This is a genomic window from Bradyrhizobium canariense (assembly GCF_018130465.1).
GTDB lineage: Bacteria > Pseudomonadota > Alphaproteobacteria > Rhizobiales > Xanthobacteraceae > Bradyrhizobium > Bradyrhizobium canariense_C.
Genome location: NZ_JAFCKJ010000009.1, coordinates 56,024 through 109,797, shown reverse-complemented (window position 1 = coordinate 109,797; position 53,774 = coordinate 56,024). Strand labels below are relative to the sequence as shown.

The window sequence follows — 53,774 nt, the reverse complement described above, 5'->3', positions numbered from 1 at the left end:
AATATCCGGCTCGGCCGGATCCGGCTTCACCTCGAAGCCGAGCTGCCGGCACATCTCGAGCATCACGGTGTTCTCCTGGAGCACGTCGCCCGAGATGGTCTTCAGGCCTTCCGATCTCGCGTAGTCGATGATCAACTGCATCAGGGCCCATCCGAGCCCCCTGCCCTTGAGATCGGACCGCAGCAGGATCGCGTATTCGCCGCTCTCGTAGATCGAGTCCGAGTGGAGCCGGACCACGCCGACCATCTCGCCGGTGGCCTCGTCGAATGCGATGAAGGCCATCGCGCGGGCATAGTCGAGCTGGGTCAGACGGGCGATGAACTCGTGGGTGAACTCCTTCATCGGCGCGAAGAAGCGCAGGCGAAGGTCGTGCGCCGTGACATGACGCAAGAATGCGTGGATGGTCGGCTCGTCCTCCGGACGCAGGGGCCGCGCGAAGATCCGCCAGCCCTCCTTGAGCTTGAGGCGGCGCTCCCATTGCGACGGATAGGCCCGAACGGCGAAGTTGGCGGCGCCGGAGCCGGCAAACTTCCGTTGCGGCGGCCCGACTGCGACGCGGGCATCGACCGCGGTCACGCCGGTTTCATCCGCGAGCAGCGGATTGATGTCGAATTCGCGGATCTCGGGAATGTCGGCTGCCATCTGCGCCAGCTTGACCAGGAGCATGGCGACGGCGTCGGGCTTCACCGCCGGCACGTCCCGGTAAGCGCGAAGCAGCCGTGACACGCGCGTGCGGTCGATCAGGTCGCGGGCCAGTTGCAGATCGAGCGGCGGCAGCGCAAGCGCCTTGTCGTTGATGATCTCGACCGCGGTCCCGCCGCGGCCGAAGACAACGACGGTGCCGAAGGTGGGATCGTCGGCGAGGCCCAGGATCAGCTCGCGCGCCTTCGCCTTGACGACCATCGCCTGCACGATGACGCCCTCGATGCGAGCTTCGGGACGTAGCTTCCTTGCCCGGGCAATAATGTCGGTGGCAGCGGCGCGCACCGCTTCGGGCGTAGTTAGATTGAGCACGACGCCGCCAACATCGGATTTATGGACGATGTCGCGCGACAGGATCTTCAGCACGACGGTGGCGCCTTGCGCGAAGATTTCTTTCGCGTAGGCCACCGCCTGCTCGACATCAGCGGCGGCATAGGTCGGAACCATTGCGATGTCATAAGCCTCCAGCAGAAGCTTGATCTCGACGGGTTCGAGCCATTCGCGGCCGTCGGCAATCGCAGTCGTAACAATCTGCCTGGCAGCTTGCGCGTCAGGCACGAACGTATCGGGCATCGCCGGAGGAACCTGGCTCAGCTCCTCCACGACTTCGCGATGCCCCACGAGGTACATGAAGCCACGCACCGCGTCGTCTTCGGTGGGATAGTTCGGAATGCCGGCGCCGGACAGTGTTTCGATGATGTTCTGGTCTGCTCCGATCCACGAGGCGAGCACAGGCTTGGCCCAACTGCGGTGCTTCTCGCGATATGCCTTGACGCGTTCGGTCACCATCGTTGCGATATCGGCAGCCGAGGCGATCGCGGTCTGCACATTGAGGACCAGGACGGCGTCGTTGTCGGGGTCGGCGAGCAGCACCTCCAGCGCCGCCGCATAGCGCGACGCATCGGCGTCGCCCACGATGTCGACGGGATTAGCGCCGGACCAGGTCGGCGGCAACGCGTCATCGAGTTTCTTGCGGGCGTCCGCCGAGATGGTTGCTGGAATTCCGCCGAGCTCGACCAGCCGATCGATGGCAAGGACGCCGATGCCGCCGCCATTGGTCAGGATGGCGAGGCGCTTTCCCGTCGGTGATTCGACGCGGCCGAGCGTCTCGGCGCAATCGAACAGCTCGCGCAGATCGGAGACCCGCAGGACGCCCGCGCGGCGGAACGCCGCGTCATAGACGGCGTCGGCGCCCGCGAGCGCGCCGGTGTGCGTGGCGGCCGCCTTCGCGCCCTGCGCCATGCGGCCGGACTTCACCACGACGACCGGCTTCACGCGCGCGGCGGCGCGCGCTGCCGACATGAACTTGCGTGCGTCCTTGATGGACTCGATATAGAGCAGGATCGCGCGAGTCTTGTGATCCATCGCGAAATAGTCGAGCAGATCGGCAATATCGACGTCGATCTGATCGCCGATCGAGACGATGCCGGAGAAGCCGACGCCGCGCTGCGCGGCCCAATCGACCATGCCGGCCGCGATCGCGCCCGATTGCGAAATCAACGCGAGATTTCCCGCCCCCGGCATGTGTGCGGCAAAACTCGCATTGAGGCTCACGCCGGGCATCATGATGCCGAGGCAGTTCGGCCCGATCAACCGCATGCCGAATTTGCGTGCCGCAGCGATGGCGGCCTCGTGCAGGGACCCCGGTCCGTGACCGAGCCCGGCCGAGACGATCAGCGCGCCCGCCGAGCCGCGACGGCCGGCTTGATCGATAATGCCGGGAACCGCGCTCGCCGGCGCGGTGATGACCACAAGCTCGGGCACGAACGGCAATTTGTCGAGGCTGTCCACCGCAGCGACGCCGCTGATCTCGGCATGGCGCGGATTGACGAGGCCGAATTGCCCCGTGAATTCAGCCTTCTGGATGTTCTCCAGAACGGCACGTCCAACGGAGACCGGGCGGGCGCTCGCACCGACGAGCGCAACGGAACGCGGTGACAGCAGGTTCTTCAGACGATAGGTTGACATGAAAGCAAATGCGCCCCGGTCGGTGGCGGTTCCGATGGTTGACGATCAGGCCGACAAACTGGCTACCCGCCTAGTACGAGATCATAACCCAGCACGGTGGCTCGCCAATGACGGTCTTTGTCACACCACCCCAGACGATCTCGTTCAGGCGCGAATGATGATAGGCGCCCATCACGATCGCGTCGATGGCATGGGAGTTCGCCCAGCTTCCGAGCACCTTGCCGATCGAGCTGCCACTGCCCGTCGCGGTTTCGAACGAGGCGAAGACCCCGTGCTCCCTTAAGTGATCGACCAGAGCCGTCCCGGATTGCACGATCGCGTCGGACTTGTCGTCCGCTACGGTCACCACGCGGACCGAGGCGGCTGCCTGAAGGATCGGGAGCGCGTCGCCGACCGCACGCGCCGCACGCGCGGAGTGATCCCAGGCGATCATGACGTTCTCGAATTCCGGTCGCAGTTTGTCCACATGCTGCTCCGGGCAGAGCAGCACCGGCCGCCCGGATTCGAACAGGAGCGTCTCGATGATCTGCTCGGTCCGGCTGTCGTGCGGCTTCACGGGGACGAGCGTGAGATCGCTGAAACGCCCGTGCTCGGCCAGGATTGACGCGATCTGGTCTGCCGGCACCTTGGCCGACCGACTTTGAGCGCGAATGTTGGCGCGGGAGGTTGCATGGGTGAACGCATTCAGGAGATGCTGCATGTCGCTCGCCCCAACCGACCCTTTTGTTTCGGCCGCATCGGAATCATCGGGGAGCACCACCGTCGGCCGCACGAAGACATCGTCTTCGAGTGCAAGCGCGGTGATCCTGGCGCCGAGGTCGGCGGCAACGGCAACGCATTTCTCGATCGCAGCAAGGGCCGGCCCGCGTGGCTGGCCGACGAGCGGTAGAAAGACGTCCTTTATGGGCATCGGGATTCTCCTTGGCCACCAGAATAGTCCGGCTTTAGTCGGGACGCTTGATCCTCGTCAAACCCCGGGAACTCCGACCGGTCGGAGGGAGACAGGCGTTGACCGAAGTCAAGGACTGGCTGCGATCTACTTCTATGGATTACCCTGATCGCGGGGCGAGCCGGCTTCCGACGCATCTGGACGTACCAGCTAGAATGACAGACGATTCTGCGACCCAGGACCGGATCTTTGCGGTGCTCACCGATTCCGCGGATCATCCGAACGTGAGGCGGATCGATACGCACGCAGCTTCGGTCTTTCTCGAAGGCAGGCGCGCCCTGAAAATCAAGCGCGCCGTGCAGTTTCCGTTCCTCGATTATTCGACGCTCGAGAAGCGCAAGGCGGCGTGCGAGGAGGAGATCAGGATCAACCGGCCGCTGGCGCCGCAGATCTATCACCGCGTCGTGGCGATCACGGAAGAGGCGGATGGATCGGTGAAGGTCGACGGAAGCGGCCGGCCGATCGAGTATGCGGTCGACATGTCGCGCTTCGACGAAAGCCGGACGCTGGACCACCTGGCCAAGGCCGGTCCGCTGGATGCTAATTTCGCCTCGGCTGTCGCCGACGCGATCGTGGCTTCGCATGCGCAGGCTGTTCGCGCCGACGGCAAGGCATGGGTTTCCGCCATCCCCGGCCTGATCGACGGCAACAGCAATGGCCTGCGGACCGGCAATCATTTCGAAGCCGAACAGATCGCGCAGCCCGGCAGAGACTCGCACGCGATGTTCCTCCGCCTCCGGCCTTTGCTCGAACAGCGCGGCCGTCAAGGCTTCGTGCGCCGCTGCCACGGGGACCTGCATCTTGCGAACATCGTGTCGATCGACGAGCAGCCGGTGCTGTTCGACGCCATCGAGTTCGACGCCCGGATGGCAACCATCGACGTGCTCTACGATTTCGCATTCACGCTGATGGACCTGTTGCATCACGATCAGCCACGCGCGGCCAACATCGTGCTGAACCGCTATCTCGCCGCGACTCCGGTCGAAAATCTCGACGCGCTCTCCACCATGCCGCTGTTCATGTCCATCCGGGCGGCGATCCGCGCCCAGGTCGCGCTGGCACGGCTGAAGCCGCCGCATTATGATGATCCGGGCACTCTCGACGATGCACGGCGCTATTTTGGCCTCGCCCGGGCGCTGATCCGCCCTCCCGCTCCCCGGCTGATTGCGGTCGGCGGACTGTCAGGTACCGGAAAGACGATTTTGGCGGGCGCTCTCGCGCCGGACGTTACGCCGCGGCCGGGGGCGATCGTGCTGCGCAGCGACCTCGTCCGCAAGCAAATGTTCGGGGTCGAGGACACGGACCGGCTGCCGGCATCCGCATACACGCCGGAGGTTGCCGCCCGCGTTTACGACATGTTGACTCAGCAAGCCCGGCGGGTGCTGGCGCAAGGCCATTCAGCGATCATCGACGGCGTGTTCGCCCGTGAGGACGAACGAGACGCGGTCGCCGCACTGGCACGCGAGCGCAACGTGCCGCTGAGCGGCCTATTTCTCGTTGCGGACCTCGCGACCCGGCAGGCGCGGATCGGAAGCCGCCGGGGTGACGCATCCGACGCCACGCAAGAGGTTGCCGCGCTGCAAGAGCACTATAATATCGGCCATGTCGGTTGGGCGACCATCGATGCATCCGGGACGCAAGAGCAGACGCTCCAGAACTGCCGGGACGCGATCACTGCGGGCAAATAAGGCAATCTGATTGACGCGGGCAAGGATGGCGCGACCCAGTACGAGTTCGACGGTGACCGCGCGCGCCCAGCCCGCGGCGAGGCGCAATGCCCTGCCCGGCCGCCTCAGCCCCGGCATGGTCTGCGACACGGCCTTCCGGATCATCGCCCGCCGTCACCTCGACGCCGTTCTCGCGCAGCATGACGGCACCTGCCGCGGCGATCCCGAGGCGCTGCACCAGATCCGGATTGCACTGACGCATCTGCGCACCGCCATCCGCTTCTTCTCGCCGATGGTCGATGACGCCCTTCGGCCGGAGGTCTGGACCGAACTGAAATGGCTGAACAGCCAGCTCGGCATGGTGCGGGACCTCGACGTGGCGATCGACCGGGTCATCGCCGAGAGTGGAGGTGATTTGACCGTGATTGCCGAGCTCCAGCACTGGGACGAGAAGCGCGCCGAGAGCCACCGCCTGCTGGCGCGCGCGCTGCAATCCGCGCGGTATCGCCACCTCGTCGAGCAGACGTCAGCCTGGATCGAGAGCGGCCCCTGGTCGACCCGGCGCAGCAAGGAGGCTATCAGGCTGCGCCGCTGCACGCTCGCCGACCACGCAACGGCGCAACTCACGGAATGGGAAACGACGCTGCTCAAGAAGGCGCGCAAGCTCCGCAAGCTCGACGTCGAGAAACGGCACAAGCTGCGGCTTCTCAACAAGCGTCTGACCTATTCGATCGAGTCGCTCGAGGACCTGTTCGCCGACGAGTCGCTGACGAAGCAGAAGTCCATCCTCAAGCAATTGCGCAAGGCGCAAAAGTCCCTCGGACAGTTGAACGACGATGCACGAGGGCAAGCTCTGGCGGCGTCGTTGAACGAGGCCGTCCCCGAGGCGGGCATTCGCTTCCTCAATCGGAAGCGCGCAAAGAAGCTGCTGCGGACCGCCTCGGACGCCTACCGGAAACTCGACAGGGCCAAGCCGTTCCGCTCCGCCGACCTTGCGCCGAATGCGGAACCTGAGGATTAGGTGTGGACGTAGTCTCCCGGCGCGTCGGGCAGACAGTCAAGGTCTCCGCCTCCGATCTGCGGCGGATCGCAGGGAGCCCCGGAGCGTGCTGCCAGCCATTCGACCCATTCCGGCCACCACGACCCCTCGACTTGCGGTGCCAGCTTCAGCCATTCATCCGGGCCGACATAGGGCGCGTCAGCAGCCTTGATCAGCACTCGATAGCTGTGGCCGGGCTCGTCCGGCGGGGCGACGACGCCGGCATTGTGGCCGCCGCTGGTCAACACAAACGTCACGTCGGCATCGACCTGATAGTGGATCTTGTAGACGGATCGCCACGGCGCCACGTGATCGGCGAGCGTGCCGACCACGAACATCGGCGCATGGATGTCGGAAAGCGAGACACTCTTGTCCCCGACACGATAGCGGCCTTCGGCCAGATCGTTGCCCAAGAATAGCTTTCGCAGATACTCCGAGTGCATACGATAAGGCAGACGCGTGGCGTCGGCGTTCCAGGCCATCAGGTCGCTCTGTGGCGCGCCCTCACCCATCAGATAGTCATGCGACAGCCGCGACCAGATCAGTTCGTTGGAGCGCAGCAGCTGGAACGCGCCGGCCATCTGCGTCGTGTCCAGATAGCCACGCTGCCACATCAAGTCTTCGAGAAAGGCGACCTGGCTCTCATTGACGAAGAGCGTCAACTCGCCGGCCTCTGTGAAATCCGTCTGTGCAGCAAGCAGGGTGATCGTGCACATTCGCTTGTCGCCATCGCGTTCCATTGCGGCCGCAGCGATCGACAGCAATGTGCCGCCCAGGCAGTAGCCGAGCGCATGGGTCTTCCGACCCGGCAGGATCCGGCCGATCATGTCCAGCGCCGCCATGACACCCAGCTTGCGATAGTCGTCGAAGGCAACATCCCGGTCCTTGGCATCCGGATTTCGCCAGGAAATCGCGAATACGGTGAAGCCCTGACTGGTCAGATACTTCACCAGAGAATTCTGCGGCGACAGATCGAGGATGTAATACTTCATGATCCAGGCCGGCACGATCAGGATCGGCTCGGGTCGCACTTGCGCGGTCGTCGGATGGTACTGGATCAGCTCGATCAACTCGTTGCGATAGACGACCTTGCCCGGCGAAGCCGCGACCGTCTTGCCGACGATAAACTGTTCGTCACCCGCCGGCTTTGCGGCGGAGAGCAGACGCATCAGGTCGCTGCACCAGTTCTGCCAGCCGAACACGAAATTCTCCCCGCCGCTCCGGAACGCCTTCTCCAGCACTTGCGGATTGGTCGCCGCGAAATTCGACGGCGCCAGCATGTCGAGCATCTGACGCATCGAGAATTCGACGATGGCTTCATTTGCGTGCGACACGCCGCGTACGCCGGTCGTGGCATCGTGCCACCAGCGCTCTCCGAGCAGGAACGCCTGCGCAAGCAGATTGAACGGCGCGGCTTCCCACTGTGGCCCCCTGAAGCGACGATCCCGACCCTGCGGCTGAATCACGGACCACGGCTTTTGCGACGTTGCGTGCGCGGCAGCTTCCAGAAACTGGCCCATGTCGCGAAGGACGTTGCGCGACATCTCCACCTGACGCTGCGGCGCCGCAGCGAGATGAGAGCTCCAATCGAGCCAGGCGAGCGACAAGGCCAGCGGCGAAATCCCGCCCGTCAACCGCGCCAGCATCGCGTGAAACGAACGGTCAAGAGGGTATGGCTCCGATACAGGCAGGGGATCGACGGCGACCGGCATTCCAGCCAGCGGCTCGGGGCTCGTCGTAGAGGCTCCGGGCTCAACAACAGGATTGACGGAGAGAACCTGAGCGGACGGCTCTTCGGCCCGTGGAAGTATCTGAACGATGCTCATGGCTGAATGTTCCTGCCCGCTTCTTGTCTAGGTGGGCAGCAGGATATGGCGAGGCTTCGGATGCGCGTTGAGCTGCATCAAGTCCGGGGCATCGATCACAATTGCTTAATCGGGAAGAGCCCGTTTCATCCTTTGACCTGCGTCAAACCGCGGCACGACGCGAGAGCTAGGTTTTGCGCATTGACATTCCATAGGCTAGCGGAGTCTGCCATGCGCGCCCATCAGATCATGACCCGGTCGGTCATCTCGGTTACCCCCGACACCAGCATCGTCGAGGCGGCAAACATCATGCTGAAGCGGCATGTCAGCGGTCTCACGGTCGTTGACGATGCCGGCAAGCTGGTCGGCGTGGTCTCGGAAGGCGACTTCATCCGCCGCAGCGAAATCGGCACAGGGCGCAAGCGCGGGCGCTGGCTGCAGTTCATTCTCGGATCCGGCAAATCGGCCAGCGACTTCGTCCACGAGCACGGCCGCAAGGTCTCGGAGGTGATGACCGCCTCACCGGTGACCATCACCGAGGATACGGCGCTTGCCGAGATCGTCGATCTCATGGAACGGAACAATGTGAAGCGTCTACCGGTGGTCTGCGGCGACAAAATCGTCGGCATCGTATCGCGCGCGAACCTGCTACAGGCGGTGGCGGGCCTCGCCCGCGACGTGCCGGACCCGACCGCGGACGACGATCACATTCGCAGCCGCATCATCGACACCATGGAGAAGAACGACTGGTGTCCGTTCGGGCTGAACGTCATCGTCCGCGACGGAATCGTTCATCTCAGCGGCGTCATCACCGAGGAGCGCGCGCGACAGGCCGCGGTTGTCGCAGCGGAGAACGTCAACGGCGTGAAGAAGGTGCATGACCATCTCTGCTGGGTCGACACCATGTCAGGAGTATACCTGAACTCGCCCGAGGACGATGACCTCGCCAAGGCAAGCTGACCAAGGCAAGCTGAGCGCGCACCGATCGCAGTTCAGCGCGGAATGACGGCGGTGGCCTCGATTTCGACGCGCGCCGCCTTCTCGACGAGCCGGACGACCTGAACCAGCGCCATCGCCGGATAGTGGGTGCCGAAGATGGTGCGGTAGGCCTTGCCGAGCTCTTTCAGGTTCGCCAGGTACTCGTCCATGTCGACGACGTACCAGGTCAGGCGCACCAAATGCTCGGGCTGCGCACCGGCCTCCGCGAGAATCGCGGCGATGTTGCTCAAGGTCTGGCGCACCTGCGCGACAAAGCCGTCCGCGAGACGCTCCTCGGCATCCCAGCCGATGACGCCGCCAGTGACGACGATGCGTCCCTCGGCGGCCATGCCGTTGGCATAGCCCTTCGGCACCGGCCAACCGGACGGCTGGAGCACCTGCGCCCTGGAGCGGGTTTCGTCCTCGGCTGCTGTCGGCAGCACCGCGAGGTGCGGGCCTTTCGGCGTCGTCACGGACAATTCTCTATCCTTCTCTCATTCCGCAGCGACGCCGGAGGACGTCACCGCGGCCTGCGCCAGCTGCCGCAGGGCAAATCGCTTCAGTTTGCCGGTCTCGGTCTTCGGTAGTTGCGTCACGAACTCGATCGCGCGCGGATATTTGTATGGCGCGATCTCCCGTTTGACATGCTCCTGCAACGCGGCCACCAGTTCGGCGTCCGGCGTCACGCCCGGCGCGGCAATGACATAGGCCTTCACGATCATGCCGCGCGCCTCGTCCGGCGCGCCGACGACCCCACACTCGACAACGGAGGGATGCGTGAGCAGCGCCGCCTCGACGTCCGTGCCCGCGATGTTGTAGCCGGCCGACACGATCATGTCGTCCGAGCGCGACTGGTACCAGAAATAGCCGTCGCTATCCATCAGATAGGTGTCGCCCGTGATGTTCCAGCCGTTCTGGACGTATTTGCCCTGCCGCTCGTCAGCGAGATAGCGGCATCCGGTCGGCCCGCGTACCGCGAGCAGTCCCATTCTACCCGGCGGCAAATCATTGCCGGAATCGTCGACGATCTTCGCTTCATATCCCGGCACCGGCTTGCCCGTTGCACCGGGGCGAATCTCGTCCTCGGTCGCGCTGATGAAGATGTGCAACAGTTCGGTCGAGCCGATGCCGTCCATCAGCTTGATGCCGGTCGCCCTCAGCCAGGCATCGAACGTCGGCTTGGGCAGCGTCTCGCCCGCGGACACGCATTTGCGGAGCGAGGAGATATCGCGGCCCGGAAGCTTGCCAATCATCGCCCGGTACGCGGTCGGCGCGGTGAAACAGATCGTGGTCTTGTACTGCTCGATCGCATTCAGAATGTCGTCGGGCGCCGTCTTCTCCAGAACGACGAAGGAGGCGCCGATGTGCATCGGAAACAGTACGCCGCCGAAGCCGAACGTGAAGGCGAGCGGTGCCGAGCCGACGAAGCGATCCATCTGCTCCGCGCGCAAGATGTTGCGCGCATAACCATCGCAGACCGCCAGCATGTCACGGTGGAAATGCATGGTGCCCTTGGGATCGCCGGTCGTGCCCGACGTGAACGCGATCAGGCAGACGTCGTCGGATGCAGTATCGACAGCTCCGAACTCCGGACTAGCATCCACCATCAGCGCCTCGAGCGAGTCGCCGCCGCCGTTGCCCCAATAGACCACGTGCTTGAGGCCGGGGGCCGCGGCTTTCGCCTTCTCCATCTCCTCGGCGAGTTTTCCATCGCAGAGCGCGATCGTGATCTCCGCCTTCTGGATCGGATAGGACAGCTCCTTGGCGCGCAGGAGCGGCATCGTCGCCACGACGATGCCGCCGGCCTTGATCACCGCGAGATAGGTCGCAACCATCATCGGATTGTTGGCCGAACGCAGCAGCACGCGCCCGCCGGTGACGAGACCTAGCTTGCCGACCAGCACATTGGCGATGCGGTTCACGAGCGCCTGCAACTCGCGATAGGTGTAGCTGACGCCGGGGCTGATGACGCAAGGAGCGTCGCCATGTCCCTGCTCGACCCAGCGGTCGAGGAAATAGCTGACGCAGTTCAAGCGGGGCGGATAGTGCAGTTCCGGTCGCGTGAAGATGAATTCCGGCCAGAGCTCGCGTGGCGGAAGATGCTGCCGCGCGAACGAATCGACATGGGCCGTCGCAACATTGTCGTCACGCGAGCCCGAGACTTGAACCTTGGCGGCGTTGGCCATCGCACGCTCCTTTCAGCATGGAAAGCACCCGGCAGCACTAACTTGGAAACATTTTAGGCTTAAAGTAATTTGGTGCAATAGCGGATTTTGGGCATCCCGTGCTTTTTCCGGCGGCAAATCGGATTGGCGGGCGCGTCAGCCGCGGACCTAGGCCCGGCGGCGACCGGCCGATTTCTGCGCCGACGCCTTGGTCTTGGCGAGGAGCCGCATCAATTCGCGGACATCCTTCGGCGTCAGATCGGCGAAGAGATCGGCGATCCAGGTCTCGTGTTCCGCGGCCATTCTTCGAAACTCGGCACGCCCGAGTTTGGTCAGCCGGATCACCTGGACGCGGCGGTCCGTCTCCGAAGTGCGCCGGTCGAGATGACCGGATTCCACGAGGCGCTCGACGAGGCCCGTCACGTTGCCGTTCGACACCATCATGCGCTTGGAGACGTCGGACAGCGTCATGCCGTCGGGTGCCTTGTCGAGCTGCGCCATCAGGTCGAAACGGGGCAATGTGACGTCGAAGCGCTGCCGCAACCGGCCACGGACCTCGCCCTCGATCAGGGTCGTGCAGGTCAAGAGGCGCAGCCACAGCCGAAGCTCTTCGGCGTGATCCTCCGGAGTTTCGACGGCCTTGGTCTCGGAATCGAGCATGTTGATGCAGTCACTCACGACCGGCATTGGCGCCCGGCATGGATTCCCAACGTTTTGAGCTTCAAATAAATCGAAGCCGGCTGCAAGCCTAAAGCCGCAACAATCGACCGCACGCCGATTTCTTTAGGCTTCAAATAATTGGCGCGCCGCTTGCATGCGCCGCTGCCCGCAGATGACGACGCCTTGAGCTCGCTTGCCGCGGCAGCAATCATCGGCATAAACTTGGATTGGAGTAGCGGCTTGCAGCGCAAGTCCTGTTGTCACGGGGGACAGACCATGAAGACGCAAATGACGTTGGCCGCAGCTGCCTTGCTGCTTGGCACCGCGGTGAGCCCTTCCCTCGCCCAGGAGAAAATCAAGCTGGGTGTGATCGTGACCCTGTCGGGACCCGCCGCCGCGCTCGGCCAACAGGTTCGCGACGGCTTTGCGCTTGGGATGAAGGATCTCGGCGGCAAGATGGGCGGCCGCGATGTCGAGGTCGTCGTGGTCGACGACGAATTGAAGCCGGACGCAGCGGTCACCAAGGTCAAGGGCCTTCTGGAGCGTGACAAGGTCGACTTCGTGGTCGGCCCGATCTTCTCCAACATCCTCCAGGCGATCCACCGGCCGGTCACGGAATCGAAAACCTTCCTGATCAGCCCCAACGCCGGTCCGTCTACTTTTGCCGGCAAGGACTGCAACCCGTTCTTCTATGTGACCTCGTATCAGAACGATCAGGTGCACGAAATCCTCGGCAAGGTCGCGCAGGATCGCGGCTACAAGCGCATGTATCTGATGGTGCCGAATTATCAGGCCGGCAAGGACTCGGTGGCGGGCTTCAAGCTCGACTACAAGGGTGAGATCGTCGAAGAATCCTACATGCCGCTGAACACGCTGGACTTCCAGCCGGAGCTTTCCAAGATTTCATCGCAGAAGCCCGATGCTCTCTTCACGTTCATGCCCGGCGGCCTCGGGGTCAATCTCGTCAAGCAATACCGGCAGGCGGGCCTCGCCGACAGCATTCCGGTGCTCTCGGCTTTCACGGTGGATGAATCGACCTTGCCGGCGCAGCAGGACGCGGCGGTCGGCATGTTCGGCGGCGCGAACTGGGCGCCCAATCTCGACAATCCCCAGAACAAGAAGTTCGTCGCCGCCTACGAGGCCGCCTATAACGGCGTGCCCGGCACCTACGCCTTCCAGGCGTATGATGCCGCGATGCTGATCGACAGCGCCGTCAAGGCCGTGAAGGGCGACCTCTCCAATAAGGACGCGGTCGCGGCCGCTCTGAAAAAGGCCGACTTCACCTCGCTGCGCGGCGCCTTCAAGTTCAACACCAACGGTTATCCGATCCAGGATTTCTACCTGACCAAGGTCGCCAAGCGCGCGGACGGCAAGTTCCAGACCGAGATCGTTCAGAAAGTCTTTGAGAATTACGGCGACCGCTACGCCAAGGACTGCAAGGCGGCGAACTAAGCCGCGCGTCGCGTTGAGGGAGGATCACAATGAAAAGCGAAATCACCGGCATCACACGGGCCAATGAGGGGATCCAGGGCATCTCCTGGAACATCCTCGGCCAGACCTATGTGCCGAAGAGCAACACGGAGCACAGCTTCTCCTGGCATGCGACGCTGCCGCCGGGCACGTTCGTGCCGCCGCACATTCATCCGGACCAGGATGAATATCTCTACATGCTGGAAGGCAAGCTCGATTTCATGCTCGGCAATTCCGAGTCGCAGGCGACCGCGGGCGACCTGATCCGGCTCGGCATGGGCGTGCCGCACGGCATCTTCAACAAATCGGAGCAGACAGCGAAGGTGCTGTTCTGGGTGTCACCCACCCGCAAGCTGTTCGACCTGTTCTGGGGCCTTCACAACATGAAGGAACAGAAGCCCGAGGACGTGGTGGCGATGGCCGCCGAGTTCAACATCCACTTCCTGCCGCCGCCGCCTCCCGGCGGCTAGCAGCGCTAGCTCAAGCCCGCACCGCCGCGAGTCCCGGCACTGCGGCGAAGCCGGCCTTTGTGGCATAGCCGCGCACGATGGCCTCGCGCTGGGAATAGCTCAGCACGTTGTCGACATTATCGAAACCGTCGGGCGCGAGCTGCTCGACGGCGTCGATGACGCCCTCGGGGCCGCCGCGCCGGTTGGAGCGGACGATGTCCGCGGTCATGGGTAGGCGCTTCTTCTCATATTCAAGCAACGCCTGGCGCGGATGCTCGGCGCGCACCAGCGCGTCGGCGAGGCAGCGCGCATCGAGGATCGCCTGCGAGGCGCCATTGGAACCAACCGGATACATCGGATGCGCGGCATCGCCGAGCAGTGTCACGCGCCCGGACGACCAATAGGGCAACGGATCGCGGTCGCAGGTCGGGTATTCGTAGAACTCGGGCGTGGCCGAGATCAGGCTCTTCACGTCGATGTAAGGGACCGAAAAGCGCGCCACATGCGGCATCAGCTCCTCGCGCCGGCCCGGCCGCGACCAGTCTTCCTTCCGCGGCGGCGGGGCATTGCCCTCGCCGACCTTCACCAGCACCGCCCAGTTGGTGAGACGGCTCGCCGGGCTCGATCCCTCCGCGATCGGATAGATCACCACCTTGGCGTTGAGGCCACCGGCGACGATCATCGACTTGCCGGTGAGGAACAGCGGCCAATCTCGCGCACCGCGCCACAGCATCAGGCCGTTCCAGCACGGCGGGCCCTCGTTCGGGAATAGCGTGTCTCGGACCCGCGAATGGATGCCGTCGGCACCAATCAGAATGTCGCCGCGCGCAGTATGGATGTGCGCGCCGGAGCGATCGAAGAAGTAAGCGGTGACGCCGCCCTCGTCCTGCGTAAAGGCGCCGAGGCGGCAGCCGGTGTGGATTGCCTCCGGCCCGAGCCGCTCCTCGACGGCCCGATGGATGACGCCTTGAAGGCGGCCGCGGTGGATCGAGAATTGCGGCACATCGTGGCCGGCGTCGATGCCGCGGGCCTCGCGCCAGACTTCCTGACCGTGACGGTTGAGGTAATAGAGCTGGTCGGTGCGGATCGCGACATCGTCAAGCTGCTGCAGCAGACCGAGGCCTGCCAGCTCGCGCATGGCATGGGGCAGCGTGTTGATGCCGACGCCAAGCTCGCGGATGGTGTCGGCCTGCTCGAAGATCTCGCAAGCGAGACCCCGCGAGCGCAGCATCAACGCGGTGGTGAGACCACCGATACCGCCACCGACGACAATCGCCTTCATCGCCCTCACTCCACTCGGTACACACCAGGCAATGCGGCTAAATTCGCACGGGCGGTCACTCCGCCGCAAGCGGCTTTGTCGCCTCCGCCTTGAGCTCGGCCCGGGTCTTGGGCTTAGCCTTAATTCTCAGCTCCTCGAGATCCTGCCGGTCGCGCACGCTGTTGCGGAAAATCTGATCTTTTCCGGGAAGATATTGCGGCGGGCAGAATGCCTCGCCCGCTCCGTACCAGGCCGCCGCCCTCATGGTGAAGAAGGGATCGACCAGATGAGGCCGCCCGAGCGCGACGAGGTCTGCCCGGCCGGCAGCCAGGATGGTGTTGGCCTGGTCCGCCGTCGTGATGTTGCCGACGCACATCGTGGCCACGCGCGCCTCGTTGCGGATCTGATCGGAGAACGGCGTCTGGAACATGCGACCATAGATCGGCTGTGCATCGCGCACGGTCTGCCCGGTTGAGACGTCGACGAGATCGACGCCGGCCTCGGCAAAAGCGCGCGCGATCGCCACCGCATCGTCGCCGCCGATACCACCCTCGGCCCAGTCGGTCGCGGAAATGCGCACCGACATCGGCTTGTGCGACGGCCATACGGCCCGCAGCGCCTCGAATACCTCGAGCGGGAAGCGCAGGCGGTTTTCGAGCGAGCCGCCATACTCGTCCGTGCGGGTGTTCGTCAGCGGCGAGATGAAGCTCGCAAGCAGATAGCCGTGGGCGCAGTGCAGTTCGAGCATGTCGAAGCCGCAGCGTTCGCCGCGCTCGGCCGCCGCGACGAAAGCGTCCCTCACTGCGTTCATGCCGGCGCGATCAAGCTCGCGCGGAACCTGGCTGTCGGGGAAATACGGCAGCGGCGATGCGGAAGTGACCTCCCAGCCGCCTTCGTCCAGCGGCCGGTCCATGCCGTCCCACATCAGCCTGGTCGCCCCCTTGCGCCCGGCGTGCCCCAGTTGCAGGCAGATTTTTGCGGCTGAGTTGGCATGGACGAAATCAACGATGCGCCGCCAGGACGCTTCCTGCTCGTCATTCCACAGTCCTGCGCAACCGGGCGTGATGCGGGCGTCGCGGGCAACGCAGGTCATCTCCGTGAAGATCAGGCCGGCGCCGCCGATCGCGCGCGATCCATAGTGCACCAGGTGGAAATCGGTCGGTACGCCCTCCTTCGCCGAATACATGCACATCGGCGACACCACGGCGCGATTGGCGATCTCCATCTCGCGCAGACGGAATGGCTGGAACAACGGCACCATCGGCTTCTTGGTGTCGACGTCAAAGCCGCCGTTGCGAACCTGCCTGGCAAACGACTTCTCGACTTCAGCCACGAAGTCAGGGGCGCGGAGTTTCAGATTATCATAGGTGATCGCCTTCGAGCGCGTCATCACGCCGAAAGCGAACTGCACGGGATCGAAATCCCAGAATCGGTCGACATGCTCGAACCAGACCAGCGAGACGTCGGCCGCGTGCTGCGTCTTCTCGACCTCCTCACGCCGCCCGTGCTCATAGAGATCGAGCGCCGCCTTGATGCTGGGCGCCTTCTCCATCGCCTCAACCAGCGCGATCGCGTCTTCCATCGCGAGCTTGGTGCCCGAGCCGATCGAGAAATGCGCGCTCGCCTTGGCGTCGCCGAGCAGAACCATGTTGTCCTTGACCCAGCGCTTGCTGCGGATCATCGGGAAGTTGCGCCACGTCGAACGATTGGTGAGCAGTTGATGCCCATCGAGGAACCAGCCGAAGATCTCGGCCATTCGCGCAGCGGACTGGGGCTCGTTCAGCCCTGTCAGCCCGGCGCGTTCGAACGTCTCCGGATCGGTCTCGAAAATCCAGGTCGAGTGCCCGGCTTCATATTGATAGGCATGGGCGATGAACGGCCCCCACTCCGTCTCCTGGAAGATGAAGGTGAAGGCATCCAGCGGCCTGGTCGAGCCCATCCAGGCGAACTTGTTGGTACGGAGGTCGACTTCCGGCTCGAAATGATCGACGTATTTGTCGCGGAAGCGGCTGTTGATGCCGTCCGCGAGCAGGATGAGATCGGCGTCGGCGAAACGGGATTCGTCCTCGACGTCCGCCTCGAAATTCAGGACGACGCCAAGTTCGCGCGCTCGCGCCTGGAGGATCAGGAGCAACTTCTGCCGCGAGCAGCCACAGAAGCCGTTGCCGCCGACCCGATGGACCGTTCCGCGGAAGTGTACGGCGATGTCATCCCAGTAGGCGAATTCCTGGGTGATGCGGCGATAGCTCGGAAGGTCGTGCTTCTCGAAATTGTCGAGCGTGGCGTCCGAGAACACCACGCCGAAACCGAAGGTGTCGTCGGCGCGGTTGCGCTCGTACACCGTGATCTCGGCGCTCGGCCGCTGCTTCTTGAGCAGGATTGCAGCGTAGAGACCCGCAGGTCCGCCACCGATGATCGCGACTTTCATGGGAGCCTCGCCAATTCAACCCGCCGAAACTATTTTAAGCCTAAAATAATATCGCGCAAGCCCCCATTACGGCAGGCCGCCGGCAAAGCCCGCCTTAGTCGCCCCTGAAGACCGGCTTGACCTTGTTGGCAAAGGCCTCGAAGGCCCGCTCGAAATCGGCCGTCGTCATGCACAGCGCTTGAGCAACAGCTTCCGCCTCGATCGCCTCCTCCACCGACATCGCCCATTCCATGGCCAGCATCCGCTTGGTCATGGTGTTGGCGAAGGTCGGTCCTTCCGCGATCTGCTTGGCCAGCACTTGTGCCTGGGGCAGCACCTGCTCCGGCGTGACGAGGCGGCTGAAGAAGCCCCAGCGCTCGCCCTCCTCCGCGGTCATGAACCGGCCCGTGTAGAGCAACTCGGAAGCGCGGGATTGTCCGATGATCCGCGGCAGGATCGCGCAGGCGCCCATGTCACAACCGGCGAGGCCCACCTTGTTGAAGAGGAATGCAACCTTGGTCCCGCTCGCAGCAAGCCGCATGTCCGACGCCATGGCGATGATCGCGCCCGCGCCGGCGCAGATGCCTTCGACCGCGGCAACGATCGGCTGCGGACAGGCCCGCATCGCCTTGACGAGGTCGCCGGTCATCCGCGTAAACGCCGTCAGCCCCTTGGTGTCCATCTTCACGAGCGGACCGATGATCTCGAACACATCGCCGCCGGACGAGAAATTGGCACCAGCGCCGGTCACGACGATGGACTTGACCGCATCGTCGAACGCGCAGGCCCGGAAGAAATCGGTGAGTTCGCGATAGCTCTCGAAGGTCAGCGGGTTCTTTCGTTCCGGACGATTGAGCGTAACTGTTGCAACACCGTCGACTACGGCCAGCAGGAAATGCTGCGGCGAATAGTCCGCAAGCGGTAAGGTCACGGGATTGGCTGGTCTGCTCATACGATCTCCCTAGCTTCCATGTTCCGCGCCCATGCCAAGCGCGCTAAATCTCACCACCGGCGACAGCGATCGCCTGCCCGGTGATCGCACCGGCGCCCTCGCCGCACAACCAGAGCACGGCATCCGCGACCTCCTGAGGAGAGATCAACCGTCCCTGCGGATTATGTTTTGCGAGTTCGGCAATGGCCTGCTCGCGGCTACGCCCCGTCTTTTTCACGATGTTCTCGATGCTGCCTGCGACGAGATCCGTGTCGGTGAAACCGGGACATACCGCGTTTACGGTCACGCCGCTGCCAGCCATCTCGATAGCAAGGGAACGCACGAGACCGACCACGGCATGCTTGGCCGCGGTGTAAGCGCTGACATAGGCATAGCCCTTGAGCCCCGCCGTCGACGCGATCGCGACGATACGGCCGTAGGGACGATCCTTCATCCCCGGCAGCACACCGCTGACAGCATGGACCACGCCCATGAAATTGACGTCCATCATGCGCGCGAACAGGGCGCTGTCGGATTTGGAGAACGGCGCGGACTCGGCACTTCCCGCGTTGGCGATCAGGATGTCGATCGGCTGCCGCGCACTCGCTTCAGCGATGGCGACTTTCAATGAGGCTTCGTCCGAGACGTCGGCGACGGCCGCAAAATGCGCTGCCCCTGCGCTGATAGCCTCTTGGAGTGTGGCAGCACTTCGGCCAAGGACGGTCACCGTCGCACCGGCCTCGACGAGCGCTGCTGCGATGGCGCGACCGATGCCGCGACCGCCACCGGTCACCAGCGCGTGCGGCGAATGCGGTAATCCGGACATGCGCTGGCTCCCTCGCATTCTGCTGATCGCTCCCTCGATATATTTTAACCTTCAAACTTTTGCAAACAAGGCTCGACTCGGTCCCGTGAACGGCCGCGCGCCGAAGACCGGCCCGAAAATTGCTTTAAGTATAAAATTATCTCTTCCCATCCCTCACAGGCCTGTTAGCATCGAAGGGCCAAGCAAAAGGACGTCGCGTGTCGCAGCCTGCGCCAATGATAACAAAGGACGGCCGCTTCGCCTATGAAGCCGCGGGCGATCCGGGCGGGACACCTCTGATTTTCCTGCATGGCATCGGCGGTGCGGCACGGGCCTGGCGGCAGCAGCTTGCCACATTCAGCGACCGCTTCCACGCGATTGCATGGGACATGTCCGGCTATGGCGGATCGGCGCCGCTCGCCAGCGTCAGCATCGCTGCCCTGGCGGATGCGCTTCAGCGATTCATCGAGCAGCTTGGTGCGAGCAGGCCAATTCTGGTCGGCCATTCCATCGGCGGCATGATCGTCCAGAAATGGCTGGTGCAATCCCCAAAACTGGCGCGCGCGGTCGTGCTGGCGCAGACCAGCCCGGCCTTCGGCAAGGCCGACGGCGATTGGCAGAAATCGTTTATCGCCGCACGGCTCGGGCCGCTCGATCGCGGGGAAACGATGAAGTCGCTGGCACCCTCTCTGGTGAAGGAACTCGTGGGCGACGATCCTGATCCCAGGGGAATGGAGCTTGCACGCGAGTGCATGGCAAGCGTGCCCGAGGCAAGCTATCGCGCCATGATGCTGGCCTTGATTGGCTTCGACCAACGCAGCACCCTCAAGGACATTTCCATCCCGACGCTGCTGCTGTCCGGCTCCAAGGACAACAACGCGCCAGCGCCGATGATGGCGAAGACGGCGACCTACATTCCTTCGGCTGAATATGTAGAACTCGGCGCTGTCGGCCATCTCGCCAACCTCGAACGCCCTGATGCCTTTGACGAGGCCCTCGGCCGGTTCCTGAACTCCGTCGCGACCAAAACGTAGGGTAGCTGCGTCATGACCATGCAAGTCAGCAAGACCATCGGCGCGACTGACAAGGTCGCGTTGGATGCGCCAATTTTTGATCCCGTCGCATTCCGTCTGAGCGACGAGCAGGCCGGCATCATTTCGCGTGCGCGCGAGATCGGCCAGAGCGTGTTCGCTGGCCGCGCCGCGACTTACGACCGCGAGGCGATCTTCCCGTCCGAGAATTATCGCGACCTGCATCGCGTCGGCTTGCTCGGTATTGCCGTCCCCAAGAAGCATGGCGGGCTCGGCGCGAATTATCAAACCTACGCACTGGCGGCAGCCGAAATCGGCCGCTATTGCGGCGCGACCGCGCTCACCTGGAACATGCATGTCTGCTCGACGCTGTGGTCGGGCCCGCTCGCCGACGATCTCGACATGGATGCAGAGACCCGCGCCGAGCACGAGCGGCGACGTGCAGTCCACTACAAGCGCATCGTCGAGGGCGGCGCGATCTATTCGCAGCCCTTCTCGGAGGGCGGTGCGGCAGCGGCAGGCGGTGTCGCTTTCGGCACGGAAGCAAGGCCGGTCGAGGGCGGCTGGATAGTCAACGGCAAGAAGATCTTTGCATCACTCTCCGGCCATGCGGATTATTACGGCGTTCTCTGCACCGAGATCGAGGAAGGCGAGAAGGCTTCGCGTCGCAACACGCTTTACCTCGCCATCCCCGCAAAATCGGAAGGCGTTTCGGTCGTCGGCGACTGGGATCCGCTCGGCATGCGCGGAACGGTCTCACGCACGCTGCTGTTCAAGGACGTGTTCGTGCCGGCAGATTCGGCGCTGATGCCGCGGGGCGTCTATTTCCAGGCCGCGATGCGCTGGCCGCACATGTTCCTGACGCTGTCGCCGACCTATATGGGCCTTGCGCAAGCCGCCTATGACTTCACCGTGCGATATCTGCGCGGCGAAGTACCGGGCATGCCGCCGGTCAAGCGCAGGATGTATCCGACCAAGCAAATCGCGGTCGCACAGATGCAGATCAAGCTCGAGCAGATCAAGGCGATCTGGTTCCAGGCCGTCACCGAGGCCCGCGCCAATCCGAGCAAGGAGCAGGTGCTGCGCGCCTATGCCGCGCAATATTCGGTGATGGAGGGCGCCAATGAGCTCGCCGCGCTCGCGATCCGCACCTGCGGCGGTCAGGCCATGCTCCGCTCGCTGCCGCTCGAGCGGATCTATCGCGACAGCCGCTGCGGCTCGCTGATGTTGCCCTGGACAGCCGAGCTCTGCCTCGACCGGATCGGGCGCGAGGCGCTGTACGAGGCCGGCGAAACGGACGACTGACGGTGGACCTCTGTAGTCTGATCGATCGCAACGCGGCGTTCGCGCCAGACAAGACAGCCATCGCCTTCGAAGGCGAACGGTTGAGCTATGCAGCGTTCGCTGCACGCATCGAGCGGACGGCGGCGACATTGAAGCAGGAACTCGGCGTAGGCCGGGGCGACCGCGTTGCGATCCTCAGCCTGAACCGGCCGGACTATCTGGTTCTGCTCTATGCCTGCGCGCGGCTCGGCGCGATGCTGGTGCCCCTGAACTGGCGGCTGGCGATCGCTGAGCAGCTATTTATCCTCACCGATGCCGGCGCCAAGGTCCTGGTGCTCGAGCAGGCATTTGAGGGGGTTCTTGCCGAGCTTGAGGGGACTGCAATTGTCGGGCTCGATTTCGAGCCGCCCCGCGGCACGACGTTCGAAAACCTGTTGGCTCGCAGTGAGGGCAACGGCCGCAACCCGCACACCGATCTCTCCTGTCCGCTCCTCATTGTCTACACATCAGGAACGACCGGACGGCCCAAAGGCGCGGTGCTGCGCCAGGAGGCGCTGTTCTGGAACGGCGTCATGAGCCAGCACATGCACAACATGACGTCCGATGACCATGTGCTGACGCTGCTACCGTTCTTCCACGTCGGTGGCCTCAACATCCAGACTACGGCGGCGCTCCAGCTGGGCGCGATGGTCACGGTTCACGCACGCTTCACGCCAGACACCGCGCTTGCGGCCATCGAACGGGGACGGCCGACCTTGACCGTGATGGTGCCGGCGATCATCCAGGCCGTAAGTGAGCATCCCGCCTGGGCAACGACCGACCTCTCGTCACTCAAAGCCGTCGCGACCGGCTCGACCATCGTGCCGCCGCATCTGATCGACCGCTTCGTCGCGCGCGGCGTCCCGGTGCTTCAGGTCTACGGCTCGACGGAAACATGCCCCATTGCAGTCTACACCCGGCTTGGTGGCGATCTCTCACGTGTGGGATCGACCGGACTTGCCGGCCTGTGCTGCGAAGCGAAGGTGATTGATCAGGCCGGCAACGAGATGCCGGCGGGCGCACCGGGCGAGATCGCGGTGCGCGGCCCCAACGTGTTCTTCGAATATTGGGGCAATGCGGACGCCACGCGCGATGCGCTGCACGACGGCTGGTATCGCACCGGCGATATCGGCCTGTGCGACGCGGACGGCTATTTCTGGGTGCGCGACCGCAAGAAGAACATGATCATTTCCGGCGGCGAGAACATCTATCCGGCGGAGGTCGAACGCGTCCTGCTCGAACATCCCGATGTCAGCGAATGTGCCGTGATCGGCCGACCCGATCCACGCTGGGACGAGGTGCCCATCGCCTACGTGATCCGGCGATCCGACTGTCGACTGGAAGCCGACGAGTTGAAAGCCCATCTTCAGACCCAACTCGCCCGCTACAAGATTCCGCGCGACATCGTTTTCGTCACGGACCTGCCGCGCACTGCGCTCGGCAAGGTCCAGCATTTCCTGCTGAAGCAGCTTGATGCGCAGTCGCGCGCGCAAGGAGAAGCATCTTGAAGATTGCGGTTCTGGGTGGGGGGAACGGCTCTTTCGCGGCCGCGGGCGATTTTGCGCTGTCGGGACATGAGGTCCGGCTCTGGCGCCGCGACGCGGATCAGGTTGCAGCGCATCGTGCCGCCGGCTCCCGCATCCTGGTGAAGGATCATAACGGCCGCCACGACGTCAAGCTCACGCTGGTCACGACCGGCATCGCTGAAGCCGTCCACGGCGCAGAGCTGATCCTGTGCCCCGCCCCCGCCTTCGCGCAGCCGGACATTGCCCGGCTGCTTGCTCCGCATCTGCGGGACGGACAGGTCGTGTTTCTGCCGCCGGCCACCTTCGGTTCGATGATCTTCGCCCAGGCTGCGCGGGATGCCGGCAACCACGCCAAGGCGAGCTTTGCGGAGACCGGGACCTTGCCCTGGCTGACGCGTAAGCACGGGCCATTCGAGATTGCCATCACCATCCGCGCCAAGCGACTTCCGGTCGGCGTTTTTCCGCTCGATCAGGCGCCGCGTGCACTTGAGGTGATTGGAAAGGCTTTCCCCGGTGTGATCGAACCGTGCGGAGATGCGCTCTCGGGCGCGCTGATGAACGCAGGCCCGATCATCCATCCGCCGCTGATCGTGATGAATGCAGGCCCGATCGAACATTTCGAAAAGTGGGACATCCACAAGGAAGGAACGCAAGCCGCGATTCGCCGGGTCACCGACGCACTCGACGCCGAACGCATCGCTGTCCGTGAGGCGCTTGGATATGGCGCACCGCATTTTCCGCTGGCCCATCACTACGCAAGGGAAGGTGAGATGTGGATGTATGGCCGCGGCTCGCATGACCGGCTGACCGATTCCGGTGACTGGCGCGAGCGAATCGTGCTGACCGAGCACCGCTACATGAGAGAAGATTTGCGGCTTGGGCTATCGCTGCTGGTCTCCGTCGCTGCCCTGGCGGGCGTGGCTACGCCGCTGGCCAAGGCATTCCTGGCCATCGGTGGCGCAGTCTGCGGTGAGGATTTTGCGCAAGGCGGCCGAACCCTCGATACGCTGGGGCTCGGCAATCTCGGCAAGGCCGAACTGCAGACGCTGCTTCGCGGGGGATTTTGACCGATGACCAGCCGAACTACCATCGCCTGTCTCGGGGCCGGCCGCATGGGGCGCGGCATCGCCGTTGCGTTTGCCTACGCGGGGCATACGGTCACGATGATCGACATCAAGGCCCGTTCAGTGGAGGATTTCGCCAGGCTGGAGACAGATGCGCTCGGCGAAGTCGGGAAGACCTTTGCCAGCCTGTCGAAGCTGGGGCTACTGGCCGAGGCGGATGTCGCTCCGCTCATCGCACGGGTCTCGGTGGTGCCGGCCAGCCAGAGCGGTGTGGCACTGTCGGATGCGGGAATAGTGTTTGAGGGGGTCCCCGAAGTCGTCGAGCTCAAGCGGGATGTCCTGGGGGCGGCCTCAAAACAAGTCGGCCCGGACACGATCATTGCCTCAACGACGTCGACCATTCTCGTCGACGATCTCTCGGACGCGATCGTCAACCCTCGCCGCTTCCTCAATGTGCACTGGCTCAATCCGGCCTATCTGATCCCGCTGGTCGAGGTTTCGCCCGGTAAGGCCACCGATCCCGCCGTCATCGACGAGGTCAAGGCGCTGCTCGAAGGCATCGGCAAGGTGCCTGTGGTCTGCGCGGCGACGCCCGGCTTCATCGTTCCGCGTATCCAGGCGCTGGCGATGAATGAAGCCGCTCGCATGGTCGAGGAAGGCGTCGCCAGCGCCGAGGAGATCGACAAGGCGATCCGCTACGGATTTGGCTTCCGCTATGCCGTGCTCGGGCTGCTCGAATTCATCGACTGGGGCGGCGGCGACATTTTGTACTACGCTAGCCGGTATCTCGAGGGCGCACTTGGCAGTGACCGATATCGCGCGCCAGACGTCATTACCCGCAATATGCACGAAGGCCGGATCGGCCTGCGCACAGGCGCAGGCTTTCTCGATTATTCAGGCATGGACGTGGATGCCTATCGGGCAAAGCGGCTTCAGGCGATGGTCGACCTGCTGCGTCACTTCGACCTGGCGCGGCCGCCGGTGCTCGATCGCGGCTAGCCGAAGACGTCCTGCAGCACCCCCTCACGCACCACCGCGACGCCATCGAGCTCGATCGTCGTCCCCATCATCGGTAGATCGAAATGGCCTGCCGTGTAACGGCCGGCGAATTCGTTGGCACCGGTCGAGAACAGAAAGTTGCCGGAGACGGCACGAATTTCCGTGCCGTTGGTGTCGCGCTGATCATACATCGACAGCGCCTCGTAGCGCGCGCCCGGATTCATGCCGAAGCCGACATGCGATACCGCATAGGCTTCCCGATCGCCCCAAGCGGCAAGATAGGCACGCATCATCGCGGCATCCGTGCCCTCGCCTTCCAGCTCGACGACATAATCGTCCTTCAGTGTCATCTTCACCGGCGATGTCAGGTATCGCTTGAAGGTCAGGTTGATGTCGCCGGGCGCCATCACCAGCGTGCCATTGATCGTTCCGCTCTTGGGGAAGCTGACAACGATGCCGCCGGGCCAATGCGCCAGCGTACCGGGCTTGTCCGTCCACCCCCACACACCGACCGTGGACGCTCCGACCATATCGACGTCGAGCGCCGTGCCGGCTTTCGAGGTCACCCGCATCCGCTTGGTCCCACGCAGCATCTTTGCCGCCGCGCGAACGCGCTTCTCGAGCGCCGGATCCGGCACCATCCGCTCCAGCGCCTCGGGATGCTCGTTGGAGATCACCAGGATACGCGCGCCAGCTTTGAGGATCTCGGGTGTCTCCACCGCATGCATCAGGCCCTCGATGGTGCAATCCACCACGAAGCCGGCCTGCTGAAGCGCGGTGATCACCGGGCCAAGCCGCTGGATCGCCTCGCTTGCACCGGTCGAGCGAACCGGAACGATATTCCGGTTACGCGGGGTCGGCATCACCACGTGGAACGGCCGCGCGCCGATCCGCAGCAGCGCGAGCTCCGCCAGATGAACATTCAACGCGCGTGACTGGGTTTCCGAGAGGATCGCCGCGGTATCGCCGGCCTTGACGGCGCACCGCTCAAAAATCTCGCAAAATGCGTCGATCCATTTTGCTTCAATGCGATCAGCCAGCATGGTCTACTCCCGGTCTTCTGGTTTCTTCTTCGTCAGTTCATGCTTCGGGGAAACCCCGCAGCAGGTACGAGCGCACCGCCCCGAGCAGGCCATTCAGGATCAAGCCCAGCAGCGAGATCGTGATCAGCGGCACGAACATATCGACGGCTTGAAAGGTCCGGGCCGCCGTGACGAGGACATGTCCGAGCCCGTCGCTCGACGTGATCATCTCCGCCAGAAACACCACGATGCAGGAAATGACAAGGCCGATCCGGCAACCGGTCAAGATCGACGGCATCGCGGCCGGCAGCACCACCTTGAAGAGGATCTCATAGCGCGGCGTTCCCGCCGCCATGGCCGACCAGATCAGCTTCTGCTCCACCGTTGACGCGCCGTAATAAGTAGAGAGCAAAATGGGAAAGAGTGCATCCGCTGCCACCAGCGTGATTTTCGATCCGTGACCGAAGCCGAGCAGCAGCAGCAAGGCCGGATAGAGCGCGACCTTGGGCAAGGGCGCAAGCACGCGAACGATCGGCCGAACCACGGCGTTGATAGCCGGATTGGCGGCGGCGGCGATGCCGATGCTGACACCGAGCACGACCGCAATCGCGAAGCCGGCAAACAGCCGGATCAGGGTCGCCGCGATCTCCTGCTGAAACGTCCAAGTCACGAGTTGCTGAAGCAACCTGCTGAAGACGTATCCCGGCGGCGGCAGCAAGACCGCAGGCGCAAACCCGAATGATACGAGGCCTTGCCACACCGCGATCACCAGCACGATCGGCGCGAGCCCGAGGATGACGTTTGCTGAACGAAGGCGCGATGTCATGAGAAGCTCAGCGGCATGTCGAACTGCGGTTCAGACCAGCGCACCAGCCTTGCGCGGACCCGCTCGAAGATCGCATCCAGGCAGATTCCCATCGCCCCCACGATGATGATCATCGCAAAGACGGTGTCGTATTGGCCCATGTCGAGCGCGTTGAACAGGATATTGCCGGCGCCGGACTGACGAGCGATCATCTCGCTGGTAATCATCGTGATCAGCGCCAGCACGAGTCCGGTGCGGCACCCGGTCAAGATTTCCGGCAGCGCCGCCGGCAGCACGATCCGGACCAGCCGCTGCGCAGGCGAAAGCCCCATCGCGGCGCCCGACCACAGCATCTTCTCTTCCACCGCCTTGGCGCCCTCGAAGCTGTGATAGATCACGGGCAGGCTGACGCCGAGGAAGATCACCAGCGTCTTCGTGATGTCGCCGACGCCCAGCCACAGCATGATGATCGGCATCAACGCCGCCTTCGGCACCGGGTAGATCACCATCAGGAGCGGATTGAAGAACGCCGCGACGGCCCGGCTGCGGCCCATCAACAAGCCGAGCGGAATCGAAATCAGCACGGCGACCCCGAAGCCGATCGCCATGCGGCGGAGCGAGGCCAGGATGTTGATCAGCGATTCCTTGTCCCCGAGAATGTCCGGGATTGCACGGATCGCCTCGATCGCTGTCGGGAAGCTGTCATTCTTCAGCGCGAGTGACGCAACCTGCCATGCCGCCAGAAGCCCGATGCAGGCAAACACTGGCGCGGCACGCTTGCCCAGGGCGGCCAGCGACGTCATGACGGCGATCCCGTCTCTTCGACCTCGTCGAACATGCGCTCGATATCGACGACATATTTCTGGTACCGCGGATCGAGCAACAGCTCGTTGCGACGCCGCGGCCGCGGCAGATCGATATCGATCACCTGTCGGATGCGACCGGGCGATGTCGACATCATCACGACCTTGTCTGACAGGAAAACAGCCTCGTCAACCGAGTGGGTGACGAACAACACCGTCTTGCGATCGCGCTCCCAGATATTCAGTAGATCGTTCTGCAGGCGCGTCCGGGTGTGAGCATCAAGCGCACCGAACGGCTCGTCCATCAACAAGACTTCAGGATGGTAAGCCAGGGTCCGAGCCAGTGCCACGCGCTGCTTCATGCCGCCCGACAGTTCCTTGGGATAGAAGTTCTCATAGCCCTTGAGTCCGACCATCTCGATCAGGGCCCGGCTCTGCGCTTCCGCCTCAGTAGCCCGCACGCCCTGCTGGCGAGGGCCATACATCACGTTGCCCAGCACGGTCTTCCACGGAAACAACGCGAATTCCTGGAACACCGGACCGCGATCCGGCCCTGGCCCCGTGATCGTCCGTCCCTTGATCTTCGCTGAGCCGCTGGTGGGGCTGACGAAGCCGCCGACGACGTAAAGCAGTGTCGACTTGCCACAGCCGGACGGACCAAGGATGGAGACGAAGGCTCCCTCGTCGATCGTTAGCGAGATGTCCGATAGCGCCACATGATCCTTGCGCGCCGAGGTCTGAAATACCTGCGAGACGCCCTTGATCTCGATGATTGCAGAAGCCGGTTTTTGCGGCGTCACCGGTTTCACCCATTCGCTCGATCTCGAAGGCACTACCTTCATCCCGTCTCACTTCATTTGCGCGCGAACCCTGCGCAACAGGCTCGCTGACGTCCTCCGTCAGCGGCACGAGCTTAGCAAGAAACCTGCCAGACCACCGGCTGTTTCCGAGCAGGTTCGCCGCGTCATTCGAACCAGGGCCATTCTGCGGGCCCCTCATGCGTGACGGCTCCGCCCGGTGCCTGGCCGACCAGCCGCGCATATTTCGCGAGGGCGCCAGCACGATGACGAGGCGGACGCGGCTTCCAATCGTGTCGGCGCGCAGTGAGTTCCGGCTCGTCGACCAGCATGTCCATCCGCCGATTTACGGCATCAATCCGGATCCTGTCGCCATCGCGAACCAGCGCCAGCGGACCGCCAATGAAGGCCTCGGGAGACACATAGCCAACGCACATTCCGCGAGTGGCGCCAGAGAACCGCCCATCCGTGATCAGGGCCACTTTTTCGCCCATGCCCTGTCCATAGATCAGCGCAGTGACGCCGAGCATCTCGCGCATGCCTGGGCCGCCGACCGGACCCTCATTGCGGATCACAAGCACCTCGCCCGCCTTGTAGCTGCGGTCACGAACCGCTGCGACACAAGCTTCTTCGTCTTCGAAGACGCGCGCCACACCTTCGAACAACTGGCTCTTCAAGCCCGCGACCTTGATCACCGCACCATCGGGGCAGAGGTTTCCCTTCAGCACGGCCACGCCGCCATCGGGCATGATTGGCGCGCGAGCCGCGTAAACAACCTCTCCGTCAGGCGCGTTGGCGGCGCCATATTCTTCGGCAATTGTACGGCCCGTGACGGACAAGCAGCTGGCATCAATATGCCCGCTCTGGATCAGCTCCCGGATCACCACGGCGGCGCCGCCGATATCGTAGACATCCTTCGCCGTATATTTGCCTCCAGGCCGCAGGTTTCCGATCAGCGGCGTCCTGGCAAAAACCTCGCCGACATCATCGATCGTGAATGCGATCCCGGCCTCGTTCGCCATCGCCGGCAGATGCAGCGCAGCATTGGTCGAACCACCCGTGGCAGCCACGATTGCCGCGCCGTTTTCCAGGGATTTCCGCGTCACGATGTCGCGCGGCAACGGCCCGCCGCGCTCCAGCATCTCCATGATGAGGCGTCCGGCACCGCGCGAGATCTGGGCGCGCTCGGCGTAGACGCCCGGCACCATCGACACATTGGGAATGGTGAGGCCCATCGCTTCGGACACCATCCCCATGGTGTTCGCGGTGAACTGGCCGGCGCACGCGCCGATGGTCGGCAGGCAGGCTCGCTCGATCCGCTCAAGCGTGGCGCCGTCGATCTCTCCGGTCATGAAGCTGCCGACAGCCTCGTAGGAGTCGAGCACGGTCAGGGTCCGCCCGTCCACGCGGCCCGGCAGCGAGCTGCCGCCATAGATGAAAATGGACGGCACGTTGCACCGGACCATGCCCATCATCACGCCGGGAAGCGTCTTGTCGCATCCGCCGTATCCGATCAGTGCATCGTAGGCGAGACCATGGACGACGGCTTCGATCGAGTCGGCAATCAGCTCCCGCGAAAACAGGGAGAACTTCATCCCCTCGTGATTCATGCTGATACCGTCGGAAACCGACACGGTCGAAAACTCGCGCGGCGTGCCACCGGCCTCCTCGATTCCCGTCTTGGCTGCCGCGACCTGAAAGTCGTGCGTCATGTTGCAAGGCGTTTGTTCGCCCTTCATGCTGACGACGCCGACCATCGGCTTGGCAATCGCAGCATCGTCGAGCCCCATGGCGCGCATGAACGCGCGGTGCGGAGCCCGGTCGAGGCCGTCCGTCGTGATCCGAGATCGCAACTTCTTCATACGTGCATCTTCTTCAGGCAACGTCCCGGATCATCCCGGACGCCGCGACCTCTTCGCTCGGATCATTGCCCGATCGCTTATTGCAGCGGAGCGACGATCGTCGGATGCTTGAATTGCGCGACATCCAATTTTGGCAGCATCCCCGTCTCCGCGTAGATGTCGAGCATCTTCTGGATTGCGGGGAAATTCGGTGCCGCACCCGGATCGCGGCCGAAATCGTTGTCTTTGAGCAGATAGGTCTCGAGAACCGGAATTGGTGCCTTTAGAACCTCGTTGACAACCTTCAACGTCTCTTCGCGATTGGCCAGCACTTTCTTCATGCCAGAGGTAATGTCGCGCACATAAGCCTTCACCAGTTCCGGGTTCTTGTCGACGAAATCGGCACGGCAGGCTTCCAGGATATGCACGATGTTCGGCATGGCCTGCGACAGCGAGAATAGTTTGCGAGTGCCGCCCTTTGCCTCTGCGCGCGCAGCAAACGGCTGGTTCATGTTGACCGCGTCGACGCGGCCCTGCCGCAAAGCGTCTTCGGAGACGGCAAAGCCGACCTCGACCAGCTTGATGTCCTTGGCGGGATCGACCCCATTCTGCTTCAGGAGCAGATTGAACGGGCCTTGCGTGCCGCCGCCGATCACGGAGATCCCGACCGTCTTGCCCTTGAGATCGGCAATCGTCTTGATCGGGGAGTCGTCCATGACGGCCCAGTAGACCGAGAAACCACCGGGCTTCTCGAAGACGTGCTGCGCCACGATGTAAGCCTTGAGGTTGCCGCCAACCACGCCGTTGGCAAGCGACAGCGGCGCCTGCGTCGCGCAATCCAGCGCGCCGGCCGCCAATGCCTGCGTCATCGGAGCGGTGCCCTGGAATTGGGTCCATTCGATGTTGTAGGTCTTGCCGATGTTGGGAAAATCAGCCGGGCGGCGCATCATCCAGTACTTGGATTCTTCGGCCGGAATCGTCCAACCGACGCGGATCGTCTGCTGCGCCCATGACGAGCCTGCGCTCGCGCTCACGGCCGCTGCCGCCCCCAAAGCCAGGATCCACTTCGAAACGGTTCGCATCGTGCCCACTCCGCTGCCCCGGCGCCGACCGGCGCCATCCAAATCCGACCGCTGCAAATGTTTCATGGTTCAAACAATCAAGCAAGCCATGCGAGCCGAACGGTTTCGTCGTGGGATACGCCATGTATGGTAATGCCGCGTCGCGCGGCGTCGCGGAGCGACAAATGGAGGCAACCTATGGCTGAAGCGAGCAAGACAAACCCGCAAGGCGTCGAGCGGCTCGGCTATCTCGGCCTTGGATTGATGGGGACACCGATGACCCGGCGCCTGCTCAAGGCGGGCCATCAGGTCACTGTCTGGAACCGTTCGGAAGCGAAGGTGGCCGGGCTCGTCGAGGCCGGCGCCAGCCGCGCAGCTACTCCACGCGACTTGATGGAGAGCTCGGACATCGTCTTCATGTGCGTGACCGATGCGGCCGCTGTGGAAGAGGTGATCTTCGGGCCGGCGGGCATCTCGACGGCGTCCGGCGCGGGTAAGCTCGTGGTCGACTTCTCGTCGATCCATCCCGACGCCGCACGGGACCTCGCAACGCGATTGTTAGCTGCGAACGGCGCAGGCTGGATCGATGCACCCGTGTCCGGTGGCACCAAGGGCGCCGAGGAAGGCTCGCTTGCCATCATGGCCGGCGGAGAAGCTGGCGACATCGAGCGGGTCCGCCCCTACGTGCTGGCCATGGCACGCAGGTTCACCCACATGGGTCCGACCGGCGCCGGCCAGACCACAAAGCTATGCAACCAGGTGATCGTCGGATGCGCGATGGCCGTTCTTGCGGAGGCAACACGCCTTGCCGTGAACGCCGGAATCGACGCCAACCGGTTGCCCGAAGCACTCGCCGGCGGCTTCGCGGACTCCATTCCGCTCCAGCTGTTCGTGCCGCGGATGGTCCAGAGCATACACTCACCGCCGCTCGGTCACATCGCCACAATGCTCAAGGACCTCGATACCGTCGCCGATGTCGCGCAGACGACGTCGACGCCGGTGCCCATGGCCTCGCTTGCGGGACAACTTTTCAGGCTAGCCAAGGCCGCGCGAGGAGCGGACGCGGATGCGCTCGAAATCTACAAGCTTTCGGCGGAGAACGCTGAGCCGTCGCGCGCGGGCTGAAGCAGTTAGGGTGACTGCTTGCGCTCGGCGTCGGCGAGAAATCGGCCAAACGCGCCCCGCGCGAAGAGCAGCGGCTCTGTCGCATTGTAAGTATAGGCCTCGACCGCACCGAGAAAGATCACGTGGTCGCCGCCGTAATAGCGATTGACCGATCGGCATTGAAAATTGGCGACGCTCTCGGCGAGCACCGGCGCGTTGCCGAGGCCCGGCGTCCAGTCGACACCCGTGAACTTGTCATCCGACGACTTGGCGAATTTGTTCGCAAGCGCCTGTTGCGAAGCGCCAAGCACGTTGACAGTGAAATGACTGGCGTTCTGGAAGATGGTCAAGCTGGAGGAATAGACGACCAGGCTCCAAAGAACCAGCGGAGGATTCAGCGAGACCGAGGCGAACGAATTGCACGTCAGGCCATAGGGCTTTCCGTCAGGAGCCGCAGCTGTAATGATCGTCACGCCCGTGGCGTAGGTCCCAAGCGCGCTGCGGAAATCACGGGGATCGATCGGCGAGGTGTCGCTCGCGAGTTCGTTGGCCGGATCGGGAACGGTCGGCTGCTTAGGCAGATCATTCATCGGCCGGCCTCAAAGCGTGAGATTCTCGGACGGCAGGCCCAGCGCCACGCGTCCATAATTGGTCCCGGCCGCATCGAAATTGAACGCGAGATGCGAATTGATCGCGTGCGCATCGCGGAACTGCCGCTGCAACACGCCCGTCATGAACAGGCCCCGTGCTCCGCTCGCGGCAAACAGCATCGAAACCGCATCCGTGCAGAAGTTTACTGAAAAAGCCCCGTCGCGCCGATATCTGGTCTTAGTTGCCATATCGGGGATATGACCCCGCCGTGCATCCTCCATGGCATTCAGACAGGCCGAGCGCATGATCAGGCGTGCAGCGTCGATCTTCGCCGAGGCCTCGGCGATCTTGATCTGGGTGCTTTGAAAGTCGCTCAGCTTGGCGCGGTTGTAGGTGGAAATGCGATGACGGACGACCTCCGCATAATCGTCGAGACACGCCTGCGCGTTCCCCAGCGCGACGCCGGAGAGGACGTAAGGAAACAGCGAGAACACCGGGAGCGCATACAGCGGGTTAGGATTGAGCTTGCTTCCCGGAGTCGGACCACCGTCGAGATCGCCGACCGCGACCGTCATGTAGTCGGGCACGAAAGCGTCCCTGACCTCCACGTCGCAAGATCCTGTCCCGCGCAGTCCCGCGACATTCCAGGTGTCGAGGACCTTGTAGTCGTCTTTCGGCAGCAGAAATATCCGATACTCGATGCCGTCTGCCTCATCGTCGGAGTAAACCACGCTTGCAAGCATGTTCCATGCGCAGGAGGCAACGCCCGAGGAGAACGGCCAGCTGCCATGGAGTCGGTATCCGCCCTCGACTCTCGTGGCGCGTCCGGCGGGAAAAATGAACGAGGACGCGATCAGCGCGTCCGGATCACGGCCCCAAACCAGATCCTGCGCCGTCTGCTCGAACATGCCGAGCATCCAGTGATGGCTCGCCAGATTGGCCAGATTCCAGGCCACCGAGGCGTCTGCTTGTCCGAGCAGGTCTGCGCAATCGATTAAGGCGACATAGTCGAGTTCTGCGCCGCCAATGCGCCTGGGCTGGAGCATCCGGAACAGGCCGGCCTCGTGCAGGTCCAACTCGGTTTCCGGCGGCAGGTGCCGCAGCTCTTCCGTTCGCGCCGCGCGCTCTTGCAGCCGCGGTACGAGCGCCCGGGCCTTCGCGACCATTGCCGCATGGGCACGTTCAGCGGATTGCGCCCCCGCGGGCGGGCCCACGCTCGGCTCTTGACCAGGCGCCATTCGTATCCCTCGCTTTCACGCATTTATGCGGCGAGACCCTTGCCAAATCAAGCCGATGCAGCGCTGTCTGGGTATCGTCGCCCTGAACCCGGCTGCCCGGGAAGGATGCGATGTCGCGAAGGTGGCATCGCCAAGTCGTAATCCGCAAGCCGCGTCGGCCCTGGCCTGTAGGATCAACCCCTCGGGCTCAGACCGACGTCTAGGGTTTGCCCGAGCCAAAGACGCCCTTTTGGGTCAATTGCGATATCCGACGCTCATCATAACCGAGCGTATCGCGCAAGACGTGCTCGGTGTGCTCGCCCAGTAACGGAGCAGCCACAGGGTCAATCGGGCCGGTCAGGCTCATGGTAATCGGCGGCTCGATGTTCGGGACCCACTCTGCCGTACGATGTGGAATCCGGCTCAAGCGATGGCGCTCTCGCGCCTCCGGTGCATTGAACCCCTCCTCGACCGTCCGGAGATAGCCGACCGGGATATTGGCGAGCTTCATCTTCGCCATCCAGTTCTCGAGGGTATCGCTTGCAAAGACCTCCGCGATGGCTGCTCGCAAAAGCTCCTTGTGCTCCGAGCGGGCTTTGCGCGTTGCAAACTGCGGATCGGTGATGAGATCGGGCCTGTTCAGCACCTCGACAACCAGCCTGCGATAGAGCCGGTCGTTGGCACACGCGATGTAGAGCGGCCCATCGGAAGCTTCGTAGACGCCGACGGTGGGAGACCCGCTCGGCGAATTTCCGAACCGCCCAGGATTCTCGCCGTTGATCAGATAAGCCATGCCGTAGAAGCCCGTCATCCCCATCGCGATGTCGAACAAGGCGACCTCGACATGTTGGCCGCAACCGAGCCGATCCCGCGCCAACAGTGCCAGCAGGATGGCGTTGCAGGCAGACATCCCCGTCGCCATGTCCACGATGGGCGGGCCGGTGCGAACCGCCGGACCATCGGCAAACCCGTTGAGCGACATGAAGCCGCTTTCCGCCTGCGTGATCGGATCAAAACCTGGACGCGAGGCAAACGGTCCGGTGCGCCCGTAGGCGGAGATCGAGCAATAGACCAGCCGCGGATTGAGCGGCGCGACAGTTTCATAGTCGAGGCCAAATTTCTTCATGACCCCGCTGGAAAAGTTCTCGACGACCACGTCGGCCTTGCGAATCAAATCCAACGCAATCTCACGCGCCTCCGGCAGGGTAAGGTCGAGCGTGATGCCGCGCTTGTTGCGATTCAGGCTGAGATAGGCAGCGCTCTCTCCGCCGATTTCGGCGTGTTCATATGCACGCGTGTCGTCGCCGCCGTCTGGATTCTCGATCTTGATGACATGCGCGCCGAAATCAGCAAGCGTCTGCGTACAGGCCGGACCGGCAACCACACGCGTGAAATCGACGACCAGCAGACCATCGAGCGCGGTAGGCGCGCCCGTCGTCCGCGACGAACGTTCCGGCAGTTGTGGCTTGGTGGGCATCGTAGAGCTCCCTTGCATCGGCTTGTGGCCGCCGAATTTCCTGCGAGAGCTTAAAGCCCGCCCCCGCCGACTTCGCAAGTGCTTCACCCGCATCGCTTCAATACGCAAAAAAGGCCCGGCAGCCGAAGCTGCCGGGCCTTTGGACATTCTGGACGTGCGGTCGGTGCCTCGCGCGCTGCGACAGCCATGTTCCGCATCACGGGAAACCTGCTGGAATCGTCAGCGGAGCGACCTTCGCCAATAAAGGGTATGCGACCAAGCCCAGGGCACCTCGGGTTCGTAGAGCCGGTAGCCCGCCCGGATGAAATTATTGGCGGACACCGGATTGTTCGTCGTGTCGGAGATGATGCTGTCCCATCCGATGCGACGCCCCCGCGCCTCGACCGCCCGCATCAGTCTGAGCTGAAGTCCCCGCCCCCAATGCCGCTGCACGACCCCGACCCTGGCGAAGTAGCCGCTGTTTCGCACATGCGTGGACGGCATGACGCCGGCGAAGGCGATCGCGTCGTCCCCGTGATAGGCCAGCCACCACGCTCCAAGGTCGAATTGCGGCATAGCCGCGGCATCGAAGAACGTCAGTTGGTGCAGGTCGGACAAGGTGTCGACAACGTCGTCATCAGACGCATCGACGATACGAATTCTGTACATGGGATGGCTCATTGAAACGAAACGATCCTCTAATGGGCATGCGGTGAGGCTACTGCTACGCGCAGGTCATTTACCCAGCACGACCTTGACGCCTAGCCAAACCGCCCCCATCAGGCCGGTGGCGATCACCGTAATCACGGCCTTGAAGGTATAGCTCTGCGCCTGCTCCACGCTCGTTCGCCATCGGCGCAAGTGCTGAAAATCAGCCCTCAGCTCCTTTCGATCGTCATCCTCGATTCCAAAAGAGGCCAGCACCGATGCCACCGTCTTCAATACGATCGCATCGATACTCGCCTGCTGAAGCCTGTGTTGCTCGGCCAGCGTCTCGGCAACGATCGCCCTGATTTCGTCATCTGGCGTCTTCACCGCTTGATGATCCTCGCAACATTCTCGAAGCCGCGCTTGGCGAAGTAGAAGGAGACAACCAGATTGGCTGTGATCGCCGCAAATCCCGCGAGGGCGTCCGTGGAACCAAAGCCGAGGACCTTGTCCCAGACCAGGAGTTTTGCGAAGTAAAGCGCAACGCAATAGCCCATCAATTTGTCCGGCTCCCACCAGTGGCCGATCTCCGCGATGCGGTACTGCATGACGGCTTTGGTTTCGGCCGTCTGCGACGCGATCTCGCTCGCCGCGAGATCCGCCGCGATCCTGGTGTCGACGTTTTCAGCCTTCAGCTTCGCGCTGTAGGCGTCGATAAGCGCTTTGACGACGGGGCCGCCGAGAAACGAGATGATCGTCATCCACATTGGTCGCTCCTCCGAAGAGTTCTCAGGCGTGCGATGATCGTCACGACGGAGATCACCAGCAGGATGCGTCCCGTTGTCTTGACGTCGCCGATGGCCGCGCCGATCTGGTCCTTGACGCCGGGATCGCCCAGCGTGTCGGCGAGATCATCGATGATCGAAGCCAGCGCACCGGCGAGCGCGATGCAATAGCTCCAGGCGATGGTCATGGAGTGCAGGCAGGCCGCTTTGATTCTGGCGAGCATCACGGTTTGCCCCTCAGCGCCGCAAGTCTTGCCTCGAGCGACTTCATCAGAGTGTCGGTGCCGGTCACGAACCGAAGGACCGGGTCCTTGCAGAACCAGCAGGTGCCAAAGCCCGCGGCGAAGAGGAGGATGTCGAGGATCGTCCGCATGTTCATTACCTTCCAAGAATCGCTCGGACCAGGTTGATCACGAACGCGCCGATCGAGCCTTTCGACGGGTTCGTCAGTGACGGTCTCGCCGGGTCGCCGGCAGCCGGGCTCTTTGCACTCTTCGCCCCCGCAAAGCTGATCTCGGAATCGAGCTCCATCAGCGCGATGATGAGCGCCGCGCATCCCAGTTGAGGATCGACCTTGCTCGGATCGTAGACGCCGTCCCGGACGTACTTTCCCGCGCGGTATTGGTTGGTGCCGGACCAGAGATAGGGCGACGGCACACCCCGGGCCGCGTAACCGATGCCGTTGTAGGTCTCGAGCGCGGTCAACGCTGCCGCGATGGACCAGTCCCTGTGGCGCGCGAGGAAGGGCGGACACTTGACCAGCGCATCGATTGCAGCGGCCTCCCATGACTCGAACGGGCCTCGCCCGGCCGGAACATGAACCGAGACCCGATTCCAGGGATCTCCCTGGGCCAGCGAAGCCCTCCAATCCTGGGAGGATTCCCGTTCGTGGATCACGGCTATAACCGGCCAGGGAACGCCAGTCTTGGCCTCCACGGCCTGATACCGCTTCTTGGAGTGGTAGAGGTGCAGCGCGATATTGGCCGCTTCGGTCTTCCGGGTCAGCTTGGCACTTTGCCAACGCTTGGCGTTCGCCCCAGACAGGGCGTTGAGGTCTACCATTGATGAACCTGGGGTTGAGGGTGTAGGTTCTCGCCATGCGGCGAGCACTTCCATGGGTGATTTCAGCGATTCTTCTGGTCGCTTTCATCGCCTCGTTTTCTGAGCTGGAGAGGATGAGGCGCCGGTTTGGCGAAGTTACTCGGCACTCATTCCACGATCACGCTGCGGTGCGCTTAGATGTGATCCGATCTGCCATGGCTCAGAAAACAAAGCCGATTGTCATCTTCGGCGACAGCCTCGCAGAACTGGCCCAATTCCCTGAGAGCGCTTGCAACAGGCCGATCGTCAACGCTGGAATTGGAGGCGCCACACTCGATGAACTAACAAAGCTGGCTAGTGAATTTAAGGGCGCTTCTCTCATTGTGGTACTGGCCGGGACAAACGATGCCGGTTCGACAACATTCGAGGCCGATTACTCTCGGCTGTTGTCAAAGCTGCCGAATGCCATAGCCGTTCCAGCGACCGCGATCCCCGCTGTCAATCGGCAGATTGTGGCCTCTGCCAAGCAATCTGACGTTCCTATCCTCGACATCCAATTCACTGAATTTAAGGACATCCACCCGACAGCGAGTGCCTACAAAGCGTGGATCGACCAAACGGTTCGCGCCCTCTCTGTTGAATGCACTAGATGAGACGAAGCAGCTTGTTGGCGATGATGGTAGGCTGCGTGAGGGCAAATGCCGTACTCGCGCCACCTTGTGCAGTTCCGGTGAATGTTCCGGTCGTCCCCGAAAGCGTTGCTCCATAAGCCCCGAGGTTATTGGGATCGCTCGGCGACTGCGCAACAAACACTGCGCTGGCACCGGGCGCGTAACTAATGCCTGACCTCGCCAAACTGGCGGTACCGCCAGAAACTGAAACGCTCCCCGATGGGGTATATGCCGGCAGGTTCGCCGTGATGAGTGTCTTGGTTTCTGTGCCGCCAGTACCCCCCAACGTCGTTGCGCCGCCCGTCGTAATGCTGGTCCCGCTCAAGCGAGACGCCGCGCTTCCACCCATATCATCCTTGCCCGCGACAACGCGGCCCCGGACATCGGGGATGTTGAACGTCGTGGAACCGTCGCCTGTACCGTAGGTTGTGCTCATCAACGAGAACAGGGCCGAATACGTCGTGCGCGAAACGGCCTGGCCGTACATCAGTGCGAAGGAGCTATTCGGCGCCGTCGAACCCCAGAAATCCAGGCTGCCACCGATCGGGATCGTATAGGGATTGCCGAACGAGTTCTGAAGATAGAAAACGCCGTTCGAAGCGTTGTAGAGCGCGACATAAGGCGAGCCCGAGACGAGAAAACCAGCCGGCAACTCTACGTTGGGGTTGACCTGAAGCGATTTCGCACCGAGGCCATCCACGTTGAGAGTGACGTTCGGAAAGCCCGCCGTGTTCGTGGCGTGCGGGGTGAAGGCGATTACCTTGCCGTCCATATTGGCGAGGGAGTTGAACACCTGGTAGCTGGTCACAGTATAAGCCGTGGCCGTCCCACCAGTCACGATCGCACCCGCGATGTCGTCGCGATATTTCGCCGTCGCCGCCATCATCGCGCGCGCCGAGTCGTTGACGCTGGAGGGTGACTGGCCCTCCGCCCAGTTGATCGTGGAATCCGCGGTCGCGTCGGCGGACGCCGTTTGGGACCATTTGTAGAGAGTCATACTGCATCCCCAATTGGAAGAGCGGCGCCGTGGGGCGCCCATCATCAGGTTCGAGAAAGTCGCCGCTGCGGCCCTTCAGCCGGACGTTTTCGTTTCTCTGGCGCATAGTTCGATATACTGAGCGCAGCGACAGGACGGGGCCCGAGCCGTCAGGAGGTTGCGGATCACGCCCGGCGGAACGCCGGGGCTCTCGCTTGCAATTCCGGCGACACGTGCGTCGATGATCGCATCGATTTCGGCGCGCAGCTCCTCGATCCGATCCTCAATTCTTGTCACCGGCTGCTGCTGTTGCTTCACTGCCATTGGTCATTTCGTCCTTCGTTTGAGCTTCGAATGCCGCCAGCTTCTGGCGAGCGGAGGCTGCATCGTTCTGCGCGCGCCGCAGTGCGCGTTCACGCTGAGCTTCGTGCGACGCCAGGTGAACCTGAATATCGTAGGGTAGCGTGTCGAACTTTCGTTTGAACCGCCCGGGCCACGACCGTGGCGGAGGAATAGCCGCAATTCCGCTCATCGCGCTTGCCGCCAAGCCGCCTAGTGTGGGGTCCGCGAGGCCGAGCGCGACGTGCATCCGAGATATGTCCTGCACGGCCGGCCACAGCCGGTTCATGCCGAGCGACGCACAGTCGGTCACAAAACGCGCCACCGACGCAGGTGTCGCCGGACAGGCGGTCGCGTCGTTCAGCTCGCACCATTTGACGAACATCGGCGCATCGCGCAGTCGTGCCTGCGCAAGCGCCGTCAGGAGCGGATGGGTCATCGCTTCGCTTTGCGCAGGGCCTCATGGAGGCCGCCCATGCGCCGGCGCAGATCGACCAGCTGAACGCGCTTTCGCAGGCTGTGAGGACTCGAATCGATGTCGCCCCCGAGCTCGGCGTCGAACCTCTCGAGCGCAGCCACGCGCTTCTTCAGACCGTAGAGCACGAAGTCCTCCGCGATCCGATCCGGTGACATCGGCTCACCATAGAGATTTCCGCTGATGGATTGGGCCCGTTCAATGAAATTTCGGTCGTCTTCGCTCATCCGATTTCCTGTCGTGAATTCACTTTGATCGACTGGTCAGTACGGTGAGAAGAAGATCGGCGGCGGGATCCGATGCTCCGGTCTTTCGGCCACCTGCGATGATGGCGTGCGCTGCGCTTCTGTGCCCGTCTGGATTCCCGTTGCGGCAGGCGCGTTCATTTCGTCCATTGGGTACCCGAGCGACGCGTAGGGGTTGAGTTCATGTCGGATCTTGTGATCCGGCCAGGACCAGATGAATTTTCCACGCTCGATCGGACCGGGAAGAATTCCTGTCCCGTACCCCTCCGTCACGACGTACAGATCGTCGCCTCTCTGGACGATCGAGCGGAAGACGTTGCCCGGATGGAGGACATGCTCAGGCATCGTGGTATTTACGATCGTCAATCGGTCGTCATCCACATGCTGGCGAATGGGGCCCAAACCTCGGACATCCATGACCGCTCCGTCGGCGCTGTTTTGGTCGCCTTGAAAGGGTGTCGCGTGCCGTTTGAGCGATTCAAACGCCGATAGGGGCGTGTTGCCCTGCCTGGTGCTTCCGACCCACCGTTCCGTTTGGTAATGGTGCGGCCCGCTTGGCACTGTGATCTGTCGGCCACCTGAAAAGGGAATTCCATGTTGTATTGGCGATTGCATCGTGGGATCCACGCGAGATACTCCGCTTGCTTGCAATGAGGACCGAGCGCACGACTTCTTGAGGCGCGCGAGTTGACGATCGAGGATTGGAAGTCGGCTACGTAGGGTCGCCCACCGCCGCGAGCGCTGCGGCGACCTGAAGAATGGCAATGGCGCTGATGCGGGCTCGCCTCAGGCTGACCGCGGGAGCGACACGCGACCAGTGAACATCAGAACGCTCAACCTCATGTTTGGAGGTTGAGTGTCCAAACCTCGGAAGTTAAGGGTGAGCGCGACAAGCCGGCTTAAACGCCTGGCGCGGATTCGTCGGCGCGCGCCCCCGGCTTGAGCCGCCTGATCAGGCGGCCTACGGCGGCAACTGCGAGTAACGCAACGAGATTGGTTGCGGCCAGGACAAGAGCCACGACAATGGGCCCGTCCGCGGTTCGCGGAATGTCGTTCGGACCGGGCCACATCAACACGACAAGGACACCGACGAACAATATATTCGCGAGCGCCACGCTGGCCGTGAACCTCAGCATCGGCGACAATCGGACTCCGAGCAGCTCTGGCGCCACGACGAGCGTTGCTCCCAGGAAGAGACAGACGAAATGCAGCAGCGATAGCGAGATGGCCGCCATTGCGAGCGAATCAATGGATATGAGGCCGTAGGTCACAAGAACGCCCACGGCCGTCACAAACACGAACTTGATGAGGACATCGAGGACGATGATCGACAGCCACTGGGACGTGGAGAAATTCAATCTGTCTCCTCCAAAGTCATGCTGATCAGAGATGATCTGAACGGAAGTATTATTTCAGATTAGAAATTTGAATCCACAGAATCCCTCAACGGAAATTACGTATGACGTCGTTACCCCTGCGGCGACGCCATCGTGGATGTGCAGACGTACGAGCGGCTCCCGAAGCCGCCGGCCGCGGCGGTCGCAAGATTGAAGCATATCACCTTCGGCAGGATTAGAACAAAAAGAGAACATTGTCAATCGCCACGGAACGTTAACGAGATTTTCGCTCAATCTCTACGCGCTCTCTTCACCTGGTATAGCGCAACCGCGTCCTTGAGATCGCCCGAGCTCGAAAGCCGGGCGCTCAACGTTCGCAAATCTTTCTGCTCGCCCTCGCCGCGGCGCGCCATGCCCGGGCGCTGCACCGGCGGCATCGGTTTTGCCGTGACGGCGTCCTGCTCTTTCATCATCAACCGGCATTTGCCGGCATCATACTGAAGCCCGCGGAAGATGATGAGCCCGTCTCCGGGCGTCTCGATCTTGTCGCTGAAGAGTTTGAAGCCGTGGCCGAGCCCGAGGCTTGCGATCTTGCCCTCGATCAGCCGCTTCGACGATTGCGCCAGCGTCCGCTGCGCCTCGCGGATGCAGACCGCGAGCGTGCCGCGTTCTGCCTGGCAGGTCTCGACCAGCAGTTCGCCGAAGAAATGCGATTTTCCCGAGCCGCGTCCGCCATAAACGCCCTTGTAGCGCGCGGGTTGCAGCAGTGGCTCGAAAATCTTGGCCGTCGGAATTTTCAGGATGGACAATGGATGCGCTCGCTCGCCCTAGGGCAGGCCGCTGCGCCTGCGCCACATCGCGGACCAGTCTTCGGTGTCTGAGCCCTGGTGTGGGTTACTTGATCCGCGTGGCCTGCTTGTCACCGCGCCATATGGACTCGTAACGTGAGGCGATATCCCCCGACAAGCTGAAGAATACGTCGCATTATGTCTTCCCACATGCTGAAAATCCCTTTCTGAGAAGGAGAGAGAGCTTCACGTGAATTGACAAAAAGCGGTCCCCACGTTTCGCTAATGGGCGACGACTTGCTCAACTCTCGCTGATCCACCAACTATTTCGCTCGCGGTAGTTTCGTGGAAGACGTGCCGCTTTCGCCGAGGAATGGGGGCTTACGTGAACACAGCTATTCATCGCGGAATTCTCAGTCATGCTTTCTCTGCGGCTGGGCTGATCGCCCTCGCACTTCCTGGTTTCGCTCAGGAACCGCCAGCACCGGCATTCAACCAAGGGCGCCCAAAGGACGGCGTCTATGCCGCGCCCGGCAAAGACTTCAAATCATCCTGCGACGAACGCAACGACATTACGATCGACCTTCGCGGCAAGTCAGTCGACGGCTACGAATGGGGTTGCAACGTCACGAAGATGACTGATCTCTCACCGGGTTCTCTGAAGCTCGAATGATTTGCAATGACTACAACCTGGCGCAGGAGCCAAGGTTGAGGCCAAGCAGAAGGCCGAGGAAGCCAAGCGGAAGACCGAGGAGGAACGCACCCTCAAGAGCGCCCACCCGCGCGATGGCGTCTACGCGGCCTCGAACAAGTGCGAGATCTTCCGCACTCGAGTTCAGCTTCCCGACACCGTCAGGATCGCGCCGATTGCACGCTGCAGCCGGCCTCAGGCGCAGATGCCGTCAGCGTGCAGAATGTCGACACCACGCCGGACCGCGAGAACCTGATGTTCAAGAAGATCGACGACAAGACCGTCATCCTCTGGATCATCAACAACGGACATTTCACCGGCGACGGCCGGACGCTGTCCTATTGCAGCGACCAGGTGCAGGGCGCCTATGCCGGGCAACGCCGGACCAATAAGCAGACCAAGAACTAGGGAGGAGGACCATCGAAACGAAAAACCCGCGGCCGATTGCTCGGCGCGAGCTGAATAAACTCTTTCGATGATGCCATTCTGCGGGTGTTTTGCCCGACGTGTCAATTGGCAACTCCAACCAAATTCTGAATCGAGCCTTCCATGGCTCAAGCGTCGCGCCCGCAGCCACCACTAGCCGAGCTCTCCGGGTGCACGATGATGCGCTCGATCCGGTGAATCAATTCCAACACACCATCCTCGTCGTTCTCGATCGGCTGCGCCGCCTTGCCCCAGCCGCGATCGAGGATCGCATTGGCGGCCGAGACGCGCGCTGCCGGCGTTGCGTCGTCGCTGCGCATGATGCCGACGAGCACCCTGAGCGCAGTCCTGGTGTGACTGCGCGCCAGCGAGCGGATTTCTGTCAGGGTACGCGCGTTGGAGGTCTTCCTTCGCGCGGGCAAGCGGACCGGCTCACTCGCCAGCGCGTATTCGATGTCGTCGCTCAAGCAAACATCTCCCACAACACGATTGCAATCAGGCCCGCGAGCGCGAGCGATATCAGGTAAGCGGTCATCGTCTCCCCCACGAAAACAAATGCGCGGCAGATCGCGCAATGAGGCGCGATCGTTTCGGGCGCGAACCCTATCTCCGTTTCCGGAGACCGCAGCGGCGCGAGCACATGGCCCAGCGCCGCGGGCCGGCACGTTCGCGCGTGCACGGCCAGCAATGGTTCGGACGACGGCGCGCCGATCGGCGCTCCAGGTTTGACGAGTGCGTGGCCGCAATGCGCCGCCGCCGTCCGATCTCGATCGAGACGAAAAAACCCGCGGCGGATGCTGTCCGCGCGGGTGAACCAAACTCGTCTCGATGATGTCATTCTGCCGGTGTTTTGCCCGACGTGTCAAAACCTATGTTGAATGAAAAAGCCCGCCGCAGATCGCTCCGCGCGGGCCGAACCAAACGTCTTTCGATGATGCCATTCTGCCAGTGTTTTGCCCGACGTGTCAAACGAACGAATTCGCTCAAGCTGCGTTAGCAAAATCGGGAGGACCGGCAGATGACACGCGAGGCTACGTCACAAGACACGTCGCGAAATCTTCCAGGACGAAAGCCGCGCATCGACAAGGAGCGCGACACACAAGACGCCGTCGTTGAAGACGCCGGCGAGATCGGGGACGAGCACCGCGATCTCGTGCACGGCGATGGTGGCACCATCGACCTGCCCACCAAGCCCGGCGACGTGTCGAAGGACGATTAGACCGCTCCGCGGGCGGCGCGCATCTCGATGATCTCATTCCGCCGGCGCTTTGCCCGATTTGTCCAACATCGCTCGTTTGACCCGATGACGCGGGAACTTACCCGAAGAGCGGCGCGTTTATCTTCCATCAGGAGGAATTTTGGCGATGAGCCACACTGTACTGGTTGTTGACGACGATCCCGGCGTCCTCGACGTCATTGCCGGCATGCTGGAAGATCTCGGTTGCCAGGTGATACGCGCTCAGGGCGGCCCGGACGCGCTCGACCGGCTCGGGCAGAACGAGAACATCACCATCCTCATCACGGACATCAACATGCCCGGCATGGATGGGCATGAACTGGCCGAGCTGGCCAAGCGAATTCGCCCGGAGCTGAAGATCCTGCAATTGTCCGGTCGCGAACCCCGGCGCGACGGCCTTCCTATGATCAGAAAGCCGTTTTCGTTCGAGGAACTCGCCAGCACCATGCAGCGGACCACCGGCATCTGCTGAAGGTCGCAAGCCCAAGACTTCGCAAGCCCAAGACGTCGCAAGCCCAAGACTTCGCAAGCCCAAGACGTCGCAAACCCAAAACAAAACCCGCGGCGGATCGCGTCCGCGCGGGTTGAACCAAACTCTTTTCGATGATGGCATTATGCCGGTGTTTTGCCCGACGTGTCAACGCTGCGAACGCGGACAAAGGATTCCCTCTCCCCACTCAGATATGTGGTGTGCAACAGGCTTGCTTCAAGCCCCCGCCCCTGCCGTAGAACCCTCGGCCCGAAGACATCCAAACCTCGAGGGGTCATCACATGCCCATATTGCTTCCGACGTCCCGGCCGCACGGCCGCACCGAACGGGCCGGCGCACGCCACGCGCAGAAACACGCAAAAGACCACGCCGTGGTGATCGCCGGCGGTGGCCCGACCGGGCTGATGCTGGCCGCGGAGCTCGCACTCGCGAATGTCGACGTCGCCGTGGTCGAGCGGCGCGTCAACCAGGAGCTATCAGGCACGCGCGCCGGCGGCCTGCACGCACGCAGCATCGAGATCCTCGATCAACGCGGCGTCGCGGACCGCTTCCTGCGCGAAGGACAAATCACCCAACTCGCGGGCTTCGCCTGGACCAGGCTCGACATCAGCGACCTCCCCACCCGGCACGCTTACGGGCTCGCGCTGCGGCAGAGCCACACCGAGCGCATCCTGGCCGACTGGGCCAGCGAGCTCGCGGTGCCGATCTATAGAAGCACCGAGGTGACGGCCTTCGCGCAGGACGAGACCGGCATCGATGTGACGCTCTCCGGCGGCGAGACGTTGCGCGCGAGCTATCTGGTCGGCTGTGACGGCGGTCGCAGCCTGGTGCGCAAGACCGCGGGCATCGACTTCCCCGGCTCCGATCCGACGCTCAGCAACCTCATGGCCGAAGTCGAGATGCGAGACGAACCTGCCTGGGGCTTGCGCCACGACGCGCTCGGCTTTCACGGCCTCAGCAAGACCGAGAGCGGACGCGTGCTGGTGGTCGTGACGGAAGCCACGCTCGACCGGACCGGCGAACCCAGCTTGCGCGATCTGAGCGAGGCGCTCGTCGCCGTGTACGGCACCGACTTCGGACTCCAAAACCAGTCCTGGATCTCCCGCTTCACCGATACAGCACGGCAGGCTGCGTCCTATCGCCGGGGACGCGTGCTGCTTTCCGGCGATGCCGCGCATATCCATCACTCCGTGGGCGGACAAGGCCTCAACACCGGCGTGCAGGACGCCGTCAATCTCGGCTGGAAGCTGGCGCAGGTGGTCAAGGGCATTTCGCCCGACAGCCTGCTCGACACCTACCACACCGAGCGCCATCCCGTCGCCGCGCGGACCTTGCGCAACACCATGGCGCAAATCGCCCTGCTCCGCCGCGGCGAGGACGGCCTCAAGGCCGCGCGCGATGTCGTGGCGGAGTTGCTCGCGATGGACGAGCCGCGCCGGCGCTTTGGCGCGATGATGAGCGGGCTCGACGTTCACTACGATCTCGGCGAAGGGCACGCGCTGCTTGGGCGGCGCATGCCGGATCTCGATGTGACGGTCGACGGCCGCCCGCTGATGCTCTTCGCCTTGCTGCACGGCGCGCAGGCCTTGTTGCTCACTTTCGGTGAGAAGATCAGCTTCGATATCGCACCATGGGCGGATCGCGTCAAAACAGTGGATGCCGAATACGACGGCGCCTGGGAGCTTCCGGCCATCGGAGAGGTCGCGGCGCCAAAAGCCGTTCTGGTGCGGCCCGACGGGCATGTGGCCTGGGTGGGAGATGGAAGCCAACGCGGACTTGCGGACGCGCTGACGAGGTGGTTCGGGCCGGCTGCGTAACGCCTGACCGCCCGGCGCGCGGTCGAAACAAAGAAAGCCCGCGGAATCCCGCGGGCTTGAACCAGGCACCTTTTCGATCATGCCATTCTGCCAGTGTTTTGCCCGACGTGTCAAATGACGCATCCTGAATGGGACGCACGCAGCTCCCCTCGCGTATCGTTACAATTCAATTATGACGAACCATCGGTACAGAAAAGAACGGGTAAGCCTTCAAATCGATCGGAGTCCTTGTAACGAGCCGAGAAGCGCTCGCGCGAATCGCGACCAAACGTGTCGCCGTCTTTGACCACAAGCCCGTGCTCAACCAGATAGACGGCAAGACCGTCCACCTTTTTGATCAGCGTCGGAAGTGTCAGCTTGTGGGTCTCGAACTCGATTTCACGCTCAGCAAATGCCGACAGCCCCATCGTTACTGCTCCGATGCCTGTCTTTGATCGGAACGGCAATATGTCCACCCACAGTGAGGAAGGATAGTCTGGATACGGCGCAAACGATCGGCTGGACAGGTCCAACCATAGATCGGCGGATCGTGCGACCTTGCCATTCCAGACCACGTTCGCAGCATTCCGGCACCGTTGCAATCAACGCGCCGATGACAGCAGTCGTTAGACGAGCGGCGGGTAACGGTCGCTGATTTTGGCCGAGCACAGAGACGATCAAATGCCCACGGTGCCGCGCCGCGGCCGCCGTAGCCTGCGGCCATGTCGTGGAAGCGCGCGACCACAGGCCGGGATCGTCAGGAATGCGCGCCGGCATCGACATGACCGCAACAAGCTCGTTGCCACAGCGAATGAGCGGCGAGTTTGCCTGAGCCTGTTGCGCGTCCTCGTTCTCCGCAGCCTCCGTTGCCAGTTCCGGATGTCGAGCGCGGAGGATATTCGCAACCGCTGACATGTCCGGCGTTGCCGGATCGTCCAGGAGGACCAAAGCCAGAAGCGAGTTACTCATCGACTACCCCCACAGAAAATTGGGCGACACCGAGCGCTTCCGCTGGTCGCCCACAGGTAGAATGCTTGACGAGCATAGAACAAAAGAAGAACATCATCAACCAATATTCGCTGCTCGCATCGACCGACAACGACGGCGGTGCCGGTTCAAACGGTGTCAAACATCGCTTAGCTGGCAGGCGACACATGCGTTCGTTCTGCAGGCAATCTTCGCGCGAGTGGGGACGCGTTGTGCGGCGGCGGCGCTTGAGCCGACGCAGACACTTCACGTCACGCGTCCATCGTCCACAGCAGATCTCGCTTCTGTCCAAAAGTGCACATTGATCACAAGCACTCAAGATGAGTAACGCGCTCAAGTCGCTGAGCTTGCTCTCGCAATTTAATCCGCCAACATATCAAATGATGTGTCTCTCTCGCCGCCAGGAGCGCAAGGTTGATCCATCACCGCAAGGCAATCGGCATCGATCCGTGATGAGACCGAAATTGCTCCCGAGGGAGACGTGCATGCAGAAGCGTAGACGATTCAAGCAGACCAGGACACTCGACGAACGGCTCGCCGAGGAGGCCGCGCGGCTTCGCGAGGAGGCACGCGCGCTCGCGCCGGGGCGTCGCCGCGAGATGCTGCTGCGCCGTGCGCGGCAGGACGAGACGGCCATGCGCATTGCCTCCTGGCTGAGTTCACCGGGCCTGAGGGCACCGACATGAGCCAGCAATATCGCGCCTACCTGGTCGGCGAAAACGGCGTCTTCCGCTCCGCCGAAGCGTTCGAGGCCGCGTCGGATGCGTCCGCCCTCACCTTCGCGCAGCAGTTCACGCGGCACGGCAAGGTCGAGGTCTGGCAGCTCGACCGAAAGATCGCCGTGCTCGAGTCCGAGTCCGCGAAATTGCTGACGCGTCAATGATCGCGTGAACGCGATCGCGTCTTGAGATCCTCGACCTCGAACGAGAATGTCACCTGCATAACAAGTCCGTCGGCGTCGCGAACGTCGATCGCCATGGTCTGCTTGCCGCCGGTGGGCGGCGCGGCGAGAATGGCATCGCGCGCCATGTCGGCAACCGACTTGGCGGCCTCGGCCTGAACGGCGCGAGCGGTGGCCAATTCCAGCCCTTCCTCGTCGCGCGCCAAGCCCTGCTCGTCGCGCAGGTCGAAGTAATATCGAGGCATTGCAGCATCCTTTGCGATAATAGGTCCGAGGCGGACAAAGGTTTCGCGCGGAGCTGAAAAAGATTTGAGATCAACGGGTTCCGGGAACAATCCGGCTGCCCGGATGGACGCGGCCGCCGCCCTGCTGCGGCTGTTCGCGCCCCGCGCCGCTCACGGCCTCCGCAAGCTTTCCGCGCGCTGCAAAGGCCCGGCATTCGGCGAGCAACTTCACGCCGATAGTCCTCCTCCTATCGAAGGAGGCTGTGTGCGCGGGATCACGGATGCGCGCGCCAAGTCCGGCTATCACTCATCCCACGACGACGGCTTGAAGCAAAACAAACAACCAGACAGGTGGACCATGACTAAGACCTTGATGATCACGAAGATGGCGGCAGCGATCGTGTTGGCTAGCGTTGCGGCAGGTGTTGCAAGCAGCTCGGCGCAGGCCGGCTGGGGCGAGAACGGGCAGTATGGCAACGCGCAGCAGGCGCGGCCCGGCTGGGGCGGCTATGGCGGCAATGGTCAGCGCCCGGCCGTCGTTCCCAGCTTCCGGCCGACGCCTCAAGCCAATGTCTATCCCGGCCCCCGGCCGATGCCGCAGGTCAATGTCTATCCGCGGCCCGCGCCGCCGGTCTATATCCCGCCGCAGGTCGTGGTCCGGCCGGTCCCGGTTCCGGTTGTCGTGAACAGGCCGGTGTACGTTCCGACGCCGCAGGTGGTGGAGAAAACGGTCGTCGTGCAGCGTCCGGCCGTGGTTGCGGCACCGGTCGTGGCGGCTGCGCCGGCTCCGGTGGTCAACAACAACTGCAACTGCCTGGTGAAGGAATATCCGCAGGCCGGCGTCGTGGTGTTCAGGGATATCTGCACCAAGGAAAGTGCGACCTACACCAACCTGCCGCAGCAGACCTCGCAGGCCGTGCTGCCGCCGACCCAGTAATCGCGCGGGGGCCGACCAGCGAAATTCGATGAAGACAGGAACGCGGCAGCATCAGTTGCCGCGTTCGTGCCCGGTCTCCTCAGGGGCGAAAACGACAAGGTGAGGCCACCTCTTCCTCCGTCAAGCTTTCCGCGCGCTAGAGGCATCGACCGATTTAACCAACGAGCGCCGCATCCCGGCCGGTGGCAGCCAGGACCGCCAGACAGATTCAGGTCACCGCTGGCCCCGCCTGGATGGCGGCGAGCGCAGCCGTGATCGAGCAGCGGACACCGTCGGGAGCGAATTCCAGTCCGATCTCCCCGTTCATCTCCAGACTTGCACGTTCGATGAGGCGCGTGCCGAAGCCTCGGCGTGTCGGCGGAATGACACGCGGGCCGCCACTTTCGCGCCAGGTCAGATTGACCCCGTCATTTTGCACGCTCCAGCGAAGCTCGACCCGGCCTTCGGGACCCGAGAGCGCCCCGTACTTCGCCGCATTGGTGGCGAGCTCGTGCAGCGCCAGTGAAAGGGCCAGGGCCTGGGTCGGCGAGACGTCGACTGAAGGGCCGTCGACGACCATCTGACCCGTGGCGAAGGGCGCGAGCGCGCGCGCAACCAGATCGGCAACGTCGGCACCCATCCAGGCGCGCACAGTGAGCAGATCATGTGCTCCCGCCAGGGCAACGATACGCGCGTTGATGGTCTGGCGCGCCGACTCCAGATCGGTTGCCCGTCGTAGCGTCTGGTCGACGATCGACTGCACGGTGGCAAGCGAGTTCTTGACGCGATGATTCAGCAATGGGCGCGAGCCCCCTCACTCCTCCGCAAGCTTCCGCTCGATATAGGCATCCACCGTCTCGACAAACGATCGCTGCACGCCGACCGCGGCACCATACTGGTCGAGCGCGTCGCTCTGGAGCACGCGCAGGCCGCGCCCGCGCATGCAAGCCGGCGCCGTGTTCAGATATTGATCGATGGCGCCTTGGGCGAGCGGAATGGCCTTCGGGTCGCCCCTTGCGATCAGAAGGCGCAAGAGGCTCTGGCATTCGGCCAAACCTGGCATGGGATCAGCGCCTCACGCCTGCTGCGATTTCTTCGGCCGCTTGACCGGCTGGGTGTGCGTACCGAACAGCGCCAGCAGAAGCGCGACTTCTTCCTTCGAACCGATCTGGATCATGATGATCTCCTTTTCGCTTCGTTGGTCGGGCGCAGCGGGCGGGGAGTTCAGGGCAATCGGGTTTCAGCATTGTTTCATCCGTGTTTCGTCGAGGCGATTCAACCATCCTGCCGGCGAGTTGTGTGCACGATTGAACATCCGAGATCTGCTCCCTCTTAGGATCCGTGCGCCACAAGACGATCGCTTCGCTGTTCCTTAACCGCTACAGCCGTACGTTCCGCGAGGTTAAGGGCGGCAGTTGCGCGATGGTCGTGAAATGGGCGGGGTGCGCTGACGGGACCGAACTGCCGTTCGCATTCAAGATGGCGTTCCAGCCGATCGTCAACGTCGCGGAGCATCGCGTCTGGGCTATGAGGCCCTGGTGCGCGGACCAAACGGCGAAAGCGCGCACAGCGTCCTCAGCCAACTGACCGACGACCAGCTCTACCGATTCGACCAGGCCGCGCGCGTGATGGCGATCGAAACCGCGTGAAAGCTGTTCGACGACCCGCATGCGCGGCTCTCCATCAACTTCATGCCGAACGCAGTGTACGAGCCGCGCGCGTGCATCCAGAAATCGCTGGAGGCCGCGCGGCGCGCGAGCTTCCCGACCTCGAATCTGATGTTCGAATTCACCGAGAACGAGCGGATGACCAACCCGGCGCATGTCGAGAATATCGTCCGCGCCTACAAGTCGCTTGGGTTCTGGACCGCGCTGGACGATTTCGGCGCGGGTTATGCCGGGCTGAGCCTGCTCGCGAGGCTACAGCCGAACGTGATCAAGATCGACATGAGCTGCTGCGCGACATCCATCTCAGCCACCCCAAGCAGGTGATCATGTCTGCGGTGGCCGCGATCGCTCGCGAGCTGGGTATCACCGTACTGGCCGAAGGCGTCGAGAGCGAGGCTGAACTGACGACCTTGCGCGCGGCCGGCATCACGCTGTTTCAGGGTTACTATTTCGCAAAGCCGGGCTTCATGTCACTGCCGACCGTCCGGTGGATGCAAAAGCTGGATGTTTCAATTGCCGGATGACGACAAATGTGGCCGGAAGGTCGCGTTTCGCGGCGAGTCATCTCAGCGCGGTCCGGGCGTATCGTTCTTCTTCGGCGGCTGAGGGCCCGGTGAGGCGAGCCAATCATCCATATGTGCGGCCGCTTCAACCTGGCGGGCCTTTAACAACGCGGCGTCGCGAAGAGCCCCAGAGGGCAGCAGCTTCGCCTCCTCGCGCAGGTTTTGCGCCTCTTCAAGAAGGCGCTCCTTCAACGGTTTTACTTGCTTGAAACGACGCCTCATGGCGCGCTCCTTTCCCTAAGAGGAAGGCGGGAGCGCAAGAAGGCGTTCTCATCACCGATAGGGGCCAAGAGCGGTTCGGTGTTGACGGGATCATGCGCCCGATCCACACGCCCCACGAGTCCTTTATTTTGTTCGCGGCTAGGAACTTGTCACGCGGACATATCGCTGACGAAGATCGCGGCAAACCTTTCTTCACCCCCGCCAAATTGGTGAACGGTCGCTTCTGCGCGACGAGGCGCAACGTCATGCCAGGCGCGGACCCTGACGCCTGTCATCCTGCAGGCAGGCGCACCGTCGGCAGGCCAACCTCGCTCACATCCAGACTTCCTCGCGGCACCCGTCGCACCGATAGATCAGGATCGAGCGATCGCGTTTCACGTCGAGGATCGAAGTCAGGTAGCGCGTGGACGTCTCGCATTTGGGGCACGAAGGCCCAGGCTGGGAATTGTGCAG

Annotated in this window: 60 protein-coding genes and 2 pseudogenes (1 of these 62 cut by a window edge); 21 read left to right on the top strand and 41 right to left on the bottom strand. The window is 62.9% G+C overall.

All coding sequences use genetic code 11. From position 1 onward, the window contains the following. On the bottom strand, nt 1-2,670 hold the 5' portion of the coding sequence (locus tag JQ591_RS23280) for a bifunctional acetate--CoA ligase family protein/GNAT family N-acetyltransferase (protein WP_211398307.1). It extends 24 nt beyond the left edge of the window; the window shows 2,670 of its 2,694 coding nt (coding positions 1-2,670); its start codon is at nt 2,668-2,670; its stop codon lies beyond the left edge, outside the window. A gap of 70 nt (nt 2,671-2,740) precedes the next feature. Then, complete coding sequence (locus tag JQ591_RS23275) at nt 2,741-3,580, bottom strand: universal stress protein (protein WP_211398306.1); 840 nt, start codon at nt 3,578-3,580, stop codon at nt 2,741-2,743. A 194-nt stretch (nt 3,581-3,774) separates the two neighbouring features. On the opposite strand from JQ591_RS23275, the gene JQ591_RS23270 reads away from it, so the two are divergent. Together JQ591_RS23270 and JQ591_RS23265 are read left to right on the top strand one after the other, a co-directional pair. Continuing rightward, nucleotides 3,775-5,307 carry an AAA family ATPase gene (locus JQ591_RS23270; protein ID WP_211398305.1) on the top strand — a complete coding sequence of 511 codons (1,533 nt, stop codon included), beginning with the start codon at nt 3,775-3,777 and terminating at the stop codon, nt 5,305-5,307. A gap of 25 nt (nt 5,308-5,332) precedes the next feature. Beyond that, on the top strand, nt 5,333-6,307 hold the full coding sequence (locus tag JQ591_RS23265) for a CHAD domain-containing protein (RefSeq protein WP_211398304.1): 975 nt from the start codon (nt 5,333-5,335) through the stop codon (nt 6,305-6,307). On the opposite strand, the gene JQ591_RS23260 is transcribed toward JQ591_RS23265, so the two are convergent. Next, nucleotides 6,304-8,151, bottom strand: a complete 1,848-nt coding sequence (locus JQ591_RS23260; protein ID WP_211398303.1) for a PHA/PHB synthase family protein — start codon at nt 8,149-8,151, stop codon at nt 6,304-6,306. The two genes, JQ591_RS23265 and JQ591_RS23260, sit on opposite strands and share 4 nt — an antisense overlap. 210 nt (nt 8,152-8,361) lie before the next feature. Here JQ591_RS23260 and JQ591_RS23255 point away from each other — a divergent pair, with 210 nt between their 5' ends. Continuing rightward, nucleotides 8,362-9,090 carry a CBS domain-containing protein gene (locus JQ591_RS23255; RefSeq protein ID WP_211398302.1) on the top strand — a complete coding sequence of 243 codons (729 nt, stop codon included), beginning with the start codon at nt 8,362-8,364 and terminating at the stop codon, nt 9,088-9,090. A gap of 32 nt (nt 9,091-9,122) precedes the next feature. On the opposite strand, the gene JQ591_RS23250 is transcribed toward JQ591_RS23255, so the two are convergent. The 4 genes from JQ591_RS23250 to JQ591_RS23235 all read right to left on the bottom strand — a co-directional run bounded on the left by JQ591_RS23250 (nt 9,123) and on the right by JQ591_RS23235 (nt 12,151). Next, the gene (locus JQ591_RS23250) at nt 9,123-9,581 is read right to left on the bottom strand and encodes a RidA family protein (protein WP_433995212.1); all 459 of its coding nucleotides are present in this window, start codon (nt 9,579-9,581) and stop codon (nt 9,123-9,125) included. Between the two features lie 21 nt (nt 9,582-9,602). Beyond that, nucleotides 9,603-11,294 carry a benzoate-CoA ligase family protein gene (locus JQ591_RS23245; RefSeq protein ID WP_211398300.1) on the bottom strand — a complete coding sequence of 564 codons (1,692 nt, stop codon included), beginning with the start codon at nt 11,292-11,294 and terminating at the stop codon, nt 9,603-9,605. Between the two features lie 147 nt (nt 11,295-11,441). Continuing rightward, a complete protein-coding gene (locus tag JQ591_RS23240; RefSeq protein ID WP_211398299.1) occupies nt 11,442-11,960 on the bottom strand; it encodes a MarR family winged helix-turn-helix transcriptional regulator in 519 nt (172 codons plus the stop codon). Continuing rightward, nucleotides 11,948-12,151, bottom strand: coding sequence for a hypothetical protein (locus JQ591_RS23235; RefSeq protein ID WP_211398298.1), 204 nt, complete (start codon nt 12,149-12,151; stop codon nt 11,948-11,950). Before JQ591_RS23235 ends, JQ591_RS23240 begins: the two co-directional genes overlap by 13 nt. Nucleotides 12,152-12,209: 58 nt before the next feature. Here JQ591_RS23235 and JQ591_RS23230 point away from each other — a divergent pair, with 58 nt between their 5' ends. Together JQ591_RS23230 and JQ591_RS23225 are read left to right on the top strand one after the other, a co-directional pair. Further along, on the top strand, nt 12,210-13,385 hold the full coding sequence (locus JQ591_RS23230) for an ABC transporter substrate-binding protein (RefSeq protein WP_211398297.1): 1,176 nt from the start codon (nt 12,210-12,212) through the stop codon (nt 13,383-13,385). 29 nt (nt 13,386-13,414) lie between these two features. Further along, the gene (locus tag JQ591_RS23225; protein ID WP_211398296.1) at nt 13,415-13,873 is read left to right on the top strand and encodes a cupin domain-containing protein; all 459 of its coding nucleotides are present in this window, start codon (nt 13,415-13,417) and stop codon (nt 13,871-13,873) included. Between the two features lie 10 nt (nt 13,874-13,883). Here JQ591_RS23225 and JQ591_RS23220 read toward each other — a convergent pair whose 3' ends face one another. From JQ591_RS23220 to JQ591_RS23205, 4 genes are all read right to left on the bottom strand, one after another. After that, entirely contained in the window at nt 13,884-15,134 is a 1,251-nt protein-coding gene (locus JQ591_RS23220; RefSeq protein ID WP_211398295.1) for a flavin-dependent oxidoreductase, read from the bottom strand. 55 nt (nt 15,135-15,189) lie between these two features. Then, nucleotides 15,190-17,541: a bifunctional salicylyl-CoA 5-hydroxylase/oxidoreductase gene (locus JQ591_RS23215; protein ID WP_211398294.1), complete on the bottom strand. Its 2,352-nt coding sequence runs from the start codon at nt 17,539-17,541 to the stop codon at nt 15,190-15,192. Nucleotides 17,542-17,635: 94 nt separating this feature from the next. Next, nucleotides 17,636-18,472 (bottom strand): enoyl-CoA hydratase family protein, encoded by an 837-nt coding sequence (locus JQ591_RS23210; RefSeq protein WP_211398293.1) that lies wholly within the window; start codon nt 18,470-18,472, stop codon nt 17,636-17,638. 43 nt (nt 18,473-18,515) lie between these two features. Then, nucleotides 18,516-19,277 (bottom strand): SDR family NAD(P)-dependent oxidoreductase, encoded by a 762-nt coding sequence (locus JQ591_RS23205; RefSeq protein WP_211398292.1) that lies wholly within the window; start codon nt 19,275-19,277, stop codon nt 18,516-18,518. A 215-nt stretch (nt 19,278-19,492) separates the two neighbouring features. Here JQ591_RS23205 and JQ591_RS23200 point away from each other — a divergent pair, with 215 nt between their 5' ends. From JQ591_RS23200 to JQ591_RS23180, 5 genes are read left to right on the top strand one after another with little or no spacing between them, the layout of a single operon-like run. After that, on the top strand, nt 19,493-20,290 hold the full coding sequence (locus JQ591_RS23200) for an alpha/beta fold hydrolase (RefSeq protein ID WP_249137512.1): 798 nt from the start codon (nt 19,493-19,495) through the stop codon (nt 20,288-20,290). Between the two features lie 12 nt (nt 20,291-20,302). Beyond that, nucleotides 20,303-21,592 (top strand): acyl-CoA dehydrogenase family protein, encoded by a 1,290-nt coding sequence (locus tag JQ591_RS23195; protein WP_211398290.1) that lies wholly within the window; start codon nt 20,303-20,305, stop codon nt 21,590-21,592. 2 nt (nt 21,593-21,594) lie between these two features. Beyond that, the gene (locus JQ591_RS23190) at nt 21,595-23,118 is read left to right on the top strand and encodes a class I adenylate-forming enzyme family protein (RefSeq protein ID WP_211398289.1); all 1,524 of its coding nucleotides are present in this window, start codon (nt 21,595-21,597) and stop codon (nt 23,116-23,118) included. Beyond that, entirely contained in the window at nt 23,115-24,203 is a 1,089-nt protein-coding gene (locus JQ591_RS23185; RefSeq protein ID WP_211398288.1) for an NAD/NADP-dependent octopine/nopaline dehydrogenase family protein, read from the top strand. Before JQ591_RS23190 ends, JQ591_RS23185 begins: the two co-directional genes overlap by 4 nt. Nucleotides 24,204-24,206: 3 nt before the next feature. Continuing rightward, nucleotides 24,207-25,199 carry a 3-hydroxybutyryl-CoA dehydrogenase gene (locus tag JQ591_RS23180; RefSeq protein WP_211398287.1) on the top strand — a complete coding sequence of 331 codons (993 nt, stop codon included), beginning with the start codon at nt 24,207-24,209 and terminating at the stop codon, nt 25,197-25,199. Here JQ591_RS23180 and JQ591_RS23175 read toward each other — a convergent pair. From JQ591_RS23175 to JQ591_RS23150, 6 genes are all read right to left on the bottom strand, one after another. Then, nucleotides 25,196-26,242, bottom strand: coding sequence for a peptidase M29 (locus JQ591_RS23175; protein ID WP_211398286.1), 1,047 nt, complete (start codon nt 26,240-26,242; stop codon nt 25,196-25,198). The two genes, JQ591_RS23180 and JQ591_RS23175, sit on opposite strands and share 4 nt — an antisense overlap. Before the next feature lie 37 nt (nt 26,243-26,279). Then, nucleotides 26,280-27,047 (bottom strand): ABC transporter permease, encoded by a 768-nt coding sequence (locus tag JQ591_RS23170; RefSeq protein ID WP_211398285.1) that lies wholly within the window; start codon nt 27,045-27,047, stop codon nt 26,280-26,282. Then, entirely contained in the window at nt 27,044-27,829 is a 786-nt protein-coding gene (locus JQ591_RS23165) for an ABC transporter permease (protein ID WP_211398284.1), read from the bottom strand. The genes JQ591_RS23170 and JQ591_RS23165 overlap by 4 nt, the downstream gene beginning before the upstream one ends. Then, nucleotides 27,826-28,671, bottom strand: coding sequence for an ABC transporter ATP-binding protein (locus JQ591_RS23160; protein WP_211398283.1), 846 nt, complete (start codon nt 28,669-28,671; stop codon nt 27,826-27,828). Before JQ591_RS23160 ends, JQ591_RS23165 begins: the two co-directional genes overlap by 4 nt. 122 nt (nt 28,672-28,793) lie before the next feature. Beyond that, nucleotides 28,794-30,488 carry a dihydroxy-acid dehydratase gene (gene ilvD / locus JQ591_RS23155; RefSeq protein ID WP_211398282.1) on the bottom strand — a complete coding sequence of 565 codons (1,695 nt, stop codon included), beginning with the start codon at nt 30,486-30,488 and terminating at the stop codon, nt 28,794-28,796. A gap of 77 nt (nt 30,489-30,565) precedes the next feature. Next, the gene (locus JQ591_RS23150; protein ID WP_211398281.1) at nt 30,566-31,549 is read right to left on the bottom strand and encodes an ABC transporter substrate-binding protein; all 984 of its coding nucleotides are present in this window, start codon (nt 31,547-31,549) and stop codon (nt 30,566-30,568) included. A 132-nt stretch (nt 31,550-31,681) separates the two neighbouring features. Between JQ591_RS23150 and JQ591_RS23145 the strand changes: the two genes are divergently transcribed. Continuing rightward, entirely contained in the window at nt 31,682-32,653 is a 972-nt protein-coding gene (locus JQ591_RS23145) for an NAD(P)-dependent oxidoreductase (protein ID WP_211398460.1), read from the top strand. 5 nt (nt 32,654-32,658) lie between these two features. Here the strand turns inward: JQ591_RS23145 and JQ591_RS23140 are convergent, their stop codons facing one another. The 9 genes from JQ591_RS23140 to JQ591_RS23100 all read right to left on the bottom strand — a co-directional run bounded on the left by JQ591_RS23140 (nt 32,659) and on the right by JQ591_RS23100 (nt 38,391). Then, on the bottom strand, nt 32,659-33,222 hold the full coding sequence (locus JQ591_RS23140) for a flavin reductase family protein (RefSeq protein WP_211398280.1): 564 nt from the start codon (nt 33,220-33,222) through the stop codon (nt 32,659-32,661). A 9-nt stretch (nt 33,223-33,231) separates the two neighbouring features. Then, nucleotides 33,232-34,461, bottom strand: a complete 1,230-nt coding sequence (locus JQ591_RS23135; protein WP_211398279.1) for an acyl-CoA dehydrogenase family protein — start codon at nt 34,459-34,461, stop codon at nt 33,232-33,234. 199 nt (nt 34,462-34,660) lie between these two features. After that, nucleotides 34,661-35,917, bottom strand: a complete 1,257-nt coding sequence (locus JQ591_RS23130; protein WP_211398278.1) for a CaiB/BaiF CoA transferase family protein — start codon at nt 35,915-35,917, stop codon at nt 34,661-34,663. A gap of 219 nt (nt 35,918-36,136) precedes the next feature. Further along, nucleotides 36,137-36,565 (bottom strand): GNAT family N-acetyltransferase, encoded by a 429-nt coding sequence (locus JQ591_RS23125; protein WP_211398277.1) that lies wholly within the window; start codon nt 36,563-36,565, stop codon nt 36,137-36,139. 66 nt (nt 36,566-36,631) lie between these two features. Then, nucleotides 36,632-36,931, bottom strand: a complete 300-nt coding sequence (locus tag JQ591_RS23120; protein ID WP_211398276.1) for a hypothetical protein — start codon at nt 36,929-36,931, stop codon at nt 36,632-36,634. Next, nucleotides 36,928-37,311, bottom strand: a complete 384-nt coding sequence (locus JQ591_RS23115; protein ID WP_211398275.1) for a hypothetical protein — start codon at nt 37,309-37,311, stop codon at nt 36,928-36,930. The genes JQ591_RS23120 and JQ591_RS23115 overlap by 4 nt, the downstream gene beginning before the upstream one ends. After that, nucleotides 37,302-37,553: a hypothetical protein gene (locus JQ591_RS23110; protein ID WP_211398459.1), complete on the bottom strand. Its 252-nt coding sequence runs from the start codon at nt 37,551-37,553 to the stop codon at nt 37,302-37,304. Before JQ591_RS23110 ends, JQ591_RS23115 begins: the two co-directional genes overlap by 10 nt. After that, on the bottom strand, nt 37,553-37,702 hold the full coding sequence (locus tag JQ591_RS23105) for a hypothetical protein (RefSeq protein WP_211398274.1): 150 nt from the start codon (nt 37,700-37,702) through the stop codon (nt 37,553-37,555). The genes JQ591_RS23110 and JQ591_RS23105 overlap by 1 nt, the downstream gene beginning before the upstream one ends. Nucleotides 37,703-37,707: 5 nt before the next feature. Further along, nucleotides 37,708-38,391: a hypothetical protein gene (locus JQ591_RS23100; protein ID WP_211398273.1), complete on the bottom strand. Its 684-nt coding sequence runs from the start codon at nt 38,389-38,391 to the stop codon at nt 37,708-37,710. 35 nt (nt 38,392-38,426) lie between these two features. On the opposite strand from JQ591_RS23100, the gene JQ591_RS23095 reads away from it, so the two are divergent. Further along, nucleotides 38,427-39,023 carry an SGNH/GDSL hydrolase family protein gene (locus tag JQ591_RS23095; protein WP_211398272.1) on the top strand — a complete coding sequence of 199 codons (597 nt, stop codon included), beginning with the start codon at nt 38,427-38,429 and terminating at the stop codon, nt 39,021-39,023. Here the strand turns inward: JQ591_RS23095 and JQ591_RS23090 are convergent. The 7 genes and pseudogenes from JQ591_RS23090 to JQ591_RS23060 all read right to left on the bottom strand — a co-directional run. Further along, nucleotides 39,016-40,038: a tail fiber protein gene (locus JQ591_RS23090; protein ID WP_211398271.1), complete on the bottom strand. Its 1,023-nt coding sequence runs from the start codon at nt 40,036-40,038 to the stop codon at nt 39,016-39,018. The genes JQ591_RS23095 and JQ591_RS23090 overlap by 8 nt on opposite strands. A 75-nt stretch (nt 40,039-40,113) precedes the next feature. After that, nucleotides 40,114-40,341 carry a hypothetical protein gene (locus JQ591_RS23085; protein ID WP_211398270.1) on the bottom strand — a complete coding sequence of 76 codons (228 nt, stop codon included), beginning with the start codon at nt 40,339-40,341 and terminating at the stop codon, nt 40,114-40,116. Beyond that, the gene (locus tag JQ591_RS23080) at nt 40,301-40,795 is read right to left on the bottom strand and encodes a hypothetical protein (protein ID WP_211398269.1); all 495 of its coding nucleotides are present in this window, start codon (nt 40,793-40,795) and stop codon (nt 40,301-40,303) included. The genes JQ591_RS23085 and JQ591_RS23080 overlap by 41 nt, the downstream gene beginning before the upstream one ends. Continuing rightward, a complete protein-coding gene (locus JQ591_RS23075; RefSeq protein WP_211398268.1) occupies nt 40,792-41,058 on the bottom strand; it encodes a hypothetical protein in 267 nt (88 codons plus the stop codon). The genes JQ591_RS23080 and JQ591_RS23075 overlap by 4 nt, the downstream gene beginning before the upstream one ends. A gap of 36 nt (nt 41,059-41,094) precedes the next feature. Further along, the gene (locus JQ591_RS23070; protein ID WP_211398267.1) at nt 41,095-41,493 is read right to left on the bottom strand and encodes a hypothetical protein; all 399 of its coding nucleotides are present in this window, start codon (nt 41,491-41,493) and stop codon (nt 41,095-41,097) included. Nucleotides 41,494-41,975: 482 nt separating this feature from the next. Beyond that, nucleotides 41,976-42,434, bottom strand: coding sequence for a hypothetical protein (locus JQ591_RS23065; protein ID WP_211398266.1), 459 nt, complete (start codon nt 42,432-42,434; stop codon nt 41,976-41,978). A gap of 476 nt (nt 42,435-42,910) precedes the next feature. After that, nucleotides 42,911-43,222 (bottom strand): annotated as a pseudogene (locus JQ591_RS23060) (phage terminase large subunit); the annotation flags it as partial. 364 nt (nt 43,223-43,586) lie between these two features. Here JQ591_RS23060 and JQ591_RS23055 point away from each other — a divergent pair. Next, entirely contained in the window at nt 43,587-43,874 is a 288-nt protein-coding gene (locus JQ591_RS23055; RefSeq protein ID WP_211398265.1) for a hypothetical protein, read from the top strand. Nucleotides 43,875-44,108: 234 nt separating this feature from the next. Further along, nucleotides 44,109-44,300: a hypothetical protein gene (locus JQ591_RS23050; RefSeq protein WP_211398264.1), complete on the top strand. Its 192-nt coding sequence runs from the start codon at nt 44,109-44,111 to the stop codon at nt 44,298-44,300. A gap of 146 nt (nt 44,301-44,446) precedes the next feature. On the opposite strand, the gene JQ591_RS23045 is transcribed toward JQ591_RS23050, so the two are convergent. After that, entirely contained in the window at nt 44,447-44,785 is a 339-nt protein-coding gene (locus JQ591_RS23045; RefSeq protein ID WP_211398263.1) for a hypothetical protein, read from the bottom strand. Beyond that, nucleotides 44,782-45,156, bottom strand: coding sequence for a hypothetical protein (locus JQ591_RS23040; protein WP_211398262.1), 375 nt, complete (start codon nt 45,154-45,156; stop codon nt 44,782-44,784). Before JQ591_RS23040 ends, JQ591_RS23045 begins: the two co-directional genes overlap by 4 nt. Before the next feature lie 180 nt (nt 45,157-45,336). Between JQ591_RS23040 and JQ591_RS23035 the strand changes: the two genes are divergently transcribed. From JQ591_RS23035 to JQ591_RS23025, 3 genes are all read left to right on the top strand, one after another. Further along, nucleotides 45,337-45,537: a hypothetical protein gene (locus JQ591_RS23035; protein ID WP_211398261.1), complete on the top strand. Its 201-nt coding sequence runs from the start codon at nt 45,337-45,339 to the stop codon at nt 45,535-45,537. 145 nt (nt 45,538-45,682) lie between these two features. After that, entirely contained in the window at nt 45,683-46,027 is a 345-nt protein-coding gene (locus JQ591_RS23030) for a response regulator (protein ID WP_211398458.1), read from the top strand. Nucleotides 46,028-46,326: 299 nt separating this feature from the next. Beyond that, nucleotides 46,327-47,862, top strand: coding sequence for an FAD-dependent monooxygenase (locus JQ591_RS23025; RefSeq protein WP_211398260.1), 1,536 nt, complete (start codon nt 46,327-46,329; stop codon nt 47,860-47,862). A gap of 170 nt (nt 47,863-48,032) precedes the next feature. Here JQ591_RS23025 and JQ591_RS35395 read toward each other — a convergent pair whose 3' ends face one another. Further along, complete coding sequence (locus JQ591_RS35395) at nt 48,033-48,269, bottom strand: DUF4261 domain-containing protein (protein ID WP_249137508.1); 237 nt, start codon at nt 48,267-48,269, stop codon at nt 48,033-48,035. Beyond that, nucleotides 48,247-48,810, bottom strand: a complete 564-nt coding sequence (locus JQ591_RS23020; RefSeq protein ID WP_249137506.1) for a hypothetical protein — start codon at nt 48,808-48,810, stop codon at nt 48,247-48,249. The genes JQ591_RS35395 and JQ591_RS23020 overlap by 23 nt, the downstream gene beginning before the upstream one ends. Nucleotides 48,811-49,313: 503 nt before the next feature. Between JQ591_RS23020 and JQ591_RS23015 the strand changes: the two genes are divergently transcribed. After that, nucleotides 49,314-49,514: a hypothetical protein gene (locus JQ591_RS23015; protein WP_211398259.1), complete on the top strand. Its 201-nt coding sequence runs from the start codon at nt 49,314-49,316 to the stop codon at nt 49,512-49,514. Next, on the top strand, nt 49,511-49,711 hold the full coding sequence (locus JQ591_RS23010; RefSeq protein WP_211398258.1) for a hypothetical protein: 201 nt from the start codon (nt 49,511-49,513) through the stop codon (nt 49,709-49,711). The genes JQ591_RS23015 and JQ591_RS23010 overlap by 4 nt, the downstream gene beginning before the upstream one ends. Here JQ591_RS23010 and JQ591_RS23005 read toward each other — a convergent pair. Beyond that, nucleotides 49,705-49,974, bottom strand: coding sequence for a DUF6894 family protein (locus tag JQ591_RS23005; RefSeq protein WP_211398257.1), 270 nt, complete (start codon nt 49,972-49,974; stop codon nt 49,705-49,707). The two genes, JQ591_RS23010 and JQ591_RS23005, sit on opposite strands and share 7 nt — an antisense overlap. Nucleotides 49,975-50,311: 337 nt before the next feature. On the opposite strand from JQ591_RS23005, the gene JQ591_RS23000 reads away from it, so the two are divergent. Then, nucleotides 50,312-50,890 carry a hypothetical protein gene (locus JQ591_RS23000; protein ID WP_211398256.1) on the top strand — a complete coding sequence of 193 codons (579 nt, stop codon included), beginning with the start codon at nt 50,312-50,314 and terminating at the stop codon, nt 50,888-50,890. A gap of 208 nt (nt 50,891-51,098) precedes the next feature. Here JQ591_RS23000 and JQ591_RS22995 read toward each other — a convergent pair whose 3' ends face one another. Together JQ591_RS22995 and JQ591_RS22990 are read right to left on the bottom strand one after the other, a co-directional pair. Next, nucleotides 51,099-51,668, bottom strand: coding sequence for a sensor histidine kinase (locus JQ591_RS22995; RefSeq protein ID WP_211398255.1), 570 nt, complete (start codon nt 51,666-51,668; stop codon nt 51,099-51,101). A gap of 15 nt (nt 51,669-51,683) precedes the next feature. Further along, nucleotides 51,684-51,932 (bottom strand): hypothetical protein, encoded by a 249-nt coding sequence (locus JQ591_RS22990; protein WP_211398254.1) that lies wholly within the window; start codon nt 51,930-51,932, stop codon nt 51,684-51,686. A gap of 359 nt (nt 51,933-52,291) precedes the next feature. Between JQ591_RS22990 and JQ591_RS22985 the strand changes: the two are divergent. After that, nucleotides 52,292-53,060, top strand: a pseudogene (locus JQ591_RS22985) (EAL domain-containing protein). A 42-nt stretch (nt 53,061-53,102) separates the two neighbouring features. On the opposite strand, the gene JQ591_RS22980 reads toward JQ591_RS22985, so the two are convergent. Beyond that, on the bottom strand, nt 53,103-53,321 hold the full coding sequence (locus tag JQ591_RS22980) for a hypothetical protein (RefSeq protein WP_211398253.1): 219 nt from the start codon (nt 53,319-53,321) through the stop codon (nt 53,103-53,105). Between the last annotated feature and the right edge of the window lie 453 nt (nt 53,322-53,774).

What these genes read in the sequence shown, in the direction of transcription:
- JQ591_RS23275 (WP_211398306.1), bottom strand. Translation starts at nt 3,580, where the DNA reads ATGCCCATAAAGGACGTCTTTCTACCGCTCGTCGGCCAGCCACGCGGG.
- JQ591_RS23270 (WP_211398305.1), top strand. Translation starts at nt 3,775, where the DNA reads ATGACAGACGATTCTGCGACCCAGGACCGGATCTTTGCGGTGCTCACC.
- JQ591_RS23265 (WP_211398304.1), top strand. Translation starts at nt 5,333, where the DNA reads ATGGCGCGACCCAGTACGAGTTCGACGGTGACCGCGCGCGCCCAGCCC.
- JQ591_RS23260 (WP_211398303.1), bottom strand. Translation starts at nt 8,151, where the DNA reads ATGAGCATCGTTCAGATACTTCCACGGGCCGAAGAGCCGTCCGCTCAG.
- JQ591_RS23255 (WP_211398302.1), top strand. Translation starts at nt 8,362, where the DNA reads ATGCGCGCCCATCAGATCATGACCCGGTCGGTCATCTCGGTTACCCCC.
- JQ591_RS23245 (WP_211398300.1), bottom strand. Translation starts at nt 11,294, where the DNA reads ATGGCCAACGCCGCCAAGGTTCAAGTCTCGGGCTCGCGTGACGACAAT.
- JQ591_RS23240 (WP_211398299.1), bottom strand. Translation starts at nt 11,960, where the DNA reads ATGCCGGTCGTGAGTGACTGCATCAACATGCTCGATTCCGAGACCAAG.
- JQ591_RS23235 (WP_211398298.1), bottom strand. Translation starts at nt 12,151, where the DNA reads ATGCCGATGATTGCTGCCGCGGCAAGCGAGCTCAAGGCGTCGTCATCT.
- JQ591_RS23230 (WP_211398297.1), top strand. Translation starts at nt 12,210, where the DNA reads ATGAAGACGCAAATGACGTTGGCCGCAGCTGCCTTGCTGCTTGGCACC.
- JQ591_RS23225 (WP_211398296.1), top strand. Translation starts at nt 13,415, where the DNA reads ATGAAAAGCGAAATCACCGGCATCACACGGGCCAATGAGGGGATCCAG.
- JQ591_RS23220 (WP_211398295.1), bottom strand. Translation starts at nt 15,134, where the DNA reads ATGAAGGCGATTGTCGTCGGTGGCGGTATCGGTGGTCTCACCACCGCG.
- JQ591_RS23215 (WP_211398294.1), bottom strand. Translation starts at nt 17,541, where the DNA reads ATGAAAGTCGCGATCATCGGTGGCGGACCTGCGGGTCTCTACGCTGCA.
- JQ591_RS23210 (WP_211398293.1), bottom strand. Translation starts at nt 18,472, where the DNA reads ATGAGCAGACCAGCCAATCCCGTGACCTTACCGCTTGCGGACTATTCG.
- JQ591_RS23205 (WP_211398292.1), bottom strand. Translation starts at nt 19,277, where the DNA reads ATGTCCGGATTACCGCATTCGCCGCACGCGCTGGTGACCGGTGGCGGT.
- JQ591_RS23200 (WP_249137512.1), top strand. Translation starts at nt 19,493, where the DNA reads ATGATAACAAAGGACGGCCGCTTCGCCTATGAAGCCGCGGGCGATCCG.
- JQ591_RS23195 (WP_211398290.1), top strand. Translation starts at nt 20,303, where the DNA reads ATGACCATGCAAGTCAGCAAGACCATCGGCGCGACTGACAAGGTCGCG.
- JQ591_RS23180 (WP_211398287.1), top strand. Translation starts at nt 24,207, where the DNA reads ATGACCAGCCGAACTACCATCGCCTGTCTCGGGGCCGGCCGCATGGGG.
- JQ591_RS23175 (WP_211398286.1), bottom strand. Translation starts at nt 26,242, where the DNA reads ATGCTGGCTGATCGCATTGAAGCAAAATGGATCGACGCATTTTGCGAG.
- JQ591_RS23170 (WP_211398285.1), bottom strand. Translation starts at nt 27,047, where the DNA reads ATGACATCGCGCCTTCGTTCAGCAAACGTCATCCTCGGGCTCGCGCCG.
- JQ591_RS23165 (WP_211398284.1), bottom strand. Translation starts at nt 27,829, where the DNA reads ATGACGTCGCTGGCCGCCCTGGGCAAGCGTGCCGCGCCAGTGTTTGCC.
- JQ591_RS23160 (WP_211398283.1), bottom strand. Translation starts at nt 28,671, where the DNA reads ATGAAGGTAGTGCCTTCGAGATCGAGCGAATGGGTGAAACCGGTGACG.
- ilvD (WP_211398282.1), bottom strand. Translation starts at nt 30,488, where the DNA reads ATGAAGAAGTTGCGATCTCGGATCACGACGGACGGCCTCGACCGGGCT.
- JQ591_RS23150 (WP_211398281.1), bottom strand. Translation starts at nt 31,549, where the DNA reads ATGCGAACCGTTTCGAAGTGGATCCTGGCTTTGGGGGCGGCAGCGGCC.
- JQ591_RS23145 (WP_211398460.1), top strand. Translation starts at nt 31,682, where the DNA reads ATGCCGCGTCGCGCGGCGTCGCGGAGCGACAAATGGAGGCAACCTATG.
- JQ591_RS23140 (WP_211398280.1), bottom strand. Translation starts at nt 33,222, where the DNA reads ATGAATGATCTGCCTAAGCAGCCGACCGTTCCCGATCCGGCCAACGAA.
- JQ591_RS23135 (WP_211398279.1), bottom strand. Translation starts at nt 34,461, where the DNA reads ATGGCGCCTGGTCAAGAGCCGAGCGTGGGCCCGCCCGCGGGGGCGCAA.
- JQ591_RS23130 (WP_211398278.1), bottom strand. Translation starts at nt 35,917, where the DNA reads ATGCCCACCAAGCCACAACTGCCGGAACGTTCGTCGCGGACGACGGGC.
- JQ591_RS23125 (WP_211398277.1), bottom strand. Translation starts at nt 36,565, where the DNA reads ATGTACAGAATTCGTATCGTCGATGCGTCTGATGACGACGTTGTCGAC.
- JQ591_RS23115 (WP_211398275.1), bottom strand. Translation starts at nt 37,311, where the DNA reads ATGTGGATGACGATCATCTCGTTTCTCGGCGGCCCCGTCGTCAAAGCG.
- JQ591_RS23110 (WP_211398459.1), bottom strand. Translation starts at nt 37,553, where the DNA reads ATGCTCGCCAGAATCAAAGCGGCCTGCCTGCACTCCATGACCATCGCC.
- JQ591_RS23105 (WP_211398274.1), bottom strand. Translation starts at nt 37,702, where the DNA reads ATGCGGACGATCCTCGACATCCTCCTCTTCGCCGCGGGCTTTGGCACC.
- JQ591_RS23100 (WP_211398273.1), bottom strand. Translation starts at nt 38,391, where the DNA reads ATGGTAGACCTCAACGCCCTGTCTGGGGCGAACGCCAAGCGTTGGCAA.
- JQ591_RS23095 (WP_211398272.1), top strand. Translation starts at nt 38,427, where the DNA reads ATGCGGCGAGCACTTCCATGGGTGATTTCAGCGATTCTTCTGGTCGCT.
- JQ591_RS23090 (WP_211398271.1), bottom strand. Translation starts at nt 40,038, where the DNA reads ATGACTCTCTACAAATGGTCCCAAACGGCGTCCGCCGACGCGACCGCG.
- JQ591_RS23085 (WP_211398270.1), bottom strand. Translation starts at nt 40,341, where the DNA reads ATGGCAGTGAAGCAACAGCAGCAGCCGGTGACAAGAATTGAGGATCGG.
- JQ591_RS23080 (WP_211398269.1), bottom strand. Translation starts at nt 40,795, where the DNA reads ATGACCCATCCGCTCCTGACGGCGCTTGCGCAGGCACGACTGCGCGAT.
- JQ591_RS23075 (WP_211398268.1), bottom strand. Translation starts at nt 41,058, where the DNA reads ATGAGCGAAGACGACCGAAATTTCATTGAACGGGCCCAATCCATCAGC.
- JQ591_RS23070 (WP_211398267.1), bottom strand. Translation starts at nt 41,493, where the DNA reads ATGGATGTCCGAGGTTTGGGCCCCATTCGCCAGCATGTGGATGACGAC.
- JQ591_RS23040 (WP_211398262.1), bottom strand. Translation starts at nt 45,156, where the DNA reads ATGACATCATCGAGACGAGTTTGGTTCACCCGCGCGGACAGCATCCGC.
- JQ591_RS23035 (WP_211398261.1), top strand. Translation starts at nt 45,337, where the DNA reads ATGACACGCGAGGCTACGTCACAAGACACGTCGCGAAATCTTCCAGGA.
- JQ591_RS23030 (WP_211398458.1), top strand. Translation starts at nt 45,683, where the DNA reads ATGAGCCACACTGTACTGGTTGTTGACGACGATCCCGGCGTCCTCGAC.
- JQ591_RS23025 (WP_211398260.1), top strand. Translation starts at nt 46,327, where the DNA reads ATGCCCATATTGCTTCCGACGTCCCGGCCGCACGGCCGCACCGAACGG.
- JQ591_RS35395 (WP_249137508.1), bottom strand. Translation starts at nt 48,269, where the DNA reads ATGGGGCTGTCGGCATTTGCTGAGCGTGAAATCGAGTTCGAGACCCAC.
- JQ591_RS23020 (WP_249137506.1), bottom strand. Translation starts at nt 48,810, where the DNA reads ATGAGTAACTCGCTTCTGGCTTTGGTCCTCCTGGACGATCCGGCAACG.
- JQ591_RS23015 (WP_211398259.1), top strand. Translation starts at nt 49,314, where the DNA reads ATGCAGAAGCGTAGACGATTCAAGCAGACCAGGACACTCGACGAACGG.
- JQ591_RS23010 (WP_211398258.1), top strand. Translation starts at nt 49,511, where the DNA reads ATGAGCCAGCAATATCGCGCCTACCTGGTCGGCGAAAACGGCGTCTTC.
- JQ591_RS23005 (WP_211398257.1), bottom strand. Translation starts at nt 49,974, where the DNA reads ATGCCTCGATATTACTTCGACCTGCGCGACGAGCAGGGCTTGGCGCGC.
- JQ591_RS23000 (WP_211398256.1), top strand. Translation starts at nt 50,312, where the DNA reads ATGACTAAGACCTTGATGATCACGAAGATGGCGGCAGCGATCGTGTTG.
- JQ591_RS22990 (WP_211398254.1), bottom strand. Translation starts at nt 51,932, where the DNA reads ATGCCAGGTTTGGCCGAATGCCAGAGCCTCTTGCGCCTTCTGATCGCA.
- JQ591_RS22980 (WP_211398253.1), bottom strand. Translation starts at nt 53,321, where the DNA reads ATGAGGCGTCGTTTCAAGCAAGTAAAACCGTTGAAGGAGCGCCTTCTT.